Origin of the sequence: Paraburkholderia sp. MPAMCS5 (assembly GCF_036016995.1) — a bacterium.
Classification (GTDB): domain Bacteria; phylum Pseudomonadota; class Gammaproteobacteria; order Burkholderiales; family Burkholderiaceae; genus Paraburkholderia.
Window position 1 is genome coordinate 111,708 of record NZ_JAYXBK010000011.1, and the last position, 56,206, is coordinate 167,913.

53 protein-coding genes and 1 pseudogene (1 of these 54 running past the window's edge) are annotated in these 56,206 nt (G+C 64.3%); 22 read left to right on the forward strand and 32 right to left on the reverse strand.

Annotated elements, in window-relative coordinates; translation table 11 throughout:
* Both VOM14_RS22745 and VOM14_RS22750 read right to left on the reverse strand, forming a co-directional pair.
* Window positions 1-1,014 carry the 5' portion of an ammonium transporter gene (locus tag VOM14_RS22745; protein WP_327631003.1) on the reverse strand. 498 nt of this gene lie to the left of the window's left edge, so only the first 1,014 of its 1,512 coding nucleotides appear in the window; its start codon is at window positions 1,012-1,014; its stop codon lies beyond the left edge, outside the window.
* A 44-nt stretch (window positions 1,015-1,058) separates the two neighbouring features.
* A complete protein-coding gene (locus tag VOM14_RS22750; protein WP_230508317.1) occupies window positions 1,059-1,397 on the reverse strand; it encodes a P-II family nitrogen regulator in 339 nt (112 codons plus the stop codon).
* A gap of 455 nt (window positions 1,398-1,852) precedes the next feature.
* On the opposite strand from VOM14_RS22750, the gene VOM14_RS22755 reads away from it, so the two are divergent.
* Both VOM14_RS22755 and VOM14_RS22760 read left to right on the forward strand, forming a co-directional pair.
* Window positions 1,853-2,110, forward strand: a complete 258-nt coding sequence (locus VOM14_RS22755; RefSeq protein ID WP_327631004.1) for an accessory factor UbiK family protein — start codon at window positions 1,853-1,855, stop codon at window positions 2,108-2,110.
* Window positions 2,111-2,228: 118 nt separating this feature from the next.
* On the forward strand, window positions 2,229-3,803 hold the full coding sequence (locus VOM14_RS22760; protein ID WP_327631005.1) for a YifB family Mg chelatase-like AAA ATPase: 1,575 nt from the start codon (window positions 2,229-2,231) through the stop codon (window positions 3,801-3,803).
* 332 nt (window positions 3,804-4,135) lie between these two features.
* On the opposite strand, the gene VOM14_RS22765 is transcribed toward VOM14_RS22760, so the two are convergent.
* Window positions 4,136-4,792 (reverse strand): hypothetical protein, encoded by a 657-nt coding sequence (locus VOM14_RS22765; protein ID WP_327631006.1) that lies wholly within the window; start codon window positions 4,790-4,792, stop codon window positions 4,136-4,138.
* A gap of 221 nt (window positions 4,793-5,013) precedes the next feature.
* Between VOM14_RS22765 and VOM14_RS22770 the strand changes: the two genes are divergently transcribed.
* The gene (locus VOM14_RS22770) at window positions 5,014-5,547 is read left to right on the forward strand and encodes a TlpA disulfide reductase family protein (protein WP_327631007.1); all 534 of its coding nucleotides are present in this window, start codon (window positions 5,014-5,016) and stop codon (window positions 5,545-5,547) included.
* A gap of 89 nt (window positions 5,548-5,636) precedes the next feature.
* Here the strand turns inward: VOM14_RS22770 and VOM14_RS22775 are convergent, their stop codons facing one another.
* The 8 genes from VOM14_RS22775 to ugpQ all read right to left on the reverse strand — a co-directional run bounded on the left by VOM14_RS22775 (window position 5,637) and on the right by ugpQ (window position 15,695).
* On the reverse strand, window positions 5,637-6,989 hold the full coding sequence (locus tag VOM14_RS22775) for a sigma-54-dependent transcriptional regulator (protein WP_327631008.1): 1,353 nt from the start codon (window positions 6,987-6,989) through the stop codon (window positions 5,637-5,639).
* A gap of 16 nt (window positions 6,990-7,005) precedes the next feature.
* Window positions 7,006-9,006 (reverse strand): sensor histidine kinase, encoded by a 2,001-nt coding sequence (locus tag VOM14_RS22780; RefSeq protein ID WP_327631009.1) that lies wholly within the window; start codon window positions 9,004-9,006, stop codon window positions 7,006-7,008.
* 48 nt (window positions 9,007-9,054) lie between these two features.
* Window positions 9,055-10,335 carry a dicarboxylate/amino acid:cation symporter gene (locus VOM14_RS22785; RefSeq protein WP_327631010.1) on the reverse strand — a complete coding sequence of 427 codons (1,281 nt, stop codon included), beginning with the start codon at window positions 10,333-10,335 and terminating at the stop codon, window positions 9,055-9,057.
* Window positions 10,336-10,709: 374 nt separating this feature from the next.
* Complete coding sequence (locus VOM14_RS22790; protein WP_327631011.1) at window positions 10,710-11,780, reverse strand: ABC transporter ATP-binding protein; 1,071 nt, start codon at window positions 11,778-11,780, stop codon at window positions 10,710-10,712.
* 45 nt (window positions 11,781-11,825) lie between these two features.
* On the reverse strand, window positions 11,826-12,617 hold the full coding sequence (locus VOM14_RS22795) for an ABC transporter permease (RefSeq protein ID WP_327631012.1): 792 nt from the start codon (window positions 12,615-12,617) through the stop codon (window positions 11,826-11,828).
* Window positions 12,614-13,552, reverse strand: coding sequence for an ABC transporter permease (locus VOM14_RS22800; RefSeq protein WP_327631013.1), 939 nt, complete (start codon window positions 13,550-13,552; stop codon window positions 12,614-12,616). The genes VOM14_RS22795 and VOM14_RS22800 overlap by 4 nt, the downstream gene beginning before the upstream one ends.
* Window positions 13,553-13,651: 99 nt before the next feature.
* Window positions 13,652-14,764: an ABC transporter substrate-binding protein gene (locus tag VOM14_RS22805; protein ID WP_327631014.1), complete on the reverse strand. Its 1,113-nt coding sequence runs from the start codon at window positions 14,762-14,764 to the stop codon at window positions 13,652-13,654.
* Between the two features lie 166 nt (window positions 14,765-14,930).
* The gene (gene ugpQ, locus VOM14_RS22810; protein ID WP_327631015.1) at window positions 14,931-15,695 is read right to left on the reverse strand and encodes a glycerophosphodiester phosphodiesterase; all 765 of its coding nucleotides are present in this window, start codon (window positions 15,693-15,695) and stop codon (window positions 14,931-14,933) included.
* A 250-nt stretch (window positions 15,696-15,945) separates the two neighbouring features.
* Between ugpQ and VOM14_RS22815 the strand changes: the two genes are divergently transcribed.
* Complete coding sequence (locus VOM14_RS22815; RefSeq protein ID WP_327631016.1) at window positions 15,946-16,716, forward strand: DeoR/GlpR family DNA-binding transcription regulator; 771 nt, start codon at window positions 15,946-15,948, stop codon at window positions 16,714-16,716.
* Window positions 16,717-16,726: 10 nt separating this feature from the next.
* On the opposite strand, the gene VOM14_RS22820 is transcribed toward VOM14_RS22815, so the two are convergent.
* Window positions 16,727-18,394 (reverse strand): Na/Pi cotransporter family protein, encoded by a 1,668-nt coding sequence (locus VOM14_RS22820; RefSeq protein ID WP_327631017.1) that lies wholly within the window; start codon window positions 18,392-18,394, stop codon window positions 16,727-16,729.
* A 205-nt stretch (window positions 18,395-18,599) separates the two neighbouring features.
* Here VOM14_RS22820 and VOM14_RS22825 point away from each other — a divergent pair, with 205 nt between their 5' ends.
* Entirely contained in the window at window positions 18,600-19,283 is a 684-nt protein-coding gene (locus VOM14_RS22825) for an HAD family hydrolase (RefSeq protein ID WP_327631018.1), read from the forward strand.
* Between the two features lie 118 nt (window positions 19,284-19,401).
* Here the strand turns inward: VOM14_RS22825 and lipA are convergent, their stop codons facing one another.
* From lipA to VOM14_RS22840, 3 genes are all read right to left on the reverse strand, one after another.
* Window positions 19,402-20,409 (reverse strand): lipoyl synthase, encoded by a 1,008-nt coding sequence (gene lipA, locus VOM14_RS22830; protein WP_327631019.1) that lies wholly within the window; start codon window positions 20,407-20,409, stop codon window positions 19,402-19,404.
* Window positions 20,410-20,422: 13 nt separating this feature from the next.
* Window positions 20,423-21,148 (reverse strand): lipoyl(octanoyl) transferase LipB, encoded by a 726-nt coding sequence (gene lipB / locus VOM14_RS22835; RefSeq protein WP_327631020.1) that lies wholly within the window; start codon window positions 21,146-21,148, stop codon window positions 20,423-20,425.
* 79 nt (window positions 21,149-21,227) lie between these two features.
* A complete protein-coding gene (locus VOM14_RS22840; protein WP_327631021.1) occupies window positions 21,228-21,554 on the reverse strand; it encodes a DUF2917 domain-containing protein in 327 nt (108 codons plus the stop codon).
* A gap of 99 nt (window positions 21,555-21,653) precedes the next feature.
* Here VOM14_RS22840 and VOM14_RS22845 point away from each other — a divergent pair, with 99 nt between their 5' ends.
* On the forward strand, window positions 21,654-22,676 hold the full coding sequence (locus VOM14_RS22845; RefSeq protein ID WP_327631022.1) for a transcriptional regulator GcvA: 1,023 nt from the start codon (window positions 21,654-21,656) through the stop codon (window positions 22,674-22,676).
* A gap of 12 nt (window positions 22,677-22,688) precedes the next feature.
* Here VOM14_RS22845 and VOM14_RS22850 read toward each other — a convergent pair whose 3' ends face one another.
* The 10 genes from VOM14_RS22850 to VOM14_RS22895 all read right to left on the reverse strand — a co-directional run bounded on the left by VOM14_RS22850 (window position 22,689) and on the right by VOM14_RS22895 (window position 31,478).
* Window positions 22,689-23,018 (reverse strand): DUF493 family protein, encoded by a 330-nt coding sequence (locus tag VOM14_RS22850; protein ID WP_327631023.1) that lies wholly within the window; start codon window positions 23,016-23,018, stop codon window positions 22,689-22,691.
* Window positions 22,972-23,886 (reverse strand): D-amino acid aminotransferase, encoded by a 915-nt coding sequence (locus VOM14_RS22855; RefSeq protein WP_327631024.1) that lies wholly within the window; start codon window positions 23,884-23,886, stop codon window positions 22,972-22,974. The genes VOM14_RS22850 and VOM14_RS22855 overlap by 47 nt, the downstream gene beginning before the upstream one ends.
* 13 nt (window positions 23,887-23,899) lie before the next feature.
* Window positions 23,900-25,132 carry a D-alanyl-D-alanine carboxypeptidase family protein gene (locus tag VOM14_RS22860; protein ID WP_327631025.1) on the reverse strand — a complete coding sequence of 411 codons (1,233 nt, stop codon included), beginning with the start codon at window positions 25,130-25,132 and terminating at the stop codon, window positions 23,900-23,902.
* 344 nt (window positions 25,133-25,476) lie between these two features.
* Window positions 25,477-26,121: an alpha/beta hydrolase gene (locus VOM14_RS22865; RefSeq protein WP_327631026.1), complete on the reverse strand. Its 645-nt coding sequence runs from the start codon at window positions 26,119-26,121 to the stop codon at window positions 25,477-25,479.
* A gap of 7 nt (window positions 26,122-26,128) precedes the next feature.
* The gene (locus VOM14_RS22870) at window positions 26,129-26,452 is read right to left on the reverse strand and encodes a (2Fe-2S) ferredoxin domain-containing protein (protein ID WP_327631027.1); all 324 of its coding nucleotides are present in this window, start codon (window positions 26,450-26,452) and stop codon (window positions 26,129-26,131) included.
* Window positions 26,453-26,629: 177 nt separating this feature from the next.
* A complete protein-coding gene (locus VOM14_RS22875) occupies window positions 26,630-27,787 on the reverse strand; it encodes a VanZ family protein (protein ID WP_327631028.1) in 1,158 nt (385 codons plus the stop codon).
* Between the two features lie 31 nt (window positions 27,788-27,818).
* Window positions 27,819-28,460, reverse strand: a complete 642-nt coding sequence (locus tag VOM14_RS22880) for an ABC-type transport auxiliary lipoprotein family protein (protein ID WP_327631029.1) — start codon at window positions 28,458-28,460, stop codon at window positions 27,819-27,821.
* Between the two features lie 30 nt (window positions 28,461-28,490).
* Window positions 28,491-29,453, reverse strand: coding sequence for an MlaD family protein (locus tag VOM14_RS22885; protein WP_327631030.1), 963 nt, complete (start codon window positions 29,451-29,453; stop codon window positions 28,491-28,493).
* Window positions 29,454-29,469: 16 nt separating this feature from the next.
* Window positions 29,470-30,348 (reverse strand): ABC transporter ATP-binding protein, encoded by an 879-nt coding sequence (locus tag VOM14_RS22890; RefSeq protein ID WP_327631031.1) that lies wholly within the window; start codon window positions 30,346-30,348, stop codon window positions 29,470-29,472.
* Window positions 30,345-31,478 (reverse strand): MlaE family ABC transporter permease, encoded by a 1,134-nt coding sequence (locus tag VOM14_RS22895; protein ID WP_327631032.1) that lies wholly within the window; start codon window positions 31,476-31,478, stop codon window positions 30,345-30,347. The genes VOM14_RS22890 and VOM14_RS22895 overlap by 4 nt, the downstream gene beginning before the upstream one ends.
* Before the next feature lie 105 nt (window positions 31,479-31,583).
* Between VOM14_RS22895 and VOM14_RS22900 the strand changes: the two genes are divergently transcribed.
* From VOM14_RS22900 to VOM14_RS22910, 3 genes are read left to right on the forward strand one after another with little or no spacing between them, the layout of a single operon-like run.
* Entirely contained in the window at window positions 31,584-32,501 is a 918-nt protein-coding gene (locus VOM14_RS22900; RefSeq protein WP_327631033.1) for a biotin--[acetyl-CoA-carboxylase] ligase, read from the forward strand.
* Complete coding sequence (locus tag VOM14_RS22905) at window positions 32,498-33,331, forward strand: type III pantothenate kinase (protein WP_327631034.1); 834 nt, start codon at window positions 32,498-32,500, stop codon at window positions 33,329-33,331. The genes VOM14_RS22900 and VOM14_RS22905 overlap by 4 nt, the downstream gene beginning before the upstream one ends.
* A 52-nt stretch (window positions 33,332-33,383) precedes the next feature.
* A complete protein-coding gene (locus VOM14_RS22910; RefSeq protein ID WP_327631035.1) occupies window positions 33,384-33,620 on the forward strand; it encodes a hypothetical protein in 237 nt (78 codons plus the stop codon).
* A 47-nt stretch (window positions 33,621-33,667) separates the two neighbouring features.
* Here the strand turns inward: VOM14_RS22910 and rfaE2 are convergent, their stop codons facing one another.
* The 6 genes from rfaE2 to VOM14_RS22940 form a co-directional block, all read right to left on the reverse strand.
* Window positions 33,668-34,150, reverse strand: coding sequence for a D-glycero-beta-D-manno-heptose 1-phosphate adenylyltransferase (gene rfaE2 / locus VOM14_RS22915; RefSeq protein WP_327631036.1), 483 nt, complete (start codon window positions 34,148-34,150; stop codon window positions 33,668-33,670).
* A 172-nt stretch (window positions 34,151-34,322) separates the two neighbouring features.
* The gene (locus VOM14_RS22920) at window positions 34,323-35,195 is read right to left on the reverse strand and encodes a ferritin-like domain-containing protein (RefSeq protein ID WP_327631037.1); all 873 of its coding nucleotides are present in this window, start codon (window positions 35,193-35,195) and stop codon (window positions 34,323-34,325) included.
* A gap of 584 nt (window positions 35,196-35,779) precedes the next feature.
* On the reverse strand, window positions 35,780-36,610 hold the full coding sequence (locus tag VOM14_RS22925) for a PhaM family polyhydroxyalkanoate granule multifunctional regulatory protein (protein ID WP_327631038.1): 831 nt from the start codon (window positions 36,608-36,610) through the stop codon (window positions 35,780-35,782).
* A 133-nt stretch (window positions 36,611-36,743) separates the two neighbouring features.
* Window positions 36,744-37,595, reverse strand: a complete 852-nt coding sequence (locus VOM14_RS22930; protein ID WP_327631039.1) for an enoyl-CoA hydratase/isomerase family protein — start codon at window positions 37,593-37,595, stop codon at window positions 36,744-36,746.
* A 48-nt stretch (window positions 37,596-37,643) separates the two neighbouring features.
* Window positions 37,644-38,837, reverse strand: coding sequence for an ABC transporter substrate-binding protein (locus VOM14_RS22935; RefSeq protein WP_327631040.1), 1,194 nt, complete (start codon window positions 38,835-38,837; stop codon window positions 37,644-37,646).
* Window positions 38,838-38,960: 123 nt separating this feature from the next.
* A complete protein-coding gene (locus VOM14_RS22940) occupies window positions 38,961-39,944 on the reverse strand; it encodes a fumarylacetoacetate hydrolase family protein (protein WP_327631041.1) in 984 nt (327 codons plus the stop codon).
* Between the two features lie 211 nt (window positions 39,945-40,155).
* On the opposite strand from VOM14_RS22940, the gene VOM14_RS22945 reads away from it, so the two are divergent.
* From VOM14_RS22945 to VOM14_RS22975, 7 genes and pseudogenes are all read left to right on the forward strand, one after another.
* Window positions 40,156-41,043, forward strand: a complete 888-nt coding sequence (locus tag VOM14_RS22945; protein ID WP_327631042.1) for an IclR family transcriptional regulator — start codon at window positions 40,156-40,158, stop codon at window positions 41,041-41,043.
* 49 nt (window positions 41,044-41,092) lie between these two features.
* Window positions 41,093-42,322 (forward strand): DUF3108 domain-containing protein, encoded by a 1,230-nt coding sequence (locus VOM14_RS22950; RefSeq protein WP_327631043.1) that lies wholly within the window; start codon window positions 41,093-41,095, stop codon window positions 42,320-42,322.
* Window positions 42,323-42,542: 220 nt separating this feature from the next.
* Window positions 42,543-43,331 carry a 3-oxoadipate enol-lactonase gene (pcaD, locus tag VOM14_RS22955; protein ID WP_327631044.1) on the forward strand — a complete coding sequence of 263 codons (789 nt, stop codon included), beginning with the start codon at window positions 42,543-42,545 and terminating at the stop codon, window positions 43,329-43,331.
* 119 nt (window positions 43,332-43,450) lie between these two features.
* Window positions 43,451-43,708: a BTH_I0359 family protein gene (locus tag VOM14_RS22960; protein ID WP_327631045.1), complete on the forward strand. Its 258-nt coding sequence runs from the start codon at window positions 43,451-43,453 to the stop codon at window positions 43,706-43,708.
* A 339-nt stretch (window positions 43,709-44,047) separates the two neighbouring features.
* Complete coding sequence (locus tag VOM14_RS22965) at window positions 44,048-45,118, forward strand: homocysteine S-methyltransferase family protein (protein ID WP_327631046.1); 1,071 nt, start codon at window positions 44,048-44,050, stop codon at window positions 45,116-45,118.
* A 60-nt stretch (window positions 45,119-45,178) separates the two neighbouring features.
* A pseudogene (metH, locus tag VOM14_RS22970) lies at window positions 45,179-47,920 on the forward strand (methionine synthase); the annotation flags it as partial.
* Between the two features lie 175 nt (window positions 47,921-48,095).
* Window positions 48,096-48,302: an acid-shock protein gene (locus VOM14_RS22975; protein ID WP_327631047.1), complete on the forward strand. Its 207-nt coding sequence runs from the start codon at window positions 48,096-48,098 to the stop codon at window positions 48,300-48,302.
* A gap of 157 nt (window positions 48,303-48,459) precedes the next feature.
* Here the strand turns inward: VOM14_RS22975 and VOM14_RS22980 are convergent, their stop codons facing one another.
* The gene (locus VOM14_RS22980; RefSeq protein WP_327631048.1) at window positions 48,460-48,786 is read right to left on the reverse strand and encodes a DUF1840 domain-containing protein; all 327 of its coding nucleotides are present in this window, start codon (window positions 48,784-48,786) and stop codon (window positions 48,460-48,462) included.
* Window positions 48,787-49,177: 391 nt separating this feature from the next.
* Here VOM14_RS22980 and argS point away from each other — a divergent pair, with 391 nt between their 5' ends.
* From argS to VOM14_RS23010, 6 genes are all read left to right on the forward strand, one after another.
* Window positions 49,178-50,968, forward strand: a complete 1,791-nt coding sequence (argS, locus tag VOM14_RS22985; RefSeq protein ID WP_327631049.1) for an arginine--tRNA ligase — start codon at window positions 49,178-49,180, stop codon at window positions 50,966-50,968.
* 61 nt (window positions 50,969-51,029) lie between these two features.
* Window positions 51,030-51,875 carry an SPOR domain-containing protein gene (locus VOM14_RS22990; protein WP_327631050.1) on the forward strand — a complete coding sequence of 282 codons (846 nt, stop codon included), beginning with the start codon at window positions 51,030-51,032 and terminating at the stop codon, window positions 51,873-51,875.
* A gap of 175 nt (window positions 51,876-52,050) precedes the next feature.
* Complete coding sequence (locus VOM14_RS22995) at window positions 52,051-52,689, forward strand: thiol:disulfide interchange protein DsbA/DsbL (protein WP_327631051.1); 639 nt, start codon at window positions 52,051-52,053, stop codon at window positions 52,687-52,689.
* Window positions 52,690-52,705: 16 nt separating this feature from the next.
* On the forward strand, window positions 52,706-53,479 hold the full coding sequence (locus VOM14_RS23000; protein ID WP_327631052.1) for an SDR family oxidoreductase: 774 nt from the start codon (window positions 52,706-52,708) through the stop codon (window positions 53,477-53,479).
* Window positions 53,480-53,483: 4 nt separating this feature from the next.
* Entirely contained in the window at window positions 53,484-54,302 is an 819-nt protein-coding gene (locus VOM14_RS23005; protein WP_327631053.1) for a helical backbone metal receptor, read from the forward strand.
* Window positions 54,303-54,554: 252 nt separating this feature from the next.
* Window positions 54,555-56,141 (forward strand): ABC transporter substrate-binding protein, encoded by a 1,587-nt coding sequence (locus VOM14_RS23010; RefSeq protein ID WP_327631054.1) that lies wholly within the window; start codon window positions 54,555-54,557, stop codon window positions 56,139-56,141.
* Window positions 56,142-56,206: the final 65 nt, after the last annotated feature.

A 56,206-nucleotide genomic window follows, 5' to 3' on the forward strand; every position in this document is an offset into this window, starting at 1 on the left:
CATCGCGAAGCCGGCACGGCCGTCCGCCGCCACCGCCGAACCCGCGTTGAAGCCGAACCAGCCCACCCACAGCATCGCGCCGCCAATCAGCGTGAGCGTGAGGTTATGCGGCGCCATCGCCTCGCGGCCATAGCCGATGCGCTTGCCGAGCACCAGACAGCAGACCAGACCGGCGACACCGGCGTTGATGTGCACCACCGTGCCGCCCGCGAAGTCGAGGATGCCCGCGCTGGCCAGCCAGCCGGTCGGTTCCCAGACCATATGCGCGACCGGCGCGTAGACGATGATCGACCACAGCGACATGAACACCAGCATCGCCGAGAACTTCATACGGTCGGCAAACGCGCCGGTGATCAACGCCGGGGTGATGATCGCGAACGTCATCTGATAGACGAAGTAGACCGTTTCCGGGATCGTCGGCGCGAGATGGCTGACGGTCAGCGTCGTGGCCTTGTCGCCCTTGATGTAGGTCATGCCCGCCATGAAGACGCGCGAGAAGCCGCCGATGAACGAGCCGCCCGGCGTGAAGGCGAGGCTGTAGCCCACCACCGTCCAGATGATCGTCACGAGGCAGGTAATCGCAAAGCTCTGCATGAGCGTGGCGAGCACGTTCTTCTTGCGGACCATGCCGCCGTAGAAGAGCGCGAGACCGGGGATCGTCATGAACAGCACGAGCGCGGTGGAGGTCAGCATCCAGGCGGTGTCGCCCGAATTGATCTTCGACGAATCGACCGAGAACGGCGCGGTGGGCGCGGCAGGCGCGGCGTCCGATGCTCCGGATGCGGCTGCGGCGGCGCTGGCCGCAGGTGCCGCGGAGGCTTCCGCCGCGGGAGCCGAAGCCGTTGCGGCAGCCGAGGCGTCCGCTGCCGGCGCGCTTGCGGCCGTGTCCGAAGCGGCGGCGGAAGTCGCAGCCGAAGCGGCTGCGGGGGCGGAAGCGTCGTCCGCGAGGGCGGCGCCGATACCGCCCGCGAGCAGCGAACCGGCCATCAGCAAGGACATCAATAATTTGCGCATCTTTCGTTTCCTCTTGTCGCTATCTGTGTCGCTATCTTTATGTGTTACAGCGCGTCTGCGCCGGTCTCCCCGGTGCGAATGCGGATCACCTGCTCGATCGGCGTAACGAAAATCTTGCCGTCGCCGATCTTGCCGGTGCGCGCCGCGCGCTCCAGCGCCTCGATCGCCTGATCGACGATGTCGTCCGCGACCGCCGCCTCGATCTTCACCTTCGGCAGAAAATCGACGACATATTCGGCGCCCCGATACAGCTCCGTGTGGCCCTTCTGGCGGCCGAAGCCCTTGACCTCGGTCACCGTGATGCCCGAGACGCCGATGGCCGACAAGGCTTCGCGCGCCTCGTCGAGCTTGAACGGCTTGATGATTGCGGTGATGAGTTTCATGAAATCCCTCTCGCTTAGTTGCTAACCCGTTGCTAACCCGTTGCTAACCCGTTGCTGAACCCGTTTGCGTGAGCCGCTGCCTGACCCGCTCACGACCGCTTGCGTCGCAGTAATCCGTTCCGCTTGGTCTCGTTCCGCTGCCGGTAAAAAAGGGCCGGCGATGCGCGCGGGGCAGTAAGAGCAACTCGTATGCCATGTTGAGTCCAGACGGCGTCCACGGGCGCTCCCAAAGGCTTAGCGCGCCTTGTCCAGATGGCCAGTCCGAGCCCTGCGCGGTGGCGCGGCGCGGGGATCGTTGCTAGAGTGTCCGCAGGTTCTGAACGCGCGGGCGCGCACCAAAGGCGCTCATGCCGCGCGTTGCGGCCGCAGCGGACGCACCAACAGAGCGCATCGCCGGATATCAGGCACAGACGCAATGAAACGCTGCACATTTTTTGTGCACCAAGGGGAACACCATGAAGCAACCGAACGATGTTTTTAACGACATTCAGGCCCGCATGAGCGAGCTGCTCAAGAACTCGCCGGCTAAAGATGTCGAACGCAATGTGAAAGCCATGCTGTCGCAAGGCTTCTCCAGGCTCGATCTGGTCACGCGCGAGGAATTCGACACGCAGACGCAAGTGCTCGTGCGCACGCGCGCCCGGCTGGAAGAGCTGGAGCGCCGCGTCGCCGAACTCGAACAGAAGCTGCCCGTCGCGACCCCGGCTTCCTGACGCTTGCGCTCGCCGCGCGCCAGCGCATAGGGCTGCACATCACAGGCAAGCGAGCCGTGACGTCATCAGCGTATTAAGGGGATTCGAGCGCTCAAGGCGCCGTCCGACGGGAGAAAACATGTCGCTTGCCGTGGTGCGCAGTCGCGCGCCGGCCTCTGGCCGCGCGCCCGAAGTAACCGTCGAGGTTCACCTCGCCAACGGATTACCCTCATTTTCCATCGTCGGGCTTCCTGATCTGGAAGTCCGCGAAAGCCGCGAGCGCGTGCGCGCGGCGCTGCAAAACTGCGGCTTCGATTTTCCCGTACGCCGCATCACCGTCAATCTGGCCCCCGCCGATTTGCCGAAGGAATCCGGTCGCTTCGATCTGCCGATCGCCCTGGGCATTCTCGCGGCGAGCGGCCAGATTCCAGCGGAGTCGCTGCTCGACCGCGAATTTGCCGGCGAGCTTTCGTTGACCGGCGCGCTGCGTCCCATGCGCGGCGCCTTCGCCATGGCCTGCGGAACGGCGCGCAGCGCGGCGGCGTTGGGCTCGTCCGCCGCCATCGTGAGCGACGAAGCGCCGCCTCTCCGCAATCCGCAGCTTTACCTTCCCGCCGCGAGCGCGGCTGAAGCGGCGCTCGTGCCCGGCGTCGACGTATATGGCGCGCCCGATCTTCCGTCGCTCTGCGCCCATCTGGCCGAAGCGCCCGACGCGCGCCTCTGTCCGGTCGCCGCGCCGAATCTCGCCGACATCGCGCCTGCCACGATGGCCGACATGGGCGACGTCATCGGCCAGCGCGGCGCGCGCCGCGCGCTGGAAGTCGCGGCCGCCGGCGGACACCATGTCCTGCTGATCGGTCCGCCCGGCGCGGGCAAATCCATGCTCGCCGCCCGTTTGCCGGGCCTGCTGCCGCCCATGACCGACGACGAAGCGCTCAGCTCCGCCGCGCTCCTTTCCGCGAGCCGCGCGGGTTTCACGCCGGCCCAATGGCGCCAGCGGCCGTTTCGGGCGCCGCATCATTCGTCGAGTGCGGCGGCGCTGGTGGGCGGGCGCAATCCGCCGCAACCGGGAGAAATCACGCTGGCGCACCTGGGCGTGTTGTTCCTCGACGAACTCCCGGAGTTCGATCGCCATGTGCTCGAAACACTGCGCGAGCCGCTGGAAGCGGGCCGCATCACCATCTCGCGCGCCGCGCTACAAGCGGATTTCCCCGCTGCCTGCCAGTTGATCGCGGCCATGAACCCGTGCCCATGCGGATGGCGCGGCGATCCCAACGGACGCTGCCGCTGCACGCCGGAGGTGGCGGCTCGCTATCTGCGCAAACTGTCGGGGCCGCTGCTCGACCGGATCGACATCCAACTGGAGGTGCCGGCGCTGACGTCGGCGGAATTGTCGGCGCGATCGAACGCCGTCGGCGAGACGAGTGTGGTGATCGCGCGCCGCGTGAATCTCGCGCGCGAGCGGCAATTGGCGCGGCAAGGCAAGACCAACCGGGAATTGAGCGGACGCGAGGTCGACGAAGTCTGCCGCCCCGATGCCGCGGGCGAAACGCTGCTACGCGAGGCGGGCGAGCGTTTCGGCTGGTCCGCGCGAGCCTACTATCGCGTCCTGAAAGTCGCGCGCACCATTGCGGACCTAGCGGGCGCACGCATGCCGAGCGCCGCGCAGGTCGGCGAAGCGATTCAATACCGGCGCGCTTTCAACGCTGTATGAGCAGAAAAATATGCTGTCAAGACTTGACTTATACACATGTCCGCGTTCCAGACAAATTTAGATACATCTGAAAGGTATATCGAAGGGTGCGCGCAAAGGGCCTTGATTTAAAACAATTTTTTATTCGTGCCAACGCCTGCTCAGACTGACGGAATGCCCACCGGACGGGCATTCGCGGCAAAAAAAGGCCAGTTCTCAACAGAGTTATCCACAGGAACAGTGCGGAAGTGGAAAACCTCAACGTAAACCGCGAACTAGCGCAGGAAGCTGCGAAGGAACTTTCACTGAGCGCAAGACTCGCTAGCGCCCGCGATCGGCCAAAACTACCGTTTTCAATAAAGTTGAAACGACGAAAAAAATTGGTCGACCTGCTCCTGCGGCAGCGGCTTCGAAGCAATGATCGCCGCCTGATAGACGTGCCGCCCGCGTGCCACGAGCCGCGCATAGACCGTGCGCGTTTCATGATCCGAACCGGCTTGCCCGCTCAATTTCATTTCAAGGCCCGGCACCTTGCCGCCTGCCGCCAGCGGGATCTGCACGGCGTGCGCATCCGGCGCCACGCCAACATTGCGGGCCAGGCCGGTGCGCAGGAAGTCGATTGCCTTGCTTTGCGTGGCTTCGCTGTCGTCGGGCAGCATGAGCGTGCCGACCGCGAACACAGCGTCGCCGGCTTCGGCTGTTTGCATGGCCATCTGCATCGGCGTGCCGTCGATCTGCACCGCTCGCTGATCGTTGCCGGGTTTGGCGGGCAGATCGACGGTGTAGCCGTTGTCGTTGTTCATGATGGTGCGCCAGTTGAACGTCGGCGAGCAGGCGGACAGCGCCGCGCCGAGAGCGAGCGCGCAGGCCGCCACGCGAGCGGCCGAAGCCGCGCGCGGCGGGCGCGAAGCGGCATCGCTGGCGAAGTGGCCAGAAAAACGGAGACCGGAAGAAAGACGCGAGGGAATTCGGGCGAGCAGATAAACGACGCAAACCACTGTCTGGAACATAGGAACGAAGCGCGAAATGACGGGAGCGGAAAACGCCATTATCCGCTGCCGGCCGACTGACTGCCTGTGAGGCTGCCCGTGAGACTGACCATGGGACCGCGCGTTCGCTTCCTGCCGCGCCGCCGGAATAGGACTACAATGGCGGCCTACGCTGTAGCGGGCGCCCAAGCCCAAACCGACGCACTGTCCCGCGCCTTTGCGCGACTCCCGAGGTTCCGTTCATGAGCACCATTACGCCGTCCACCGCCGTCACCCGCACGAATCCACTGCGCTATCTGATCATTGCCGTGGTGGCGATCGCGATCGGTCTCGCCGGCTATTTCGCGTTTGCCGGCCAGCAGCGCGTGCCCGACGCCACGTTCACGCTGCTTTCCGGCCAGAAAATCAGCACCGCCGACCTGAAAGGCAAGGTCTATCTTGTCAATTTCTGGGCGACGAGCTGCGACACCTGCATGAAGGAAATGCCGCAGATGGTCCAGACCTATAACCGCTTCAAAGGCAAAGGGCTCGAATACGTGGCGGTCGCAATGAGCTACGACGCACCCATGTACGTGGCCAACTACACGCAAACGCGCCAGTTGCCCTTCAAGGTCGCCATGGACGACGGTTCGGCCGCCAAGCAGTTCGGCAACGTCCAGCTCACGCCGACCACTTTTCTGGTCGACAAGGACGGCAAGATTTTGAAGCGCTATGTGGGCGAGCCGCAGTTCGCGGAACTCGACCAGTTGCTGGAAAAGGCACTGAACGCTGCCTGAACCCTGGCGCGACGGGCGCGAGATCGGCGCAAGGCTGAAATCGTCGCGAGACACAATGAAAAACGCCGGCACTGCCGGCGTTTTTGTTTTTACCGCTCCCCGTCGCCTTTGGCCGCGAGGCCATATCGCTTGATTTTCTCGTAAAGCGTGGCCTTGCCGAGCTGAAGCCGGTCCGCCGCGACCGCCACCGCGCCGCCGCTCTGTTCCAGTGCTTCGGCGATCACCGCACGCTCGAATTGCTCGACGCGCTCCTTTAGCGGCTGCGTCTCGCCGGCTTCGTCGCCGAAAGACATCACGGGATTTTCGGCGACACCGAGCACGAAGCGGTCCGCGGCATTGCGCAGTTCGCGCACGTTGCCCGGCCAGTCGCGCTGCATCAGGCTCGCGCGCTGACGGTCGGTGAGCATCGGCGCCGGACGCTGATACCGCACGGCCGCGTCCAGCAGAAAGTGCTCGAAAAGCGGCACGATGTCCTCGCGACGCTCTCCGAGCGGCGGCAACGCGATCGTCACCACATTCAGCCGGTACAACAGGTCGCGACGGAACGAGCCGTCCGCGACGTGTTCCGCCATGTCGCCTTTTGCCGCCGCGACCACGCGGCAATTCACGCGGATCGGCTGGTTCGAGCCAAGGCGTTCGAGCACGCCGTCCTGCAACACGCGCAACAGCTTGACCTGCAAGGCGAGCGGCATGCTCTCGATTTCGTCGAGAAACAAGGTGCCGCCCGACGCGTGTTCGAGCTTGCCGATCCGCCGTTTCGCCGCGCCGGTGAAAGCGCCGGGCTCGTAGCCGAACATCTCGGACTCGAACATCGGCTCGGGCAGCGCGCCGCAGTTCACCGCGATAAACGGCTTGTCGCGCCGCGGCGACAACTCGTGCAGACTGCGCGCGATCAACTCCTTGCCCGCGCCGGTATCGCCGTTGATCAGCACGGACGCGTCGGTCGGCGCCACGTTCGCGATCAGCCGCCGCACCTGCTCGATCGCCGGACTGCGGCCAATAATCCGTGGCGCAACCGTGTTCTGTTCCGCCAGCTCGCGACGCAGCGCGAGGTTTTCGAGCACCAGCTTGCGCCGCTCCAACGCGCGCCGCACGGTTTCGATCAGGCGCTCGGAAGCAAAGGGCTTTTCGATAAAGTCGTACGCGCCGTCGCGCATCGCCTGCACCGCCATCGAAATGTCGCCGTGACCGGTGACGAGAATCACCGGCACGTCCGGCGCGCGCTCGTGGCACTGCGCGAGCAGGTCGAGGCCGCTCGCGCCCGGCAGCCGGATGTCGCTGACGATCACGCCCGAAAAATCCGCGCTGATCGACTTCGCGGCGGATTCCGCCGACGCGTGGCCGATCACGTCGAAGCCCGCCAGTTGCAAGCTCTGCACGCTGGCGCGCCGCACGAGTTCGTCGTCTTCGATATATAGCACTTGCAAGCCGTCGTTCTGCATGTTGTGTCCGTCTGATTCAGGAGCCCGTGGTGAGCGGGTCCGCCGTGTGACTCGCCTGCACGCGCCCGCGGCGCAGAGTCAACACGAATAATGCGCCGCCTTCGGGCGCGTTGCGCGCCACCAGCGTGCCGCCGCAATCCCGCGCGATCGACGACGAAATCGCCAGCCCGAGACCCAGCCCCTGCCCCATTTCCTTGGTGGTGAAGAACGGTTCGAAAAGGCGCGGCAACACGTCTTCGGGAATGCCGTGGCCGTTGTCGCTGACCGCTACCGACAAACTCTCCCCGGCCGCCACGATCTGCACGCCAATGCGCGAAGGCGTCATGCCGGCGGTGGCGTCGAGCGCATTGCCCAGCAGATTGATCAGCACCTGTTCGAGACGCAGATCGTCGCAATGAGCAATCAATTCGGGATGCTCGTCGGCCAGATCGAGCGGCGCGCGCGCGCCGCTGGCCGCGTCGAACAGGGCGATGTCGAGTTCGACGCCCTGCAAGCGCTTTTGCAACAGCGCGAGCGCGTTGCGCAGCGCCCGCACAACCGGCGCGCGCGCGCTGCGCGGCCGCGCGCGTCCGACGAACAGCTTCAGTTGATTGGTGATTTTGCCCATGCGCTCGGTCAGCGCCGCGATCGCTTCGAGATTCTCTCGCGCCGAAGCCTGGTCGCCGCGCTCCAGCAACACCCGCGTGTTGTCCGAGAAGCCGCGCAACGCGGCGAGCGGCTGATTCAATTCATGCGTGATGCCGGCCGCCATCTGACCGAGCGCGGCGAGCTTGCTCGCCTGAATCAGCTCGTCGTGGGCGGCGCGCAACTCCTGCTCGGCGCGCGTGCGTTCGGCCACTTCCTTATGCAATTGCTCGTTCGCTTGCGACAGGTCGGAAGTGCGCTCCGCGACGCGCTGGTTCAACTCGGCGTACGCCTTTTGCAGCAGCGCGCGGCTGCGCATCATTTCGCGCACGCGCGCGCGGCGCATTCTCCAGTAGAACGCGAGCAGCACGAGCGACACATAGCCGAAACCGGTGACGATGGTCGCGTTGCGCGCGTCGGCGTCGACGGGACTGACGGGCGCCATGGTGATCAGATGCCAGTCCGGTTCGCCCATGCCGCGCCGCGACGCCAGATAGCGCGGCGCGTAACGGCCGCCGCCGATGCGCACGATCTGCGCGTTGCCTTCGAGCGTTCGTTCGATCGTGACCGGCAGCGGCGCGATGGGCAGTTGCGCGTATTGCCGCGCCTGGTAGATCGAATTGGCGACCTGGCCGGGCAATGGCCGTATCGTGTGATATTTCCACACGGGTACGGACGACAGAAAGATCACGCCGTGATCGTCGGTGACGAGGAGCGGCTCGAACGCGTCCGCGCCCTGGAACCATTCGAGATCGAGTTTGACGACCGCCACGCCGACGATCTTGCCCTCGCGCCGCACCGGCTGCGAGATGTAGTAGCCCGGCGCCTGCGAAATAGTGCCGATGCCGAAGAAGCGGCCCACGCCGCCCTTGATCGCATCGAGAAAATACGGCCGGAACTGATAGCCCGCGCCGATGAAACTGCCCGGCCCCTGCCAGTTGCTCGCGGCCACGCAATAGCCGTCGAGCGGAATGATATAGGTCACCGTCGCGCGCGCGTGACGGTTCAGGTCTTCGAGATAGAGATTCGCGCGCCTGACATTGGCGGGCGAAGGATCGACCAGCACGTCCTGCACGATCGGATGTTCCGCGAGCAGATACGGCAGCGATTCGTAGCGCTCCAGCGTGCTCTTCAGCGAGTTCGTGGTGCGATCGACGCGCGTGGCGGCATTGCGCCGCAAACTGTCGATTCCGCTTTGCCACGCAAGGCTATAGGTCAGCCCGCACGCCGCCACGAGCCCGGCGACGAGCGCGAAGAGGATCAGCAGGCGGCGCGTCACGTTGGCAATATCCAGTCGATGGTGATCGGATATTGTGGCATAAGGCGAAGCGCCACCGGCGCGAGCTTCGTCGGCCGGCGGCGCTTCAGTGGGGCGCGCGGTCACCGGTTTCATGCGCTGGTGTCCGCGGCCGCAATCGTTACGCTTTCAGACTGTGCCGGCTCAGACGCCGGCCGGCTCTTTGACCGCGACGTCGCCACGCAACGCGGCGTTCAGCTTGTTGCGGTCCAGTTCCTTTTCCCACGCCGACACGACCACAGTCGCCACGCCGTTGCCGACGATGTTGGTCAGCGCGCGGCATTCGCTCATGAAGCGGTCGATACCGAGAATCAGCACCATGCCCGACAGCGGAATGGTCGGCACCACGGCGAGCGTGGCAGCCAGCGTGATGAAGCCCGCGCCGGTCACGCCGCTCGCGCCCTTCGAGGTCAGCATCGTCACGGCGAGTAGCGTGAGCTGCTGCGTCCACGTGAGGTCGGTGTTCGTCGCCTGGGCGATGAACAGCACGGCCATCGTCATGTAGATGTTGGTGCCGTCGAGGTTGAACGAGTAGCCGGTCGGCACCACGAGGCCCACCACCGAGCGCGAGCAGCCGAGCTTTTCGAGCTTCAGCATCAGTTGCGGCAGCGCGGCTTCGGACGAACTCGTGCCGAGCACGATCAGCATTTCTTCCTTGATGTACGAGACGAAGCGCAGGATGTTGAAGCCCACCGCGCGCGCGATGATGCCGAGCACGACCACCACGAAGACGATCGACGTCAGATAGAACGTGCCGATCAGCTTGAGCATCGGCAGAAGCGAGCCGATGCCGTACTTGCCGATGGTGAACGCCATCGCGCCGAATGCGCCGATCGGCGCCAGCTTCGTGATGATGCGCACGATGCCGAACAGGATATGCGAGATGCCTTCGATGAAGTTCGTGACGACCTTGCCCTTTTCACCGGCCGTCGCGAGCACCGCGCCGAACAGCAGCGCGATCAGCAGGATCTGCAGGATCTCGCCTTGCGCAAAGGCCGACGTCAGCGTGTCCGGAATGATGTGCATCAGGAATTCGACCGTCGACTGGCCATGCGCTTTCGCGGCATACGAAGCGACTGCCTTGCCGTCGAGCGTGGCCGGATCGATGTTGAAGCCGACGCCCGGCCTCAACAGGTGCGTGGCGGCCAGGCCGAGAATCAGCGCGAACGTCGAGACGATTTCGAAGTACAGGAGCGCCTTGCCGCCGACGCGCCCGACCTTCTTCATGTCTTCCATGCCGGCGATGCCGGTCACGACCGTACAGAAGATGATCGGCCCGATCACCATCTTGATCAGCTTGATGAAGCCGTCGCCGAGCGGTTTCATGTCGACGGCGAGGTTCGGATAAAAATGCCCGAGCGCGATGCCGATCATGATCGCGACGATCACCTGGACGTACAGCACTTTGTGGATAGGTTTCTTCACGATGTTTCCTGCGATGTGGATGAGCCCATGGCCTGCCACGCTGCGCATCATGCGAACGAAAAATCGTCGCCGCTGCACGGCATTAAGGCCGCGACAAGACGACGAATTCAGAAATACCGGGAAGGGAAATCAGACATCGTTGTCTCCTTGCTTTAGTCGTCGGGCCGTTAAGCCCGCGGACTCTTAATTGCAAGGTCGATGCCAGCTTGACGCCAGCGGCATCGCATTGATTTTCAAGGACTTTTACGCGCGCCGCCGGGCCGGACGTCCGGGATTCCGGAAATCCGGATTGAGCGCGTCGGGAAACCCGGAATCCGTCGCACGTGCAGCCTAGGGAAAACCCGAAGTCTTTTCTGGCGGGCTTCCGGCGGCGTTTAAGCGCTGCCTTCTTCGAGCACCAGCAGATTGTCGTGCGAGAAGCCGAGCGACACCGGCTGACCTCGCTCGGGCAAACCGCGATTCGGATCGTTGAAGACGTCGAGCGAAATCACCGCGTCTTTCACGCGCGTTCGGATTCGCACCACCGCGCCGAGAAAATTCACTTCTTCGACGGTCGCGCTCAAGGTGTTGCGGCCCGGCGCGGCCGGTTCGAGCACGATCGCTTCGGGGCGCAGCGCGAGAAGGCGCTTCTTGCCCGCGTCGCCGGCCGGCAGTTCCTGCGTGGTGGTCAACTCCTGACCGTCCACCGCCATCTTGCCGGTTGCCGGATCGACCACGTGTCCGGCCAGAATGTTCAGCGTGCCGACGAACGACGCGACAAAGCGCGTGCGCGGATAGTTATAGATTTCCGACGGCGAGCCGATCTGTTCGACGCGCCCTTCGTTCATCACGACAATGCGGTCGGAAATGGACAGCGCCTCTTCCTGATCGTGCGTGACGAAAATCGACGTGATGCCGAGTTCGCGCTGCAACGCGCGAATGTCCTGGCGCAATGAAATGCGGATTTTCGCGTCGAGCGCGGACAGCGGCTCGTCGAGCAGCAGCACCTGCGGCTTGCCCGCCAACGCGCGCGCGAGCGCGACGCGCTGCTGCTGGCCGCCCGACAGTTGCCACGGATAACGTCCGCCGAGCTGCGGCAGCTTGATCAGATGCAGCATTTCCTCGACACGCTGACTGATCTCCACCTGCGGCCGATGCGCGATCTTCAGCCCGAAGCCGATGTTCTCCGCGACCGTCATATTCGGAAACAGCGCATACGCCTGAAACACCATGCCGACTTTGCGCTGCCGCGTGCGCAGATGCGTGACGTCCTTGCCGTCGAGCCGGATGATGCCGCGCGTGGGCGTTTCGAAGCCGGCGATCATCCGCAGCACGGTGGTCTTGCCGCAGCCGGACGGTCCGAGAAAAGTGATGAACTCGCCGCGCTCGATCTTCATGTCGAAGTGATGCAGCGCGATGTTCGACCCGAACGACTTATGCAGATTTTCGATTTCGAGGAATGCCATGATTCGCGGCCTCAGTGAATCAAACTAGTGTGTGAAGCTCATGCGTCAGATTTTCTGGCCGCTCAACGCGCGCGCCGAACCGAATACCTGAATCAGACCCATCGACGCCCACGTGATCATGAACGCGATAATCGCCAGCGCCGACGGCTCATACGCGCGATTCGCGCCGATCAATTGCAGATACGGGCCGAACGCGGGCCGGTCGAGCAGGCTCGCCAGCGTGAATTCGCCGATCACCACCGCGAAGGTAAGAAACGCGCCGGACAGAATGCCCGAGCGGATATTCGGGAAGATCACCTTGAAGAGAATCGTCGGCCAGTTCGCGCCGAGACATTCGGCGGCTTCGGTGAGCGAACGCACGTCGACGGCGCGCAGGCCGGCATCGACGGCCCGGTACATGTATGGCAGCGAGAGCGTCACATAGCCGAACACGAGCAGCAGATCGGTCGCGCGCTCGTTGCCCGTGAGCGGCAAAATCGAGCTGCTGTTATAGATGCGCAAATAGCCGAACACGATCACGATAGCCGGCACGACGAGCGGCAGCAGCGTGATGAATTCGACGACCGGCCGCAGCTTCGGCAAGCGCAGTTGCACCCAGTAGGCGGTCGGCACGACCAGCAACACGCCGACCACGATCGTGAGCAGCGCCATCAGGATCGAATAGCCGAACGACGCCTGAAAATGCGGATCGCCCAGCACGACGCTATACGCCTCGAAGCTGTAGGCGCCGCGCTTCATCCGCAGACTGAATTCGAAGGTGGCGATGAGCGGAATCAGGAAGTACAGCGAACCCACCACCATCGCGGTCCACGCGCCCACGCGAGACTGGTTTTTCATCGGCGGCCTCTTTCAGCACGTGAGCGCAGCCAGATGTAGCCGCCATTCGAAAGACCCGTCACGAGCACCATGCCGAGCGCGAGCGCATAGCCGAGGTTCTGGTTGTGCATGACGTCGCCGCGAATCTGCGCGAACAGCAGAATCGGCACGATGTTCAACGAGCTGCCGGTCAGCGCATAGGCCGTCGCGACCGCGCCGAATGCGTTGGCGAAAAGCAGCAGCGTCGCGCCGAGCACGCTCGGCCACAACACCGGCAGCGCGACGTGGCGCCAATATTGATAAGCGGTGCCGCCGAGGCAATCGCAGGCTTCGCGCCATTCGCGCTTCAGGCCGTCGAGCGCGGGCGTGACGATCAGCACCATCAACGGAATCTGGAAGTATAGGTAGGTCAGCGTGAGCCCCGAAAAACTCAGGATGCTGAAGCCCGTGGAGTACAGATTGAAGCCGAGGTACTTTTTCAGCAGCACCGTGACGAGCCCCACGCGCCCGAGCGTGCAGATAAACGCAAACGCGAGTGGCACGCCCGCGAAGTTCGAGGCGACGCCGGAGAAGGTCATCAACGTCGGACGAATCCAGCCGGGCAGTTTGCCCTGCACCGCCGCCCACGCGAGCAGCGAGCCGATCAGCGCGCCGCCGAACGAAGACGCCGCGCTGACCTTGAAGCTGATCCAGTAAGCGTCGAGGACCGACGGCTGGAACAGGTCGCGCAGATTGGCGAGCGTGAAGTGTCCTTGCGCGTCCTGGAACGCGCCGACCATCAGGAAGCCGGTCGGCAGAATCAGGAACAGCAGCGCGAAGGTAAAGAACGGTACGACGCCGATCCAGGCCAGCATCTGCGACGCGCGGCCCGGACCGTCGACGCGCGGCGTTGGCGTGTGCAGCGGCGGAACCACCAGTTCCGGCTGCACCGATCCCGCATCCGATGAAGCGCTCATAGCTCACCCTTGAGGCCTGATAGCTCACGCCGCGCGCGCCGCCCATGGCGAACGGCGCGCGCGGCGCGCATGACTTCTCGCTACGTTGGCGAGTCGCGCTTACTTGACGTTCGCGCCGACCACTTCGTCCCAATGTTTCGTGATGGTTTCCTTGTACGCGTCCTGTTGCGAGAGCGTCGGGAACACCACGTTCTTATACGACGACGGCGGCGGCAGCTTGTCGAGCAGCGCTTGCGGCACTTTCTTGCCGGCCACGAGTTCGTTATAGCGCATCGGATGGCAATAGCCCGTCAACCAGCCAATCTGGCCTTCGTCGGAATAGAGGTATTCCATCCACAGTTTGGCGGCGTTCGGATGCGGCGCGTAAGCGCTGATCGCCTGCACATAGACGCCCGCGACCACGCCTGTTTTCGGCACCACCACCTGAACCTTCGGGTTGCCCTTCAACGTATCGCGGTCGGCGAGCGCGTTGTAGTCCCAACGGACGACGATCGGCGTCGTGCCTTGCGCGAGCGATGCGGCCTTGCCGATCACCGGCACGAAGTTGCCGTTCTTGTTCAGATCGCTGAAGAACTTGAGGCCGGCTTTGTCCGCCTTGCCCGCGTCGCCCCTGCTTTGCGACAGGCCCGCTGCATACACCGCCTGAATCGCCTGATTCGCGGAGCGCGGATCGCCCGCGAGCGAGACCGCGTTCTTGTAGTCGGACTTGAGCAGATCGCTCCAGTCGGACGGCGCCTTGTCGATCATGTCGCCGTTCACTTCGAACGCGAGCACGCCGTAGTAGTCGCCGTACCAGTAGCCGTCGGCGTCCTTCGAATCCTTCGGAATCGAGTTCCACGTGGAGACCTTGTAAGGCTGCAACAAGCCGTCGGCCTTCGCGCTCGGGCCGAACGACAGACCCACGTCGATCACGTCGGGCGCCTGCGGTCCCTTGTTGCCCTTGTTCGCCTTGATGGCTTCGATCTCGTCGCCGGAACCGGCGTCGGGATTCAGCTCGTTGATCTTGATGCCGTACTTCTTCTGAAAGCCGGCGACGAGTTGCCCGTAGTTGCACCAGTCGTGCGGCAACGCGATCACGGTGAGCTGGCCCTCCTGCTTGGCGGCGGCGATCAGTGCATCGAGCGGCGCGGCGCAAGCGCTGCTCGCGCCGGCAGCGGCGACACCTGCGGCGGCCGACATCGAAAGTATGCGAGCTAACACGGTGCGGTTCATAGTTTTCCCCATCCTCTGCCGAAGTTGCTACGTTTGGAAAATTTCTGGTTGGAATTCAAGGACGCCTGCGCCCATGCGCGCCTGTCTTCATCATGCATCTGCATTCATGCGTCCACGCCATGCTCATGCTCATGCTCATGCTCACGTTCACCCCACCTCGCGGCGCTCAAAGCATGTCGTGCCGAAGTCTATCCATGCGATCTGTACAAATCATGTCGACGCCCCATTGCGCGAGCAATTGCGCGCGCTCCGGGTCGTTCACCGTGTAGGCGAGCATGTGCAGCCCGGCTGCGCGAATCTCGGCGACCAGCCGCTCGCTCAGATAGCGGTGGCTCGCGTGCAAGGACACGCAGTCCAGCTCGTGCACGATTCGCAGCCAGTCAGCCGGCACTTCTTCGAATAGCATGCCGCGGCGCAATGAAGGCGCCGCGTCGCGCGCGGCCGCGAGTGCATCGAAAGAAAACGACGACAGCAGCGGCGGCGTTTGCCCTTGCCACAAGCTCTGCGCCGCGCTTGCGACGAGGCGGCCGGTGATCTCGTCGCGGCCCGGACACGGCTTGATTTCGATGTTGGCCGCGATGCCGTCGCGCGCGCAACGGGCAGCCGCATCGGCCAGCGTCGGCAGGCGCGTGCCCGCGAACTGCGGCCCGTACCACGCGCCCGCGTCGAGCGACGCAAGCTGCGCCCACGTCTGACCCGCGGCGTCACCGTGGCCGCTGGTGGTGCGCTCAAGCGTGTCGTCGTGCAGCAGGAAAAGGTGAGTGTCGGCGGAAAGCTTGGCGTCGAATTCGACCATGCGATAACCGTGGCGCACGCAGGCGTCAAAGCCCGCCAACGTGTTCTCCGGCGCGAGCGTGCCGCCGCAACGGTGCGCAACGAGCGGCGGATACGGCCAGTCTGCCGCTGATGGACGATCGATCCCGTTTCCCACGTCTCGTTACCTTTCACTCGGATAGAGCGGATTGACAGGCGCCGGCGTAGGCGGTTTTGGTCTCCAGAACACGCGCGGCGCTTCGATTTTCGAAGGCTAAATTCAAATACACAAACTTGCAAGCTGCCAAAAAAATACAACACAATTGAACTAAACTAGGACGTTTGACATCGTGTGGACACACATTCGTGTCCACGATATTGCCGGTTCAGACACGTTGTGCGAACGACTTCGCATTCAAGGGACATGCATGTGGCAGGAAGACCGTCATCAGAGAATACGCGCGTTGCTCTCGACGCTGCATCGGGTATCCACCGAACGGATCATGGCGGATCTGGGCGTGTCGCGCGAAACGGTGCGGCGCGATCTGCTCGATCTCGAAGCGCTGGGTGAATTGCGGCGCGTGCACGGCGGCGCAATCAGACCCGCCGACGAAGCGCCGATCGCCGAGCGCGCCCATATGCGCGTCAAATCGAAAACGGCCATCGCGAAGGCGGCGACCGGCCTGATCGCCAGCGGGCAAACGCTCTTTATCGACGCGGGCACCACGACCGCCGCGCTCGCCGAAGAACTCGCGAAGCTCGCCAACCTGACCATCGTCACCAATTCCATCGACGTCGCGTTGAAGTTGCGCGGCGCGGCGGAGCAAGCCGAAGCCGCCAACGAAGTCATTCTGCTCGGCGGCACGATCAGCGACCGCGCCATGGCGACCACCGGCGCGACGACCGTGCTCGACATCCAGCGCTACCGCGCGGACCTGGCGCTGCTGTCGCCGGTCGGCATCGACCATCGGCATGGCGCGACGAACTACGATCACGCCGAAACCGAAGTGGCGCGCGCGATGGTCGCGAACGCGGACCGCGTGGTGATCCTCGCCGACTACAGCAAGATTGGCCAGCGCAGCCGCATTTCGTATTGCCCGGTTGACCGGATCGACGTGCTCGTCACCAACAAGAAAGCCGCCGAGGCCGCCGATTTCACCGCGTTGAAAAAGAAGCTGGAAGAAGTCGTGCTGGCGTGAACGCGCCGGCTCAATCCTTCAGATGCAGCGTATCGAGCGTGTGTTTGCGCAAGCGCGTGTCGTGCAGCGCGCCGGCGGCGTCGAGCACCGGATAAGCCGTCGAACAGAACAGCGAGTTCAGGCGCTTCATGTCGCTGATCACGTCGAGATGCAACGCGCTCGTCTCGATGCTGCGCAGCGTCTGACCGGCGAGCCGGTCCAGATGCCGGTATGAATAGGCGCGCTCCAGATCGCGGAAATGCTCTTTTTCGGCAAGCAGACGCTCGGCGCATCGCAAGTCGTTATTCAGGAATACGGACAGCCCGAGTTGCAGATTTCTGACGAGCCGCGCCTGCAGATCGTCCAGTTCGCCCAGCCCTTCTTCCGAAAACGACAGGCGGTGCGCGATCTTCTTTTCCTCGATATCGCCCACGATCCGCTCGATGATGTCGCCCGCGTGCTCCAGATTGATCGTCAGCGAAATGATGTCGGTCCAGCGGCGGCTGTCGGATTCGTCGAGCTGCTCGCGCGAAATCAGCGTGAGGTAGTGCTTGACGGCGGCGTAAAGCTCGTCGATGTCGTCGTCCATGCGGACCGTTTCGCGCGCCTTCTCCAGATGATTGTGATGAATCAGCTCGCCGACATTGTCGAGCATGACGCGCACGATATCGCCGATGCGCAGCACTTCGCGCGCGGCATTGGCGAGCGCGAGTGTCGGCGTGGCCAGCGCGCCGGCGTCGAGATGCAGCGGCCGCAACTCGCCATTCGGCATGGGCCGGTCCGGCGACAGGCGCGCGCAGACGCGCGCGACCGGGTCGATCAGCGACAGACACGCGCAGCAACGCAACGTGTTGTAGATCAGGTGGAAGCCCACGGTGGCTTCTCGCGGATTCGCGATCAGCACCGGCAGCCCGCGCGCGAGCAAGGACGTGAACGGCAGGATCAGCAGCGCGCCGGCGAGCTTGAAGGTGAAGCTGCCGAGCGCGAGCCGCCGCGCCGCCGGGTTCTGCGCGGCCGCGCCCAGCAGCGCGACCAGCCCGCTGCCGAGATTCGCGCCGATCACGAGGCACAGCGCCACCTTCAGCGAAATCACGCCCGACGATGCCAGCGTGGCCGTGAGCAACACGGCCGCGAGGCTCGAATACGACAGCATGGCGAAGGCCGCGCCGACCAGCGCGTCGAGCATCGTATCGCCCGTCAACGCGCCGAACATGACGCGCACGCCTGCGCCTTGCATCATCGGCTGAGCGGTTTCGACGATCAGATGAAGCGCGAGCAGAATCAGACCGAGCCCGATCAACGTACGCCCGACCTGACCCAGGCGCGTCTCCTTGCGCGACAGAAAAAGCGGCACGCCGAACAGAATGAGGATCGGCGACAACCAGGACAGATCGAGTGTGAGAATCCGCGCCATCAACGCCGTGCCGACGTCCGCGCCGAGCATGATGGCGAGCCCGCTGGTCAGCGGTAAAAGCCCTTGCGCCGCGAACGACGTGACGATCACCGCGGTGGCGTTGCTGCTTTGCACGAGGCTCGTGACGCCGACTCCCGACAGGAACGCACGCCAGCGGCCACGCGTGCTGCGCCCGAGCACGCTGCGCAGATCGGCCCCGAGCACACGAAGGATGCCGGTGCGCACGATATGCGAGCCCCACACAAGCAGTGCCACACCGGCCAGAAGGTTAAGGAGAATCAACATAGCGCACTGCTCATTATTCTCTGCTGCCGTGACCCGAACCGCATGTCGCGCTACGACACCCGGGGCGTATGACACTAGTGTTGCATATTTTTGCCTTATTGTAATTTTGTGCTTTTAAATATACGCTCGCGCAACGATGTGATCGCCGCGCGGCCGTTCAGGCCGGTACATGCGACGCCTCGCCACCTGCTGACAAGGACAACGGATGAGCCGCAATCTCGCGCTGTTCGATCTCGACCACACGCTGCTGCCGCTCGACAGCGACCAGGCGTGGGCTCATTTTGTTGCCGGCCTTGGAGTAGAAGGCGCCGCGCGGCATGCAGAAGAAATCGACGAGTATTACCGGCAATATGTGGCCGGCACGCTCGACATGAGCGCCTATCTGCAATACACGCTGGCGCCGCTCGCGCGTCACTCGCGCGAGCAGCTCGACGCATGGCACGCGCAGTTCATGCGGGAAGTGATCGCGCCGGCCATTCGGCCGGCCGCGCGCGAACTCGTGCAGCATCACATCGAGGCGGGCGACCTGTGCTGCATCGTCACGGCCACGAATGTGTTCGTGACGGCGCCGATTGGCAAGGCGCTCGGCTTCGACCATCTTCTTGGAATCGAACTCGACACGGAAGGCGGCGATCCGCTCGCGCGTTTCACGGGTGCGTCGGTGGGCGTTCCGACGTTCCGCGAAGGCAAGATCACGCGCACCGAAAACTGGCTCGCCTCGCTGGGCCACCGTTTGCAGGACTTCGCCGAGAGCTGGTTCTATAGCGATTCGATCAACGACGTTCCGTTGCTCGAACGCGTCACGCACCCGGTCGCGACCAATCCGGACGCGCGTTTGCGCAAGGTGGCGAAGGAGCGCGGCTGGCCGGTTATCGAACTTTTTGCTTGAGGTGGCTTGGTGCGGCTTGATGTGGCTTGATGCGCATTTCGCCACGCAGGCGTTTGCCCAGCTGAAAAAAAAGCCCGCAACACGTGCGGGCTTTCTTTAAAACGGGCGGACCCGACGCTCAGACCACGCCGGCTCCATGCGCCTGCAAATCGGCGTGATAGCTCGAACGCACCATGGCGCCGACCGCGGCGTGCGTGAAGCCCATCTTGTACGCCTCTTCCTCGTACATCTTGAACGTGTCCGGATGCACGTACGAGCGGACCGGCAGATGATGCTCCGAAGGTTGCAGATACTGGCCGATTGTCAGCATGTCCACGTCGTGCTCGCGCAGATCGCGCATGACTTGCAGAATCTCTTCTTCCGTTTCGCCGAGGCCGACCATCAAACCCGACTTGGTTGCGACGTCCGGATGAAGCGCCTTGAAGTCCTTCAGCAGCTTCAGCGAATGCGCGTAGTCCGAACCCGGCCGCGCTTCCTTATACAGACGCGGCACCGTTTCGAGATTGTGGTTCATCACGTCGGGCGGCGCGGCATTCAGAATGCCGATCGCGCGATCCAGACGACCACGGAAATCCGGCGTCAGAATTTCAATGCGCGTTTCCGGCGAGAGTTCGCGCGTCTGACGGATACATTCCACAAAGTGCGCCGCGCCGCCGTCGCGCAAATCGTCACGGTCCACGCTCGTGATCACCACGTACTTCAGCTTCAGCGCCGCAATCGTGCGCGCGAGGTTGCCAGGCTCCTCCGGATCGAGCGGATCGGGACGGCCGTGGCCCACGTCGCAGAACGGGCAGCGCCGCGTGCACTTGTCGCCCATGATCATGAAGGTCGCCGTGCCCTTGCCGAAGCACTCGCCGATGTTCGGGCAGCTCGCTTCCTCGCAGACGGTGTGCAGATTGTGCTCGCGCAAAATTTGCTTGATCTCGTAGAAACGCGAGTTGCCGGTCGCCGCCTTGACGCGAATCCAGTCAGGCTTCTTCAGCTTTTCAATCGGAACGATCTTGATGGGAATGCGGGCGGTTTTGGCTTGCGCCTTCTGCTTCGCGGTGGCGTCGTAGGCAGCAGCGGATGCCGGCACGCCTTCGGGCGCGGGGGAAGCTGCGAGGTTCGCGGTAACGTCAGTCATTCGTTCGATCCAGTCAGGCGGTGAGCGCACCGGTCTGCGGTTGGGCGACGGCCGCGGGATTGCCGTCGAGGTTTGCGATGAGGCTGGCTGCCAGAGTGCGGGCCACGTCGTCCCAGCCGGCGGCAACGCCGAGCGTTGCCATGTCGACTGTTTCGAGCCCCGCGTAGCCACAAGGGTTGATGGCCAGAAACGGCCGTAAATCCATTTTCACGTTCAGGCTGACGCCGTGATAGCTACAGCCGTTGCGGATCTTGAGGCCGAGCGCGGCGATCTTCGCACCGGCATGCAGTCCGGCTTCCGGCACAGGCGCGACGTAGATGCCGGGTGCGCCTGCCTTGCGTTCTCCGGCGAGATTATACGCCGCAAGGGTATCGATCACGGCCTGCTCGATCCGCGTGACCATCTCGCGAACCATGAGCTTGCGACGCCGCAAATCGAGCAGCAGGTACGCCACCACCTGCCCCGGCCCGTGATATGTGATTTGGCCGCCCCGATCCACTTTCACCAGAGGAATGCCGCTGTCGGCAGCCAGCAGATGCGACGGATCGCCCGCCTGGCCCAGCGTAAAGACCGACGGATGCTCGACCAGCCAGATTTCGTCGGGCGTGTCGGCGTTGCGCGCGTCAGTGAACGCGCGCATTGCTTCGAAACTGGCTTCGTAGAGTTCGACGCCGCGCCAGCGCAGCGTGAGCGGCGCCGTGGCGGGCATTTGAGATGAAGAAACCGGAGCGACGGACATGATCCCGGCAGTTTACCGAAATCTGGGAATCCCCGCCCGTCGTGCTTGCACGCGACGCGACGCGCCGCGCCGCGCGCCTTCAAACTGTGCGCCAGCCGCCGCGCATCCGCGCCGCGAAGCGTTCGCCGACCCGCGCGAACCAGTTCAGCGCACGCTCGTCGCAACGCGTCGGCACCGAAAAAGCGACGGTGGCACGAGCCGCGCCCTCCACGCTCAGCCAAAGCCGTTCGCCGCGCCGCAATCTCAGCGTGTGGCCGGGTTGCAGCCAGTAGTCTTCGGTGTCGTCGCTGCGCGTGACCCACACCGCGCCGCCGCGCACGACCAGCTTCGTGCTGCGCGCCACCTTCAGGGGAAGCGTTTCGCCACTGCGAATTTCATACGCGATGCTAGAGGAAATTTCTCGCATGATTGCCCTCGAAAAAAGTCGTTTCATGGCTACAATCGTAGGCATAGCAAGGGTTTACGCAAAACGATCAATTTTCACCTCTATGTGAGAAATATTGCGATGGAGCTTCGTCACCTGCCGCCGTTGAACGCGATCAAGGCCTTCGAGGCCGCCGCCCGTCACGAGAGTTTTTCGCGCGCGGCGGACGAGCTTTTCGTCACGCACGGCGCGGTCAGCCACCAGATCCGCGCGCTGGAGGCTGAACTCGGCGTGTCGCTGTTCGCCCGCGACGGCAAACGCGTGCGGCTCACGGAAACCGGCCGGCGCTATGCAAACCACGTGCGCACCGCGCTGAGCGCGCTCTGCGACGCCACGCGCGAGCTGCGCGCCGGCGACCGCGAGCGGCGGCTGGTGGTGTCGATGTTGTCGTCGTTCGCGGCGCGCTGGGTGACGCCGCGTGTCGGCAGTTTTATCGAGGCGCATCCGCAATGGGATCTGGAGCTGCTGTCCACCAACGCGCTAACGGATTTCGCGCGCGACGACGTCGACGTGGCCATCCGTTTCGGCTTCGGCAAATATACGGGGCTGCATTCCGAGCTTCTGCTGGAGGAAATTTTTTTTCCCGCGTGCGCGCCGGATTTCAACGGCGGCAAGCTGCCGCAAACGCCGGCCGAGCTGGCCCAGCTCCCGCTGCTGCGTTCTGACGACGAACTCTGGCGTCCGTGGTTCGACGCGGCGGGCCTGACGGATTGGCCCGAGCCGAAGCGCGGCGTGCTTTATCAGGATTCGTCGAATTTGTTGCAGGCGGCCATCGACGGTCAGGGAATCGCGCTCACGCGCCGCTCGCTGGCCATGCACGAAATCGCCGCGGGGCGCCTCGTGCGGCTTTTCAACGTGGATGGACCGAGCCCATGGCAGTACTACTTCATCTGCCCGCCGCAGATGCTGGAAACGGCGAGGGTCAAGGCGTTCCGCGATTGGGTTTTCGCGGAAGTGGGACGTTTCAAACTGCTTTTCGACCGGGCTTGCGAGGCCGGCCCCGGCGCAAGTGCGGCAAGTGCCGCTAGTACCGCTAGCACCGCTAATACCGCTGATGCAGTTGATCCCGCCCGCGCGGCGGACGCGTTGCGCGCCGCGCCGTAAGCGTGTGGTGCGCTACAGCACCACCTTCACCATCGGATGCCCGGTGAGCGCGCGATAGATATTGTCGAGCTGCTCGCGGCTCGTGGCGCGCACAGTGACTGTCAGTCCGGTGTAGTTGCCGCCGCTTGACGGGCGGCTTTCGACGCGCGCGGCGTCGACATCGTTATCGAACTGCCGCACCACCGAGACGATCGTCTCTGCAAACTCGGGGTGCGATTTGCCCATGATCTTGATGGGGAAATCGCAGGGAAACTCAAGCAGGGTTTCGTTGGCGGAATTCATTCGTTGCTCCTTGCTACGCGGCTTGCGCCTCTTTTGCCTTGGCTCGCTGATACGCCGCATACAGCGCCGCAAACACCGCGCCCGGCTTGCCCTCGCCGACCGGCTGGCCGTCGAGTTGCGTGACGGGCAGCACTTCCTTGGTGGCGGAACTGACGATCAGCTCGTCGGCCGCGCGCACCTCGGCTTCGGTGATCTCGCGCGCGTCGAAACGGATGCCGCATTCCGCCGCCAATTCCTCGATCAGCCCATAGCGAATGCCTTCGAGAATCTTGTGGCTGCGCGGCGGCGCGGCCAACACGCCGTCTTTCACCACCCACACATTCGACGACGACCCTTCGGTCAGCAAGCCGTCGCGCAACTGGATGGTTTCGAACGCGTCGTTTTCCGCCGCGTATTGCGCCATCAGCACATTGCCGAGCAGCGATACCGATTTGATGTCGCAATGGAGCCAGCGGCGATCTTCAGCGCTCACGCAACGCACGCCCGCTGCGCGTTGTGCTGCATCCGGCAGATTGAGCGGCGTGACCATCACGAACACGGTGGGCTGGATTCCGGCGGGAAACGCGTGAGCGCGCTTCGCGACGCCGCGCGTGATCTGGATGTACGCAATCGCGTCCTGGCTGGTGGAAAGACCGGCTTGCGCCTCGTTGACCGCGACGACGCGCTCGATCAGCGCACGCCAGCCGACGTTGTCGAACGGATTGGCGATGCCGATCTTCGCGAGCGAGCGCGCGAGGCGCGCCAGATGATGCTCGAAGCGAAAAGCCGTGCGGCCGCCCGCATGCGCGTACAGCGGCGCGACTTCGTAAATGCCGTCGCCGAAAATAAAACCGCGGTCGAGAACCGGCACGCGCGCCTCGGACAACGGCACCACTTCGCCGTTCAGATAAACGATCGGTTCGAGCGAAACGTCGGAAGAAGCGGTCATCGCGATCAGCCGTTTATTTTTTCTTGTTGAACATGAGCATCAGCGAATCCCAGACGCGGCCGACCACGCCGGCTTGCGGCACCGCCTGCAAGGCGACCACCGGGAATTGCGCGAGCACCTTGCCGTCGGCAACCAGCTTCGCCGTGCCGACCTGCTGACCATTCGCGATCGGCGCGATCAGCGGATCGTTCTGCTCGATTTGCGGCTTCACCTTGTCGGCCATGCCCTTCGGCACGGTGATGTACTGATCGCTCTTCACGCCGATCTGCACGGTGTCCTGCGCACCCTTGTAGACGCGCGGCGTGCCGACCACCTGGCTCGCCTTGTACAGACGCACCGTGTCGTACGCGGTGTAGCCGTAGTTCAGCATTTTCAGGCTGTCCTGCACGCGGTCGTGTTCCTTGGTCTCGCCCATCATGACCGAGACGAGGCGGCGCGATGCGTCGGGCGTGCCCGGCAGCGAACGCTTCGCGCTCGCGATCAGGCAGTAGCCGGCGGCTTGCGTGTGACCGGTCTTCAGACCGTCGACGGTCGGGTCGATCCACAGCAGACGGTTGCGGTTCGGCTGCTTGATCTTGTTGTACGTGAATTCCTTGACCGAGAAGATGTTGTAGTAGTCAGGGAAGTCGCGAATCAGACGCGCCGACAGCATCGCGAGGTCGCCTGCGGTCGTGTAGTGCTGCGGATCGGGCATGCCGTTCACGTCGGCGAAATGCGTGTGCGCCATGCCGAGGCGCTGCGCTTCGGTGTTCATCATGTTGACGAACTGCGCTTCGCTTCCGCCCACCAGTTCGGCCAGCGCGATCGCGGCGTCGTTGCCCGACTGCACGATCATGCCGTACACCAGATCGTGCACGGTCACGGGCTTGTTCGCCTCGACGAACATGCGCGATTCGTCCGTGCGCACGCGGCGCACCGCCTCGCTCGGCTCAATGGTCTGGTCCATCGAGATCTTCTTCGTCTGCAGTGCCTCGAAGACGAGATACGCGGTCATCAGCTTGGTGAGCGATGCCGGTTCCACGCGTTCGTCAGCATTGCCCGAGGCGAGCACCTGATTGCTGGTCGCGTCGACGAGCACCCACGAGCGCGCGTTCACCGCCGGCGGCGGCACTTGCGCGAACGCCGTGCTGGCCACGAGTGTCGCGGGCAACACGACGCCGAGCGTCAATGCGCGGCGGCTTAGCGTGGAAGGAACACAGGATGCAACTGAGGGAAAAGACAGGCGGCCGGAGGTCGGAAAACGCATAGGGTCGATTCGTGCAGAAAAATACAACGCGCGTAAGGCGCAGAGTTTGGAAGAGCCGGTCGGCGAGCGCCTGGCCGTAACGACGTAAAACGTAACGACGTCACGGCGCGGGCGCCCATTGGACTTCCGGCCACGCAATCGGTTCGCGCAGCACACTCAAGCCGGCACCGCTGCGCGCGTGACAGGAAAGCTACGCGTCGCGCGAACTGCCGGAAAGGCGTGCTGCGCCCAAAAAAAGAGCGCTCATTATACGCGCGCAATTCCTTGAACTTCGCGCAACGGCAGGCGATAAATTTCGCGTTTGCGCATACCTGTACCCCGGAAAACGCGCCCGCGCCGCGAAATCAACGCCACGCGTCGACGATGATCCGCTTCAGAATATGCAGCTTGCGATGCAGGAAATGCTCCGCACCCGGAATCACGACAACCGGCAATTCTTGCGGCCGCGCCCAGTCGTAAACGGATTGAATGGGAACGGTGTCATCGGTCTCGCCGTGAATCACCAGCGTGTTCTCCGGCACGGGCGCGACTTCCCAGCGGCTCGCCGCCGTGCCGACGAACACCATGCGCTCGATTTCCTGCCCTTCTTCGCGCAGCTTCGCGGCCACGTGCGAGAGCACGAAGGTGCCGAACGAAAAACCCGCCAGCACGAGCGGCAACTCGCCGTGCCCCGGTTGTGCGCGCATGTGATCGAGCACCGCGCGCAAATCGTCGCGCTCGCCGATGCCCGCGTCGTGCTCGCCTTGCGTTTCGCCGACGCCGCGAAAATTCGCGCGATAGGTCGCGTAGTTCAACTGCACGAGCGTGCGCGCGAGCGTCTGCGCGACCTTGTTGTCCATCGTGCCGCCAAAGAGCGGATGCGGATGCGCGACGAGCGCGATGCCGCGCGGCGCCGCGCCGTCCTCGCGAGCTTCGTCGGGCAGATCCAGCGCGACCTCGATTTTGCCGACCGGGCCGTCGATCAGATATTTCTTCGTGTGTACGTTCATGGCTTGCTTATTGATCGATTTTCAGACGCTCGACGATCTTGCCGTTCGCCAGATGCGAGTCGACGATTTCGTCGATGTCGCTTTCGTCGACATACGTGTACCAGACGCCTTCCGGATAAACCACGAGCGCCGGGCCGAGTTCGCAGCGATCGAGACAGCCCGCCTTGTTGATACGCACCTGGCCGGGGCCGGCGAGGCCGAGCTTCTTCACGCGCTTTTTCGCGTACTCCTGCATGGCTGGCGCATTGCAGTTCGCGCAGCTCGGACGCTCCGCGCCCGGTTCACGCTGATTGAGGCAAAAGAAGACGTGGTACTTGTAGAAGGAGTCCATGATGTGCGGGAAGGAAAGCTGTCAGAAAGGCAATAGTGCAGCAGAACGCGGTTGCGCGCAGCGGCGCGGCGGTTTTTGCATGAGAACGGGTGCGGACGGCCGGTTGCAGACGATTATAGCCAGCACCCACTGAAGACGAGGACACGGCAACGCACGCTCCGACTCACGCGTCACGCCTCACGCCGGCTTCGCGCGCCGCTTCAACCACACCCGCTCGACGACGAACGCAAGCCACACGAGCGCCGCATACGGCCACATCCACGCGAGCCAACGCGCGAGACCGTTGAAGTGCAGGTAGCGCCCTTGCCGCCAGTCGGCCAGCACGACATCGAAATAGGGATTCACCGGCAGCAAGTTGACGAACACCAGCGTGACGACGAGCGCTCCCGCCGCCAGCGCCGCGCGCGAGCGGCGCCGCAGACGCAGCGCGACGAGGCCGAGCGCCGCGCCGCAGGCAAGGCCCGCGAGCGCGCCGGGCGTCGCCCAGTCGAAGGCGAGACCGGACTGCGATTGCAGGAACGTTGCGCCCGCCTTCACGCCTAGCGTGGCGACGATGAACAGCAGCAGAAGCCGCATCCGCGGCGCATGGCGGCGCACCGACAATGACGCGAGCCCGAGCGCGGCGAACAGATTGAGCGTGGTGATCAGCGCTTCCCAGGCGTCTTCGGGCAGCCACGCGGCGACCCATGCCGGCCAGACGCCGACGTGCCACGCAGCCGGCGCCCACGCAAAGAGCGCGTCCTGCGTGGTCGAATCGAAACGCGTCCACAGCGCGCGCGGCCAGTTGCCTAGCCCGAACAGACGCGGCGACGGATACATCGTCGCGAACGGCCACGTTGCCACCAGACACACGAGCGCCGCGCTTTCGCGCTCGAACCACATGAGCCGCAAGCGCCGCAGCAGCCCGCGGTCGAGCAGCGCGCCGGTGGTGGGCGACATGATCGCCGCCCCGAGCAGCGCGCCGAGCGCATTGGCCGCGAGATCGAGATTGGACGCGACGCGCGTCGGCAGATAGGTCTGCACGGCTTCCATCACACCCGACAGCAGCCCACCGGCCACGAACGCCAGCCCGACCGCCAGCGGCCCGCGCCAGCGCGGATAGAGCGCGAGCACCATCAATGCGCCGAAAGGCATATAGCCGAGCACATTGGTGACGACATCGAACGCCGTCAGATATTGCGGCATCGGGTCCAGCAGATAGGCGAACGGCCCGAGGCCGAGCGAGCGCCAGCCCGAAAACGGATACCACGAGCCATAGACGATCAGCGCCGTATACAGCACCAGCGCTTGCCGCGAGAGCATCGACGGACGGCGCAGCCACGATCTGTCGCTCATGCAGCGCTCCTGTGCGTGCGCTGCGCGCCCGTCATTGCGCGGCGACCAGCGCCTGCACGCCAAGCCACGCGCCGATCTGCGCGACCAGCTCGTCGCTCGCGGCGGCGAGCGCCTGCGCGCCGCCCGCGGCGTCGGCGGAACTGGACGGCGCGCGCGAGATGAAGGTGCGCTGGCTGAGCACCTTGCCGTTTTGCGTCAGCGTAGCGCGCGCGGTGACCGCCGCGTGGCTTTGCGACTGACTGTCGAAGACCTGCTCGAACTCGCTCAGCTCGATTTTCAGAACCGGCGCGGCGACACCGTCGGCGCCCGTCAGCACCGTGCCGCGCGAACTGAGCGCGCCGCGCAGGCGCTGCGTGAGCAACTGCGAAGGCGGCATCGTCCAGTGGCTGTTCGCGTAGGCGGCCATTTGCTGCGCGTCGGCATAACTCAGCCGGTACACGAGTTTGTCGGATTCGAGCACTTCGGGCGCGCTGACGTCGAGCACCTTCACGGCCGGTTGCGTGCCCGCGGACGCGGACGGCTTCGGCGGCCCGAAGTCGTACCGGATGTCCGACAGCGCGGCCGGCGTGCTCGTGCAGCCCGCGACCAGCAGGCCCAGCGCGACGAGCACCGCGCAGCCCACGCCCGTGCGCGCGAAACGCGAGGTCGACAACCGGTGAATGGAGCGTGACATGACAATCTTCCTTTCTTCAAACCTTCAGATTCATTTCGCGGCGCGCGCGGCGGGCCACGTGAAGCCGGCTTCGCCCGGCCCCGGCGCCGCAGCGGGCGCGCCGAACAGCACGCTGCGCGGGCTCGTGCTGAACGTGTCGGCGGCGCGATCCACCGAGCGCGCGGCGGAGCGCACGTCTTCGGCGAGCGAATTGACGCGCGGCAGCGTGTCATAGCCGACTCGCGCCGACAGCTCCTGCAACGAGCCGTTCATCGCGGTGAGCGCGTCGCCGGCTTGCTGCGCCGCCGTGCCCACCTTGTTCAGATTGGTTTCGAACGGACCATTCGGACGGTTCAGGTTCGTGATCAACTGATTGGTCGAACTCAATGTGCTGTCCAGTTTGCCGAGCGTGGCGGGCAACTTGCTGGCCACCGGCGCCATCTGCTGCGTGAGCGTGGCGACGCCGTCCGCGGCTTTCTGGATGCTGGCCGCCGTGCCGTGCAACTGATCGACCATTTGCTGCGACAACAGATTGTCGACGTCGTCCGTGACCTTTTCGAGTTTCCGCAGCAGCACGTCGCCGCGTTGCTGCAACTGATCGAGCAGACCGGGACGCATGGGCAACTGCGCAACCTGTTTCGGCGACGAAGGCAGCGGCGACGCATCGCGCCCGGTGTCGTCGAGCTGAATGAACGCGATGCCCGTCACGCCCTGCAAGCCGAGACTGCCGAACGTGGAACGCGTGATCGGCGCGTGCGTGTCGACGAGAATGCGGATCACGATCTGCCCCGGATGATCGCGGTCGAACTTGATGGACTGAACCTTGCCGACGTCGAGCCCGCGATAGCGCACGGCGGCGTCGGTGTACAGCCCGGTCACGTTGGTGCGCGCAATCAGATCGTAGGGCACGCGCACGGCCCGGTCGACGTTGAACAAAAAAGCCGCCGTGGCGATTGCAGCGATCAGGACAACCGTGAAGAGTCCCGCCCAGAACGCATGTGATTTGTTTTCCATTACCAGGTTCCCTGATTCACAGCGGCAATTCCGACGACGCCGGCTCGAGCGCCGCGCGCGGCAGCTTCGCGCGGCGCTCGGGCGGCAGCGCCTGCAACGCGCGCCGTCCGCGCAAGCCGAGAAAATATTCGCGGATGAAAGGATGATCCACGCCCGCCGCCTCTTCCACCGGCGCGGCGACCAGCACCTTGCGATCCGCCAGCACGGCGACGCGCGTGGAGAGCGCGACCATCGTGTCGAGATCGTGCGTGACCATCACCACAGTCAAACCGAGCGCGCGATGCAGCGCCGAAATCAGCTCGACGAATTCATCGGACGCCTGCGGATCGAGTCCGGCGGTCGGTTCGTCGAGAAACAGCAATTCCGGTTCGAGCGCGATGGCGCGCGCAATGCCGACGCGCTTGATCATCCCGCCCGACAGCGCCGACGGCATTTTCGACGCGTGCTTGCACGGCAGGCCGACCATCTCCAGCTTCAGCATCACGATGTCGCGCAGCAGGTCTTCGGGCACCTTGCCAAGCTCGCGAACCGGTTGCGCGACGTTGTCGAACACCGACAGCGACGAGAACAGCGCGCCGCGCTGAAACAGCATGCCGGAGCGGCTGCGCATGAGAAGCGCGGTTTCCGGCGAAATGGTCGCGAGGTCTTGCCCGAAAAGCTTGATGGTCCCCGACGACGGCCGCTCCAGCCCGAGAATCTGCCGCACGAGCGTGGTCTTGCCCGACCCCGAACCGCCGACGACCGACATGATCTCGCCGCGCCGTACGTCCAGATTCAGATGCTGATGCACGATGTTGCGGCCATAGCGCTTGGTCACGTCGATCACCTCGATCACCGGCTCGGCGATCGAAGGCATCGGCTGGCCGCGCACGGCGGCGGTGAGCGGCGCGGTCATCCGAGCCCCACGTTCTGAAAGAGGATCGCGAACACGGCGTCCGCGAGAATCACGATAGTGATCGACGTCACCACCGACGTGGTCGTGCCTTCGCCGAGACTCTGCGAATTCGCCTTGATGCGGAACCCGAAATGACACCCGACGATCGCGATCAGCATGCCGAACGCGACGCCCTTGCCGAGCCCGATCCACAGATTCGCGACCGGCACGACGCCCGGCAACGCGCGCGCGAAGTAACTCATGTCGATGCCGAGCACGATCCTCGCCGCGAGCGCGCCGCCCGTCAGCGCGATCATGTTGGTCCACATCACCAGAAGCGGCATGGCCACGCCGAGCGCGACCACGCGCGGCAGGATCAGGCGCAGGCCGTGCGGAATGCCCATCACGCGCATGGCGTCGAGTTCCTCGGTCACGCGCATCACGCCGATCTGCGCGGTGATCGCCGAGCCCGAGCGGCCCGCCACCAGAATCGCCGACAGCACCGGGCCAAGCTCGCGAATCACCGAGAGCCCGAGAATATTCACGATGTACTGATTCGCGCCAAAGAGCCGCAATTGCTGCGCGGACAGATAACTCAGCACGATGCCGATCAGGAATGCGACCAGCGCGGTGATCGGCAGCGCTCTCGCGCCTGCGTTGTAGACATTCGCGGAGATTTCGGTCCACGGCGTGATGGCCGGCTTGCGCACGATCGCCAGCAGGTCCAGCACGACGCGCCCGAACATCGCCACGCCGCCGTATAGATGCTCGACAAAAGAGAAGATGCCGAGACCGAGCCGGGTGAAAGGATCGAACTTCACCACCGGTTCGGCCTTCTCGCGGACGGTGTCGAGCAGCGCGATACGCTCGAAAATATCGCGCTGGGTGTCGGTGAGCGCGGTATCGGGCGGCATTCTGCGGCCCCACACGCGCCACAGCGCCTGGCCGCCCACGTGATCCATCCGGTCGATGCGCGACAGGTCCCACTGGCCGATGCCTTCCGCGCCCTCAAGCGAGCGCAATTGCGGAATCACATGGCCGGTAGAACGGTCGCGCGCGAGCGCGAGCGCCGTCCACTGGCCCGAGAGCCGGACGATCTTGCCTTGGCTGCCGGCCGCGACTTCAAGGCCGGGCGGAGTGTCGTAGTTCAAGGATCGCTGCAATCTGGTTAGCGGATTAGCGGCCATTGTAACGAAGGCGCGGCGGATCGACCGTGCTGGCGGCCCGAGCGGGTTCGCTGTGGCTACAATATGAACATGAACGCTTCCAAGACTCCTCCTCAAGGCCCGGCCGCTGCCGCGAACGCAGCCGACTGGCGCATCGACCGCGAGCGCGCCGTCGTTCTTTTCGGCGCGCATGCGCATGACTGGCCGATCGAAATCGTCGAGGAAACCGGCTCGACCAACGCCGACCTGATGACGCGCGTCAAGGCGCTGCCGCGCAAGGCGGGCGCGCTGCCGCGTCCGATCGTGCGGGTCGCTTATCTGCAAACCGCCGGGCGCGGCCGACGTGGCCGCGCGTGGTACGCGGAGCCGGGCAATGCGCTGCTGTTTTCCGTCGCGTGCGTGCTGCCACGTCCGCTCGAAGGACTGGCGGGATTGAGTCTCGCGGTGGGCGTGGCGCTCGTCGACGGATTGCGCTCGCTGCCCGTCGCGGGGCCGGGCCAGATTGCGCTGAAATGGCCGAACGACGTGCTGCTCGAAGGCGACAAGCTCGCAGGCATTCTGATCGAGACCGCGTGGAGCACGGAGAGCGCGAGCGCCGTTGTGATCGGTATCGGCACCAATGTGAAGGGCGCCGACGAACTCGCCGCCAAAATCGGCGCGCTCAACGCCGACGCGCCGCCGCAGGCGCGCGGCACCGTCCCCACCGCGCTGCAACGCGCGCTGCCCAACGCCAATCTCACCGACACGCTCGCCGCCGAACTCAACGCGCTCGAACCGGCATTGCAGCGCTTCGGCGCCGAAGGCTTCGCGCCGTTCCAGGCGCGCTGGAACGCCATGCATGCGTACGCGGGCCGCGAGGTGGTGCTGCTCGAACAGGGCCAGGAAGTGGCACGCGGCGTCGCGGCGGGCGTCGACGAGCGCGGGCAGTTGTTGCTCGACACCGCCGCGGGCCGGCAGAGCATCGCGACCGGCGACGTCTCGCTGCGCCTCGCCGGCAGCGCTGCATGACGAGCGGCGCGCCTCATCTTCTGATCGACGCGGGCAATAGCCGTGTGAAGTGGGCGATGGTGCAGGCCAACGGCGCGCAAATCGCCGCCGGCGCGCTCGCGCATGGCGGCGCGGACCAGGCGGCGTGGTCGGATCAGTGGACAAGTCAGTGGTCAACCCTGCCAGCGCCTGACGGCGCCTGGTTATCGAATGTCGCCGGCGACGCAGTGGCGGCCCGAATCGCCGCGCGGCTCGACGCGCAGTGGCCGCATCTGCCGCTCGTCACGATCCGCGCCCGCGCGCGGCAATGCGGCGTGATCAACAGCTACACGACGCCGCACGCGCTCGGCAGCGACCGCTGGGCCGGCATGATCGGCGCGCGCGCGGCATTTCCCGGCGAGCATCTGTTGATCGCGACCTTCGGCACCGCGACCACGCTGGAGGCCGTGCGCGCCGACGGCCGCTTTGTCGGCGGACTCATTGCACCAGGCTGGACCTTGATGATGCGCTCGCTCGGCGAACACACCGCGCAATTGCCGACGCTCGACGCCCATGCCGCGCGCGGCCTGCTCGGCGGCGGCACACCGGAGGTCGCGCGCGGCCCGTTTTTCGCGACGGACACGCCGCGTTCGCTGTCGGCCGGTTGCACCTTGGCGCAAGCCGGTTTGATCGAGCGGACATGGCGCGACTTGCAGGACGAATGGCAGGTGCCGGTGCGGCTCGTGGTCGGCGGCGGAGCCGCGGACGAAGTAGCGAGCGCATTGAAAGTGCCGCATACTCGCCACGATTCACTGGTCTTGTCCGGGCTTGCGCTGATCGCCTCCGAGCGCGCTTCGGAACACGGCGCGTAACCTCGTGTCGCGCAAACCGGGCGGTTAATCTCATGGACGGAAAAACAGAACGATGCTGCGCTGGCTGATCGCCCTCTTGTTTCTCGCCAACCTGCTGGCGCTCGTCGCCGTGCGCGGCTTGCTCGGGCCGACGCCCGCGGCAGGCGGACGCGACCCCTATCGCGTGAGCCGCGAGATTCACCCTGACTGGCTGAAGGTGCGCGCCGTCACTGCTGCCGACGCGAACGATCAGGCCGTGGTGGGCGCGCCGGCGCCGCTTGCGCCGATCGAGGCGTCGGCGTTGCAGTAAGGGCGCGCGTTTTTTTGGGAGCGCCGCCTTCGCTCTTACTCTGACGCTTAGCCCTGCGTACGAACTTTTTTCAACAGCGCCGTCGTCGAGCGGTCATGTTCGAACGGAATCGCCAGCGCCTTGCCGCCCCAGCCTCGCACGATGGCCGACTCCGGCAGCGCGTCCATGTCGTAGTCGCCGCCTTTCACGAGCACGTCCGGGCGCAGCGCCGAGATCAGCTCGACCGGCGTCTTCTCGCCAAAGCAAACCACGTAATCGACGCTTTCCAGCGCCGCGAGCAACGCCATGCGGTCGGCTTCGTTGTTGATCGGCCGGTCGTCGCCCTTGCCGAGCATGCGAACCGACGCGTCGCTATTCACGCCGACAATCAGGCAGGCGCCTTGCGCTTTGGCATCGGCGAGATAAGTCACATGCCCGCGATGCAGGATGTCGAAAACGCCGTTGGTAAACACCACCGGCGCCTTCAGCGAAGGGCGCAGCGCGGCGACGGCTTCGCGCGTGAAAATCTTGCGTTCGAAAATGGCAGCCATGACGGACGTGAAAGAAGAAAAGAGTGCCGCCACGATACATCGCGGACGGCATCAAGCAAAACGGCCCGGCAAGCTCACGCCTGCCGGACCGTTCGAAACCTGGAACCGCTCGCGGCTTTGGGCATTAGGGCCCCGCTCACGCCGCGAATCGGAATTCAGCACACTGAAATCATCAAGCCGGCTGTTCGGCCGACTTCTGGTCGGCTTGCAGCCGCGTCACCACTTCCTTGCGATAGCGATTCAATTCCTGCGCCGTGCTGAACGTGCGCTCGAACAGCAGCGACAGGTTGTGCAGAATGCGCTCGACCACCTTCTTTTCCCAACCGTCGTCGAAACGGATTTGCTCGTCGAGCCAGCGCTCCAGCCATTCCGGGTCCGGCAGACGCGACTGGATCGTGTCGCGCGGGAACAGCGCCTGATTCACGTGCAGATTGGTGGGATGCAGCGGCTTTTCCGTGCGGCGCGCCGACGCCATCAGCACGCCGATCTTTGCAAAAGCGGCACGCGCGATGTCGCCGGTTTGCGCCATCGCCTTCTTCATGTAGCGCAGGTATGCGCCGCCGTGCCGCGCTTCGTCGCGCGAAATGGTTTCGTAGATATGCTTGATGACCGGCTCGGTGTGCCATTCGGCAGCGCGGCGATACCAGTGATTCAGGCGAATTTCGCCGCAGAAGTGCAGCATGAGCGTTTCCAGCGGCGGCGCCGGATCGAACTCGAAGCGCACGGCGTGCAGCTCTTCTTCGGTGGGGCACATTTCGGGCTTGAAGCGGCGCAGGTATTCCATCAGCACCAGCGAATGCTTCTGCTCCTCGAAGAACCACACGCTCATGAACGCGGAGAAATCGCTGTCGTGATGGTTGTCACGCAAAAACATTTCCGTGGCGGGCAACGCCGACCATTCGGTGATCGCGTTCATCTTGATCGTCGCGGCCTGCTCGTCGGTCAATAGCGATGCATCGAACTTGTCCCAGGGAATGTCTTTCTCCATGTCCCATCGAACGGATTCGAGCGATTTATAAAGTTCCGGATAAAGCATGGTGTTCATAGTCCCACCCCTGTTCTGCACATACTGTGTGTGTCTGTCACTACTACGTGTAGCACTTTTGCTGACCACGAACGAAGCGCACCGGGTGCGCGCCGTTTGCCGGCCAAGCCTTCAATTTTACGCGGTAACCGGCCGCCTGAAAGCACCGGCAGCGAAGAAGTCCGGACGCTTGCGCAGGCAAGCCAACTCAAAATTACACGCTGGCTAAGCGCTGCGCGGCCCACCGTGGGTGAGGGATACCCTATGCCTGAGGTCGAGCCAGTTTGCGATGGAAACGACACTGTCCAGCGCACCGTCCAGCCCTGCGCCGGTAGTGCCGGCGGCGAATGGCGCCAAGGCGGCTGGATTGGTTGTTTTCAGCGCACGCCCAAAAGCCAAACAAAGACCTTCCAATGATAGCACGCAGACTTCTCCGAACCCCCGCGATGACGGACGCAATTCGGGTGCCTGATTGACTTGTCTCAACGAATCGCGCGACCCGCGGAGTGTGGCGGGCGATCGGGGTCAAAACCGTGACAGCCGGCGATTTCATGTGTGTTGTTTGTCGCCGACAGTCGAATCGCGCCGCCGCTCGCCGCGTGCCGTCAGAGCGACTTTTTAGGGGCCTTCGACGCGGCCCCGGCCGTGCCCGCGCCCGCGCGTTTTGCCGAAGACGTCGCCCGTTTCGCGGCTGGGCGCCGGGTTGCGGGCTCAGCCGCCGGGGCTGCGGCTTCTTCAGGCGTTGGCCGCGGAACATCGGTCGCGCCGCCCGCGGCGTCGAACGCTTCGTCGGCCAGATCCTCGGGACTGGGCGGTTCTGCTGCGCCCGTCGCGGCCGCGCCAGCCGCGCCGGCCGCCGGCTGCGTCATGGCAAATTGCGCGATCTGGTTGAACTGCGATTGCAGCAGATTCCACCAGGCCGAGGCGTCGAAGGCAGGCGCGGCGGCGTCGCCTTGCTCGTCGCTCGCGGGTTCGGCGGCGGCCTGGGTGTCGGCCGAAGCCGCCGGTTCGGGATGCGGCCAGCCACTCGCCTGCGACGGGCTCGGCGCAGGCGACTCCGCCGTGGAAGCAGCCGCCGGCTGCCCCATCGACTGTTGCGCGAACGCGCCGAACGCACGCAGCGTCGCGAGCGTCGCGCGCTGCACTTCGAGCGCCTGAATCGCCGACTGCAACATGCCGAGGTTCAGCTTGAGCCATTGCTCGACTGCGCGCATGTCGGTGATGCGCTTGTCGAGTTCCTCGACGTTGGTGAGCGGCGCCATCATGTCGGACATCATCGAGAGCGACGGGCCGAGGCCCGCGCCCGGCTGCGCCCCGGAGAAAGCGGAGCCAAACGGCGAGAGCCGCATCATGCCCCACATGCGGTCGAGCATTTCAGCCGGCGGAAAACCAGGGAAGCCAGGAAACGGCGGCGTTGAGCCAGGTGTGTCGGTCATGCTTGTCGCCTCGCTGCATTAACGGGAAAAAGCGCGAAAGAAAAAATCGCCGAGGAAGCGCATCAACGCGTCGGCACATCGGCGCACCGAAGCCGATCATACCGCGCGTTCGGGCCGCCTCGCGCGGCATCCGTTACGGTGCGCGCCACGGGTCCGCGCCGCCGAAATCCGGCGCGCGCCGCTCGCGCAACGAGTTCACGCCCTCGCGCACGTCGGGCCCGGCAAAACCCATGAATTCGAGCGCGAGCGACGTGTCGAACGCGGGCCCTGCCGAGCGCAGCCAGTTGTTCAACGCGTACTTGGTCCAGCGGATCGCCGTTTGCGAACCGTGCGCGAGCTTCTGCGCGACTTCGAAGGCTTTGGGCAGCAAGTCGTTTTCGTCGACGGCGAGCGACACGAGGCCGATGCGCTCCGCCTCCGCGCCGCTCACCGGCTCGCACAGCATCAGGTAATACTTGGCTTTCGCCATGCCGCACAGAAGCGGCCAGACGATTGCCGCGTGATCGCCGGCGGCCACGCCGAGCCGCGTATGACCGTCGATAATGCGCGCCGTCTTCGACGCAATCGAAATATCGGCCAGCAGCCCCGCGACGAGACCCGCGCCGACGGCCGGACCGTGCATCGCCGAAACGATCGGCTTGCTGCAATTGATCACGTTATAGACGAGATCGCGCGCCTCGCGCCAGACGCGCGCGCGCACGTCGAAATCGGTGGCCATATCCTCGACGAGCTGCAGATCGCCGCCTGCCGAAAAGCCCTTGCCCTCGCCGCGAATGATCGCCACGCGCGTGTGCGGATCGCGGTCGATATCGCGCCAGATTTCCGCGAGTTCGTAATGCATGCGCGCGTTCGCGGTGGCGAGTCCGCTTCTATTCGCGCCTTCGCCGCTCATCACCACTTCGAGCACGCCATGCGGACGGCGATGCAACTGAAGCGACTGGTAATGCGCGTAAAACGCGTCGTTGCTGTGAGGTTGCTGAGACATGGTGATTGATCCGTGTGTGCGTGAAACGGCGCCCAGGTCGCGCGCTTTTTAACGCGGCTGATACACCCATTTTCCGTTTCTGATTTCGACCATCACGCGCGCCCGTTGATCGAGCCCGAGGTGATCCGTCGCGCTCATGTTGACGACGCCATTCGTATCCGCGAGCCCACGCGTGGCTTCGAGCGCGTCGCGCAAGGCGCGGCGGAATTCCGGCGTGCCCGGCGCGGCCGTTTTCAAGGCGATCGGGATTGCATGGCCGAGCAGCATTCCCGCGTCCCACGTGTACGAACCGAATGCCGACACGCTGCCCGCGCCGCGCGACGCCTCGAAGCGCGCGATGTAATCGAGCGCGAGGCGCTTCGCCGGATGATCCGCCGGCAACTGCGCCGCGACCAGCACCGGGCTTGCCGGCAGGAAGGTGCCGTTGCAATCGGCGCCGCACACGCGCAGGAAGTCGTTATTGCCCACGCCGTGATTGTGATAGATGAGCCCTTTGTAGCCGCGCTCCCGCAACGTCTTCGGCGGCAAGGCGGCGGGCGTGCCGGCCGCGCCGACCACCACGGCATCGGGATGCGTCGCGAGAATTTTCAGCACCTGGCCGGTCACGCTCGGATCGGTGCGATTGAAACGCTCGCTCGCCACCATCTCCATGTGATGCAGTTGCGCGAACTTCGCGACTTCGGCGTAAAAGGTTTCGCCGAGCGCGTCGGCCTGGCCGATGAACGCGACGGTTTTCACGCCGCGCGTGCTCGCATGCTCCGCAATGGCCGAAGCCATCATCGCGTCGGTTTGCGGCGTCTTGAATACCCAATGGCGTTTGGCATCCACGGGCTCGATGATTTTCGCCGACGACGCCAGCGAGATCATGGGCGTGACGCCGTCGGCGACCACGTCGATCATGGCCAGGGAATTCGGCGTGATGGACGAGCCGATGATCGCGTCGACGTGATTTTCGGTGATCAGCTTCTTGGTGTCCTGCACGGCCTGGGTGGTGTCGGACGCATCGTCGAGCACGATGTATTCGACATTCTGGCCGCCGATCTGCTTCGGCAACAGCGAGACCGTGTCGCGTGCGGGAATGCCGAGCGACGCGGCCGGCCCGGTCAGCGACAGCACCAGTCCGATCTTCACCTGAGCCAGCGCGACGGCCGGCGAGAGGCACGCGAGCGTCGCGCACAGCAAGACCGCTTGTCGGGCACGCGCGCCCGCCCTGCCCCATTGAACCGATCCAGCTCGCCGCATGGTGTCTCCTCACATGAGTTTTTCGTTTTGATGTTCCGCCGATGCCGCCGCGCCAGTCAGTGTAGCGGCGCGCGGCACGAGCGAAATCGGGCGAAACCCTTTCGGCGCGGGCAAGCCGGCGCGTCAATCCAGCGGCGCGATGCTCTGTTCGATGGAACCGAAAATCGACTTCCCCGCTTCGTCGAACATTTCGATCTTCACCGTGTCGCCGTACTTCATGAATTCGGTCTGCGGCGCGCCGTGCTCGATGGTTTCCAGGCAGCGCTTTTCGGCGATACAGCAGTAGCCGCGCTTCGCGTCCTTATTCGACACCGTGCCCGATCCGACAATCGCGCCCGTGCGCACATTGCGCGTTTTCGCCGCGTGAGCGATCAGTTGGCCGAAGTGAAACACCATGTCGGTGCCGGCGTCCGGCTGGCCGACCTTCTTGCCGTTCCAATGGACGATCATGGGCCGGTGCACGCGGCCTTCGCGCCAGTGTTCGCCGAGTTCGTCAGGCGTCACCGCGACGGGCGCAAACGACGTGGCCGGCTTGCTCTGGAAAAAGCCGAAGCCCTTCGCGAGTTCGGCGGGAATCAGATTGCGCAGCGAGACGTCGTTCACGAGCGTGATCAGGCGCACGCTTTTCAAGGCCTGCTCGGGCGTGACGCCCATCGGCACGTCGGCGGTGATGACGGCCACTTCCGCCTCGAAGTCGATGCCGAAGGCTTCCGACGCGCACACCACGTCGTCTTTCGGACCGATGAAGTCGTCGCTGCCGCCTTGATACATCAGCGGATCGGTCCAGAATTCCGGCGGCATGTCCGCGCCGCGCGCGCGCCGCACGAGTTCGACGTGATTCACATACGCCGAGCCGTCGGCCCATTGGAACGCGCGCGGCAGCGGCGCCATGCAGTCGCGCGCGTCGAAGGCAAACGTGTTGCGCGCGCGGCCGTGATTGAGCGCGTCGTACAGATCGTGCAACTGCGGCGCGTAGAAGGCCCAGTCGTCGAGCACGCGCTGCATGGTGGGCGCGATCGCGTCGGCAATCGCCGCGGTGTGCAGGTCGCGGGACACGACAATCAGTTGGCCGTCGCGCGTGCCGTCCTTCAGCGTGGCAAGTTTCATGGAGGATGAACCGTGTTAGTGACGATAGAGGGAATCTATTCTACGATGGTGAATCGGCGCCGCCCAAGCCCGGCTTGCCGAATGGCGTTTTTTAGCCGCCGCTGTCAGTTGCCGTTATCAGCCGCTTCATGATGCTTTGTGACGCTTCCCATGAAGCGCTGCTGCCGGTTCTTCTTACGTTGCCTTTGAACGCGCTTTGCGCGCCTTGCTCATGCCGCACACTGCCCGCTCCGGCGCGATCCGTCACGGCGCCGACTCCGCCGAACCGCTGGACCCGTCCGAAGCCGACGACGAATCCGCCGAAGCCGGCGAGGAAAAACTGCGCTCGGGCATTCAGTCGATCGAAGTCGGCTTCAAGCTGCTCGACGTGCTCACCCACGAGCCGCGCGCGATGATGCTGCGCGATCTCGCGCAGCGCGCCGGCATGAGTCCGGCGAAAGCGCACCGCTATCTGGTGAGCTTTTTGCGCCTCGGCGTCGTCGCGCAAGATCCGCTGTCGGGGCGCTACGAACTCGGCGGCTTCGCGTTGCAACTGGGACTCGCGCGGCTTGCGCGCGTCGACGGCGTGAAGCTCGCGCGAATCGCGCTCGCCGAATTGAGCGACCGGCTCGACCTGACAGTGGGCATTGCCGTCTGGGGCAATCAGGGGCCGACCATGGTTCACTGGATGGAGTCGAGTCATCCGGCCAAGGCATCGTTGAAGCTCGGCGACGTGATGCCCTTGCTCAGTTCCGCGACGGGCTTGCTGTTTGCTGCCTATCTGCCCGCGGGCAAGACCGCCGCGATGCTCGAACGCGAACTCGCCGACACGCGCCGCTCGTCGCCTATCGGCGTGCCGCGCACGCGCGAGGAAGTCGAGCGCGTTCTGAGCGGCGTGCGTGAGCACGAGGCGGCGCGCGTGGAAGGTATGTTGCTGCCGACCATTCACGCGTTCTGCATGCCGGTGTTCGACTCGACCGGCGAGCTTGCGCTCGGCCTCGTCGCGCTGGGTCACGAAGGGGCGTTCGACATCGACTGGGGTGGCGAGATCGACATGGCTCTGCGTGAATGCGCGCAGAAGCTGTCCTATGAACTGGGATATAGCCCGACGCCTCGTTGAAGGCCGACCGCATCCAGACTGCATCCATTTCGCACACATTCATTCGCCGATGGCCTCACCCTCCGCCGCACGACATGCCGGTCTCAAGCCGCCTCGCGAGCCGCGCGCCGGCTGGCGCACGTGGCGATGGATCGTCGTGTTGCTGCTCGTGGGGGTGCTTCACTGGATCGCCGCGCAATGGGTCGAGCGCCATCGCGCGACGCTGAATCCTTCGAACGACGAACACGTGCCCGTGCAGGTCGCGCTTCTGAAAGCGCAACGTGTCGAGCGCAATCCGGCGGCGGCACCGCCCGCCGCGCCCACGCGGGAAACCCGACGCAAACCCGCCGCCGCGAAGCCGCGCGACCCTGTGCTGACGGCCTTGCAGCCCGCTGAAAAACCGCAGGCGCAACCGGCGAATGCCGCATCGGACGCTGCGGCGAGCGCGAGCGCCGCCGCAGATGCAGCGGCTGCGAGTTCCGCCGCGGGCGCGTCAACAAGCGCGTCAACAAGCGCGGCTGCAAGCGCACCGCAAGCATCGCCGGGCGTGAAGTTTTCGGTGCCGCCGTCCGGCGAACTCCAGTACGACACGTTTTACAACGGCGTGCGCAATCAGCCCGGCACGATCCACTGGACGAGCAGCGCGGAGCGCTACGAAATGGTGGTGTCGGTGCCCTTGCCTTTCGTGGGCACCTTCGTCTATTCAAGCCACGGCCGTATCGACGCCTTCGGCCTCGCGCCCGAGCAATACGTCGAAAAGCGGGGGCATCGCGCGGAAGACGTGTCCATTTTCAATCGCGCCGACAAGAAAATCGCTTTCACGCGCACGCCCGCGACGCTGCCGCTGCCCGACGGCGCGCAGGACCGTTTCAGCATGGTCATGCAACTCGCGAGCCTCGTGCGCGGCGACCCCGCCGCGTACCTGCCGGGCGTCACGCGGCAATTCTTCGTGGTCGATAGCGACAGCGGCGAAAACTGGCCGGTCGAGACGATTGGCGACGAAACGATCCGCACCGCGCAGGGCTACCTCGAAACGCGTCATTTCAAACGCCTGCCGCGCCGCGAAGGCGACCAGCGCCGCATCGACGTATGGCTCGCGCCGTCGCTCGGCTGGCTGCCCGCGCGAATCGTGCAGACCGAGCCGAACGGCACGCAATTCGAACTCGTGTGGCGCGGCAAACTCGACGCCGGCAGCGACGCCGGCGCGGCATCGGCCGATGCCGCCATGGCCCAGCCCGCAGCGCCATCACCGGTCGATTCGACCGGTACCGACGACAATTCCGGCAATATCAAGCCGTAAACGACCGCGCCTCGCCGTGCGGGGCCACGCCTCGCCTACACTCGAATGGTGCCTCGCCTATTCGGTGAAACTTCCGTCGCAACGTTGACTCAGCATCATCTGATGCGACCGCCTGGCGAGCCGCGCGCTACATGCGTCCCATTGCACGCGTGAAAGTGTCAAGCGATAAGCGGCCCAAGCCGGCGGATTCTTCCACTGCGTTCCCCTTGAAGGAGCCCGCATGCAAGTGAACATCAACGGTATCGAGACGCGCTATGTGTTGAGCAATGAAGGCGGCGGCCCCTGGCTCACGTTCGTGCATCAGCTTGGCGGCGATCTGTCGGTTTGGGACCAGCTCGCCGGCTATTTCCGCGACGACTACACCGTGCTGCGCTACGACGTGCGCGGCCATGGCGAGACGGCCGTATCGAACGCGCCGTTTGCAATAGCCGATCTTGCCGGCGACCTCGCCGCGCTGCTCGACGCGCTCGGCGCGCCGAACACGCATCTGGTCGGCATGTCGATGGGCGGCATGATCGCGCAGCAATTCGCACTGGATCATCCGTCCCGCGTGAACAGGCTCGTCATTGCCGACAGCACCGCGGCCAGTCCGCCCGAGGCCCGCGCGACGTGGGATCAGCGCGCCGCCAGCGTGCGCAGGGACGGCACGGCGTCGCTCGCGCCCGCCACGCTGGAGCGCTGGCTGACGGAGGCCTTCCGCACCGCCCATCCCGAAGCCGTGGAACCCATACGCGAGGCGCTGACCCGCACGTTGCCGGAAGGCTACGCCATGGCGTGCGAAGCGCTGCGCGATTTCGATGTGCGCGGTAAGCTGGGGAACATTCGCTGCCCGGCGCTTGTCGTAGCGGGACGCCATGACACGGGCACGCCGCCTGCTGCTAGTCAGTTGATAGCAGATGCAATTGAAGGCGCGCATTTCGAATTGCTCGACGCAGCTCATCTTGCGCCAGTCGAACAGTCTCAACGTTTTGCCGCACTGCTTGAAACGTTTCTTGAAAGGCCGGTCTAACCGGTAGGTTCGGAAATTTTACAAGCGTCAATCCGGACCCACCCCTTGAATTCCAAACCATCAGGCTCCACGTATGGCGCAGGAACGGCCAGGAGCCAACGGAAATAAGGAGTGTCGCCATGCAAATGATCTACAACAGCCCCAACTATTGTGTCGTCGAGTTTCCGCCGCAGGAAGGTCCGTTGGCCATGAAGTCTGGTGGCTATGAGATCGTCGACAAGAACATGCAGCGCGAAATTTACATCGACGGTGCAATGGCGGCGCGCTTTCGCGAGAACGTGCAAAAGTTGATCGAAGAGGAACCGTCGCTCGACGAAGTGGACGAATTCCTCGGGCAATTCGACAGTCTGATGCAGCAACCGGTCATTCTTCACTGAGCGCCCAGGTCGCGCTTGACGTTTTTGTTGTTTGCACTATTTTCAACATTTTTGGCGACATTTATCGACCGCGCCGTCCGGAGCCTCCGGCGGCCTTCATAAGACGGTCGGCATGAACTGAAGGCGGTCCACAGGCTTTGGCTTGCTGGGCCGTTTTCTTTTGGCGCCATTCTTTGGCGGCATTCTTTGGCAATGTCGCCTCAAGGCGCTTCCCCACAGCCAGCCGCGGCCACCCGCCAAAGCCCAGCGCCGCAAGCCCCGCCGCCGTCCGGCGAATTAGTCCTGCTGCGGCTACAATGACAGGTTTCCTGCCAACGCCGGCGCCAGCCCTCGTCCGCCATGAACCAGCCTGCCCAAACCGCCAAGCCTGTCCGTCCCGAGCCCGCCTACACGCGCGGCGCGGCGCTGCCCTCGCTGCTCAAGTCGCGCATCCTGATACTGGACGGTGCGATGGGCACGATGATCCAGCGCTACAAGCTCGACGAAGCGCGCTATCGCGGCGAGCGTTTCAGCGACTATGCGCGCGACATCAAGGGCAATAACGAACTGTTGTCCATCACGCAGCCGCAGATCATCAGCGAAATTCACGAGCAGTATCTGGCGGCGGGCGCCGACATCATCGAGACGAACACGTTCGGCGCAACCAGCGTCGCGCAGGCGGACTACGGCATGGAAGCGCTGGCCGTCGAGATGAATCTCGAATCGGCGAAACTCGCGCGCGCCGCGTGCGACAAGTACTCGACGCCGGACAAGCCGCGCTTCGTCGCCGGCGCGATCGGACCGACGCCGAAAACCGCGAGCATTTCGCCAGACGTGAACGACCCGGGCGCGCGCAACGTTACGTTCGACGAACTGCGCGCCGCCTATTACGAGCAGGCGAAGGCGCTGCTCGACGGCGGCGCCGACCTGTTCCTCGTCGAAACGATCTTCGACACGCTCAATGCCAAGGCCGCGCTTTTCGCGCTCGACGAACTGTTCGAAGATACCGGCGAGCGCTTGCCGATCATGATCTCAGGCACCGTCACGGACGCCTCCGGGCGCATTCTGTCGGGGCAAACCGTCGAGGCGTTCTGGAACTCGCTGCGTCACGCGAGGCCGCTCACCTTCGGTTTGAACTGCGCGTTGGGCGCGGCGTTGATGCGCCCGTATATCGCCGAACTGGCCAAGCTCTGCGACACGTATGTATCGTGCTATCCGAACGCCGGCTTGCCCAATCCGATGAGCGATACGGGCTTTGACGAACTGCCCGCCGATACTTCCGGACTGCTCAAGGAATTTGCGCAAGCGGGACTCGTGAATATTGCCGGCGGCTGCTGCGGCACGACGCCCGAGCATATCGCGGCGATCGCCAAAGCACTCGCGGAAATCAAGCCGCGCCAATGGCCGACGCAATATCGCGACGCCGCGTAAGCAGCGTTCAACGCAGATGCAACGAAGCAGCACCGAAGCCGCACCCAGCCGAATCCACGCAAGCAATCGACTCGCACACACGCCATGACCGATCACACCATGCGCCTTGCCGGCCTTGAGCCGTTCAACGTCACCTCCGGGACGCTCTTCATCAACGTCGGCGAACGCACCAACGTGACGGGCTCGAAGGCGTTCGCGCGAATGATCCTGAACGACCAGTTCGACGAAGCGATCGCCGTCGCGCGCCAGCAGGTCGAAAACGGCGCGCAGGTCATCGACGTCAACATGGACGAGGCGATGCTCGATTCGAAAGCGGCGATGGTGCGCTTCATGAATCTGATCGCGTCGGAGCCGGACATCGCGCGGGTGCCGATCATGATCGACTCGTCGAAGTGGGAAGTGATCGAAGCCGGTCTGAAGTGCGTGCAAGGCAAGGCGATCGTCAACTCCATCTCGCTGAAGGAGGGCGAAGAGGCGTTCCGTCACCACGCGAAACTGATTCGCCGCTACGGCGCGGCCGCCGTGGTGATGGCATTCGACGAGCAAGGCCAGGCCGACACCTTCGAGCGCAAAACGCAGATCTGCAAGCGCTCGTACGACTTCCTCGTGAACGAAGTCGGCTTTGCGCCGGAAGATATCATCTTCGATCCGAACATTTTCGCCATCGCGACGGGTATCGAGGAGCACAACAACTACGCGGTCGACTTCATCGAGGCCACGGGCTGGATCAAGCAGAACCTGCCGTATGCGAAGGTGAGCGGCGGCGTGTCGAACGTGTCGTTCTCGTTTCGCGGCAACGATCCGGTGCGCGAGGCGATCCACACGGTGTTCCTGTATCACGCGATCCAGGCGGGCATGGACATGGGCATCGTCAACGCGGGTCAGCTCGGCGTGTATGCCGACCTCGACCCGGAGCTGCGCGAACTGGTTGAAGACGTCGTGCTGAATCGCCGCGCGGACGGCACCGACCGTCTGCTCGAAATGGCCGACAAGTTCAAGACCGGCGCCGCGAAGAAGGAAGAGAGCCTGGAGTGGCGCAACCAGCCAGTCGAGAAGCGTCTGTCGCACGCGCTCGTGCACGGCATCACGAACTTCATCGTCGAAGATACCGAGGAAGTGCGCGCCAGAATCGCCGCTGAAGGCGGCCGCCCGATCAACGTGATCGAAGGCCCGTTGATGGACGGCATGAACATCGTCGGCGACCTGTTCGGCCAGGGCAAGATGTTCCTGCCGCAAGTCGTGAAATCGGCGCGCGTGATGAAGCAGGCGGTCGCGCACCTGATTCCCTTCATCGAAGAAGAAAAGAAGCAGCTCGCGGCCGCGGGCGGCGACGTGCGCGCGAAGGGCAAGATCGTCATCGCGACCGTGAAGGGCGACGTGCACGACATCGGCAAGAATATTGTTTCGGTGGTGCTTCAGTGCAATAACTTCGAAGTGGTCAACATGGGCGTGATGGTCCCGTGCAACGACATTCTCGCGAAGGCGAAAGTGGAAGGCGCGGACATCATCGGGCTCTCGGGGCTCATCACGCCGAGTCTCGAAGAGATGGCGTATGTCGCGTCGGAGATGCAGCGCGACGACTATTTCCGCGTGAAGAAGATTCCGCTGCTGATCGGCGGCGCGACCACGTCGCGCGTGCATACCGCCGTGAAAATCGCGCCGCATTACGAAGGGCCGGTGGTGTACGTGCCGGACGCGTCGCGCTCCGTGTCGGTCGCCTCCAGCCTTCTCTCCGACGAAGGTGCGACCCGCTACCTCGACGACCTCAAGGCCGACTACGACCGCATCCGCGAGCAGCACGCGAACAAGAAAGCGCTGCCGATGGTCACGCTCGCCGAAGCGCGCGCGAACAAAACACCCGTCGACTGGGCGAGCTATCAGCCGGTCAAGCCGAAGTTCATCGGCCGCCGCGTGTTCAAGAACTTCGATCTGAACGAACTGGTGAACTACATCGACTGGGGGCCGTTCTTCCAGACGTGGGATCTGGCCGGCCCGTATCCGGCGATTCTGAACGACGAGATTGTCGGCGAATCGGCGCGGCGCGTGTTCTCGGACGCCAAGACGATGCTCGCGCGCCTGATCCAGGGCCGCTGGCTGCAAGCCAACGGCGTGATCGCGCTGCTGCCTGCCAACACCGTCAATAGCGACGACATCGAAATCTACACGGACGAATCGCGCAGCGAAGTCGCGCTCACCTGGCGCAACCTGCGTCAGCAAAGCGTGCGACCGGTGGTGGACGGCGTGATGCGGCCGAACCGCTCGCTGGCCGACTTCATCGCGCCGAAGGAGTCGGGCGTGGCGGACTACATCGGCATGTTCGCGGTCACGGCGGGTCTAGGCGTCGACGTGAAGGAAAAGCAGTTCGAAAAAGATCACGACGACTACAGCGCGATCATGCTGAAGGCGCTCGCCGACCGGTTCGCGGAAGCCTTCGCGGAAGCGCTGCATGCGCGCGTGCGCCGCGATCTGTGGGGCTATGCGAACGCCGAAAACCTCACGAACGACGAGCTGATCGCCGAAAAGTATCGCGGCATCCGCCCGGCGCCGGGCTATCCGGCGTGCCCGGATCACCTCGTGAAGCGCGACATGTTCGACGTGCTGCAAGCGGGCGAAATCGGCATGACCGTGACCGAATCGCTGGCCATGCTGCCGGCGGCGAGCGTCTCGGGCTTTTATCTCGCGCATCCGGACAGCACGTATTTCTCGGTGGGCAAGATCGCTGCGGACCAGGTGGAAGACTTCGCCGCGCGCATGTCGCTTTCCAGGGCGGACGCGGAGCGCGCGTTGGCGCCGTTGCTCTAAGCCGCGTCACGCATGAGCCACGCGGCGCGCGCGCAATCCACTATATCGAACGAGAAAGACTGAATATTTGCGGCAATGCCGTTTTCGGCTTTGTAGACTGAGGCGGCTCGACCCGCCAGACGCGGCCAGAACGCGTCGGCTCATCTCATTTGCAACCGTCAACGGAGAGAATCATATGAAGAAGCTGACGCTGTTATTGACTGCTGTTTCACTTGTCGCGGGCGCTTCGGCGGCGCTGGCGCAACCCGCCGCTCCGGCCGGCTCCAGCGCGGTCAGTTCGTATTCACCGCCCACGGCGAAACACGTCAAGAAACCGAAGAAGCAAAAAATGAAGAAAGGCGCGTCAGCTCCGGCAGTTGCCCCGGAAGCCGCCAGCCAGTAAGCCACTGCCGGCGCACGCCGCTTTCCGGCTGTGCAAAACAGAAGAGCCCGCTTCAGCCTGAGCGGGCTCTTTCTTTTCATGGGTCGGACACGCGCGGCCGCCGCTAGAGAAACCGGAAACAGGGAAGCTTCACCCCGCGTGCACGGGGTCGCCTGAATTACAGCCCCCAGACAATATCCGCGTTGGCTTTCTGCGCCTCGCGCAGCATGTCGAGGAACGGGTACGCGCGCTGCGCGAGTCCCGGAGGAATCTCGTGATGTTCGTGGCCCTCTTCACCTTCGTGGAAATGGCCGTCGTGTTCGGCGCGTTCCTGTTTGTCGAAGGTGATGGCCGCTTCGAGTTTGGTGATCGCCTCGCCGGTTTCATCGTGTGTGATGACGCCTCGCTCACCCAGGCGCTTGCCGACAATGCCGACCAGGTACTGTGCCAGATTCTCCAGCATCATCACGTCCGGGCAAGCGCGGCACTTGAAAGTAATCAGCATGACTGTTCCCTTTTTCGTTATGTTGGCTTGACGCGCAAGCAGCCGGGCGGCACCGCCCGCGCGCGCTCCGTTGGTTCGCCGCAAACGGCGCGGCGGCCACGGCCCTTGCTGGGCATCTCATTGAACATATTAGCACCTGCTAAAATCCGTCTGGACGGAAAAGCGCGGCGCGGCTGGCCCGGCCGGCTCGCCTCCATGCCGCACGGCAACCCTGCCTTCGCAGCACGCCCATGGCGTTGCAGGCAACGTGCCCGATGGCGCGCCCGCCCTGCCGCTGCGTCATGACGGGCCAACCGCCCGCTTTCCACGCTTCTGACGAACCGGCCGCCCGCACCGGGCGGCCGGCGCTTCTTCCGCATCACCGGATTGCCTCACTGGACTCGCAACAAGCATGCTGCCCGCACATAAACATACTCTCGAAACACTGCTCGCCGACACGGTGAAGCAGGTCGCGCTTGCCTCGCAAGGCGCGACCGAAGCCGCGTTCGTGTCGCCCACCATCACGCTGGAGCGCCCCAAGGTTGCCGCGCACGGCGACGTCGCGTGCAATGTGGCCATGCAGCTCGCCAAGCCGCTGCGCGCCAATCCGCGTCAGCTGGCGCAGCAGATCGTCGACGCGCTGCTCGCCGCGCCGCAAGCGCAAGGTCTCATTGAGTCCGCCGAAGTCGCGGGCCCCGGCTTCATCAACCTGCGCCTCGCCGCCGCGGCCAAGCAGGCGGTGATCGGCGCCGTGCTCGCCGAGCAGCACGCGTATGGCCGCTCGCAGCGCGACGCGGGCAAGCATGTGCTGATCGAGTTCGTGTCGGCCAATCCCACCGGGCCGCTGCACGTCGGCCACGGCCGTCAGGCCGCGCTCGGCGACGCGCTCTCGAACGTGCTCGCCTCGCAAGGCTGGGACGTGCATCGCGAGTTCTATTACAACGACGCCGGCGTGCAGATCGGCACGCTCGCGCTGTCCACCCAGGCGCGCGCGCGCGGCCTCGCGCCCGGCGACGCGGGCTGGCCGGCTTCGGCCTACAACGGCGAGTACATCGCCGACATCGCCAAAGATTATCTGGATGGCGTCACGGTTTCCGCGAGCGACGGCGAGCCCGTCACCGGCGCGGGCGACATCGAAAACCTGGAGGCGATCCGCCGTTTCGCGGTCGCGTACCTGCGTCGCGAGCAGGACATGGACTTGCAGGCGTTCGGCGTGAAGTTCGACCAGTACTACCTGGAGTCGTCGCTTTACACGGAAGGCCGTGTCGAAAAGACGGTGCAGGCGCTCATCGGCGCGGGCAAGACGTACGAGCAGGAAGGCGCGCTGTGGCTGCGCACCACCGACGACGGCGACGACAAGGATCGCGTGATGCGCAAGACCGACGGCACGTACACGTACTTCGTGCCCGACGTCGCCTATCACGTCGCGAAGTGGGAACGCGGCTTCACGAAGGTCATCAACATTCAGGGCTCGGACCACCACGGCACGATCGCGCGCGTGCGCGCCGGCCTGCAAGGTCTTGGCATCGGCATTCCGAAGGGCTATCCCGATTACGTGCTGCACAAGATGGTCACGGTCATGCGCAACGGCGAAGAGGTGAAAATCTCGAAGCGCGCGGGCAGCTACGTGACGGTGCGCGATCTGATCGAATGGTCGGGCGGCGCGACGCCGGGTTCCGAAGCCGCCGTCGATCTGATCGACGAAGAGACGATTCGCCGCGGCCGCGACGCGGTGCGCTTCTTCCTGATTTCGCGCAAGGCCGACACGGAGTTCGTCTTCGACATCGACCTCGCGTTGAAACAAAATGACGAAAACCCCGTGCACTACGTGCAATATGCGCACGCACGGATCTGCTCGGTCATCGCCGAGTGCAAGGCGCGCTACAACACGGACGAAAGCACGCTCGCCTCGGTCAGTCTCGCGCCGCTCACGAGCGAACGCGCGATGGCCTTGCTGAACAAGCTCGCCGAGTTCCCCGACATGCTGCAACACGCCGCCGACGAACTCGCGCCGCACGCGGTCGCGTTCTATCTGCGCGACCTCGCCGGCGAATTCCACTCGTTCTACAATGACAGAGCCGAGCGCGTGCTGGTCGACGATGCAGCCGAACGCAACGCACGCGTCGCGCTGCTCGCGGCCACGCGCCAGGTGCTCGCCAATGGTCTCGCGATCATCGGCGTCTCGGCTCCCATCAAGATGTAAGACCTCCGGCGTAACATGCATGCGGCCGTCGTTATAATCGGCGGCCGTTCCAGGATTCTTTTTGCAGGTGATTCATACGATGGCAAAACCACGCCGCACAACAAAGCAATCGAAACAAACCGGGGGTACTTTTCTCGGCATCGTGCTGGGCCTGATCGTCGGCCTCGCGATCGCGGTAGTGGTGGCGCTGTATATCACCCGTGCGCCTACGCCGTTCGTCTCGAAGGTCGCGCCGCCCGCGGCGCCGGACTCGAATGCGAGCCAGGCGCAATACGATCCGAATCGACCGCTGCAAGGCAAGACGCCGGGTCAGCCGGTGCCGCAGGCCGCGCAACCCGCGCCGCCGAACACCGCGCCTGGCCAGACCAACTCGCAGACGCAGTCGGGCATGCTGGAACAGCCGCAGATCATCGAGGTGCCGCCTACCATCGGCAACGGCAACAACAATGCCGCCAACAATGCGGGCGGCAATGCCAACGGCACGGCGGTCGCGCCGAAGCCCGCGCAGGAAAACGGCAGCAACAATGCCGCCACCGCCGCGAAGAAGCCGCAAGGCACGAACGCCCCGGCCACCACCACGGCGGGTTCCGCGCCGAAGAGCACGTCGTCGGCAACGGTCGCGAACGTCAAGCCGGGCTCGGGCGCGGCTCCCGCAGCGGGCGACGCGAACACCGGCTACTTCCTGCAAGTGGGCGCGTACAAAACCGCCTCGGACGCCGAACAGCAACGCGCGCGTCTCGCCTTCCAGGGTTTCGAATCGAAGGTGACGCAGCGCGAGGCGGGCGGTGTCACGTACTATCGCGTGCGGATTGGACCGTTCTCGAAGTTCGAGGATATGAACGCGAACCGTCAGCGTCTGTCGGATGCGGGCGTGGACACCGCTGTCATCCGCTTCACCAAACAGTAACATTCAGTGATTTGCCGACAGGCGCCGCCGCCGAACTATCGTCGCGCGGCGCATGTCACAAGCCACGACAAGCGCGACAAACACGGACGAACAAAACGTCCAGACGCCGAATCAGAAAACAGTGACGGGCATTTGCGTGGCGCCACTGTTTTACGCCTACCTGGGTCAACAAAACATGAAAAAACTGCTGAGCATTCTGTTCCTCTCGCTGGGTCTGGTTGCGGCCACGGCTCACGCCTCGCCGTCCGCGCCGGTTTCGGGCAAGGACTACACGGTGCTGCCCACCGCGCAGAATACCGACGTGCCGGCCGGCAAGATCGAAGTCACCGAGTTCTTCTGGTACGGCTGCCCGCACTGCAACGAATTCAACCCGTACCTCGAAGCATGGGTGAAGAAGCAGGGTCCGGACGTCGTGTTCAAGCGCGTGCCGGTTGCCTTCCGCGACGACTTCATTCCGCATTCCAAGATGTATCACGCGCTGGATGCGCTCGGCCTCGCCACGCAGCTCACGCCTAAGGTCTTCAACGAAATCCACGTCAACAAAAACTACTTGCTGACGCCGGAAGATCAGGCCAAATTCCTCGCGAAGAACGGCGTCGATCCGAAGAAGTACATGGACGCGTACAACTCTTTCTCGACGCAAAGCGCGCTGCAGAAAGACAAGAAGCTGATGGACGACTACAAGATCGACGGCGTGCCGACGCTCGCCGTGCAAGGCAAGTATGAAACCGGCCCGGCCGCGACCAACAGCCTGCCCGGCACCGTCCAGGTGCTCGACTACCTGGTCCAGCAGGTTCGCGCGAAGAAGATGTAAAGCCTGAGGCGCCGGAATGAACTCACCGCTAAAAGTTTTCATTACCGGCGCTTCGAGTGGAATCGGCCTCGCGCTCGCCGCCGAATACGCGCGGCGCGGCGCGACGCTCGGCCTCGTTGCCCGTCGCGGCGACACCCTCGCCGCCTTCCAGCGGTCTCATCCGCACAATCCCGTTTCCATCTATTCCGTCGACGTCCGCGACGCCGAGGCGCTCGCCGAAGCCGCCGCGCACTTCATCGCGCAGCATGGTCTGCCGGATGTCGTGATCGCCAATGCCGGGGTGAGCCGTGGCGCGGTCACCGGACAAGGCGACCTGCGCACTTTCCGCGAAGTGATGGACATCAACTACTTCGGCATGGTCGCCACGTTCGAGCCGTTCGCCGCCGCCATGATCGCGGCGAAGCGCGGCACGCTGGTCGGCATTGCGAGCGTCGCGAGCGTGCGCGGCTTGCCGGGCTCGGGCGCGTATAGCGCATCGAAGTCCGCGGCGCTGAAGTATCTCGAAGCGTTGCGCGTCGAAATGCGCCCTCATGACGTCGGCGTGGTCACCATCGCGCCCGGCTACATCCGCACGCCGATGACCGAGCACAATCCGTACACCATGCCCTTCCTGATGGACGCCGATCGCTTCGCGACGAAGGTCGCGCGGGCGGTCGAGCGCCAAACGGCTTTCGCGGTGTTCCCGTGGCAGATGCGAATTGTGGCGATGCTGCTGCATGTGGCGCCGCGTTGGCTTTACGACCGCGTCTTCGAGCGCGCGCCGCGCAAGCCGCGCGCCGCCGCCGAGTAAAGCCATGTCCTCGCGCGCGGTCGATGCAACCGGCTGCGCGCACGAGAAAGCGGGCGCCGGCGCGCGCATCGTCTCGCTGGTGCCGAGCATCACCGAATTGCTGTTCGCGCTGGGTCTGGATCAGTTGATCGTCGGACGCACCGGTTTTTGCGTGCATCCACGCGAGAAGGTGCGCTCGGTGCGCAAGGTCGGCGGCACGAAGGCGGTGAATGTCGAAGCGATCCGCGAACTGCAACCCACTCATCTGATCGTCAATATCGACGAGAACGAGCGCGAGACTGTCGAGCAATTGCGTCAGTTCGTGCCGCATGTCGTCGTCACGCATCCGCGCGCGCCGTATGACAACCTTTCGCTGTACGCGCTGCTGGGCGCGATTTTCGACCGCGAGCGGGAAGCACGGCGTCTCGGCGAAGCGCTCGAAGCGCGTCTGCAGGAAGCCGCCGCTCATGCGTTTGCCGCGCAAAACGTGCTGTACGTGATCTGGCGCGAACCGTGGATGACCGTCGCCCGCGACACCTACATCTCCGCGATGCTGCAACTCGTCAACTGGCACACGTTGCCCGACGTGCAAGGCGGCGCGTCCGGCGCCGCGCGCTATCCCGCGTTCGATTTCTCCCAGGCGCCGTGGCTCGACGGCGTCGAGCGCATTCTGCTGTCGAGCGAGCCGTATCGCTTCACGCAGGCGCATTGCGATGCGCTGACGCGCGATCCGCGCATGACCGGCAAGCGCATCGAGTTGATCGATGGCGAAATGGTCTCGTGGTACGGCGTGCGCGCGATCGACGGCATCGCCTATCTGATGCGCCGCGCCGCCGCGGCCTGACTGCGCGGCGCGCCGCCGCATGCGCCCGTCCAATGGGGATAGGCGGATTATGTTGTTGTCGCGGCAACGTCCCTTCGATAAGCTTTCGCGAAGGCCGACGCGAGCATGCCCCGGATAATGGCGGCCATGCGCCGGCGCGGAAAACGTATCACAATGAAGACGACGGTCATGCTGCCGGCTGCCCGTCTCCCGTCAACGGAACATAACCACAACCAGACGCACTGCCTGACTGCGCTCGTTATCGGAGATCTTATGCGCTTCAAACTGCTCGCAGCCGCCGTATTGTTCACGGCGCCCGCGCTCGTGCTCGCCAAACCGCTGACCGTCTGCACCGAGTCGAGCCCCGACGGTTTCGATGTCGTGCAGTTCAACTCCCTCGTCACGACCAACGCGTCGGCCGACGTGATTTTCAATTCGCTCGTTTCCTACGACGAGGCCGCGAAGAAAGTCGCGCCGTCGCTCGCCAGCAGCTGGGATGTGAGCGCGGACGGCCTCACCTACACGTTCCATCTGCGCCCGAACGTGCAGTTCCAGACCACCGACTACTTCAAGCCGAGCCGGCCGCTGAATGCGGACGACGTCGTCTTCACGTTCGACCGCATGCTCAACGACAGCAACCCGTGGCACAAGGTGGCGGGCGCGAGCGGCTTCCCGCATGCGCAATCAATGGGCTTGCCGAAGCTCATCAAGTCGATCAGCAAGGTGGACGACAATACCGTCAAGTTCGAGCTGAACGCGCCGGACGCGACCTTCGTATCGATCCTGACAATGGGCTTTGCCTCGATCTATTCCGCCGAATACGCCGACCAGTTGCTCAAGGCCGGCAAGCAGGCCGATCTGAATTCGAAGCCGGTCGGCACCGGTCCTTTCGAACTCAAGAGCTACACGAAAGACGCGGTGATCCGCTACGACGTGAACCCGACGTACTGGGGGCCGAAGCCGAAGATCGACCGCCTGATCTACGCGATCACGCCCGACGCCACCGTGCGTGCGCAAAAGGTGAAAGCGGGCGAATGCCAGATTGCGTTGTCGCCGAAGCCCCAGGATCTCGCGCAAGCGAAGAGTGACAAGTCGCTCGCCATCGCGCAGACGCCCGCGTTCATGACCGCGTTCGTCGCGCTGAACACGCAGAAGAAGCCGCTCGACAGTCAGAAGGTGCGCGCCGCGCTGAACATGGCGTTCGACCGCGGCACTTATCTGAAGACCGTGTTCGACAACACCGCGACGCCGGCCGTGAATCCTTATCCGCCGAATACGTGGAGCTACGACAAGGGCGTGAAGCCCTGGCCGTACGATCCGGCCAAGGCAAAGAAGCTGCTCGCGGACGCGGGTTATCCGAACGGCTTTGAAACGACGATCTGGGTGCGTCCGAACGGCAGCGTGCTGAATCCGAATCCGAAAGCGGGCGCCGAACTGCTGCAAGCGGACTTCGCGAAGATCGGCGTGAAGGCGGACGTGAAGGTGATCGAATGGGGCGAGCTGATCAAGCAGGCCAAGCAAGGCCAGCACGACTCGCTATTCATGGGCTGGGCCGGCGACAATGGCGACCCGGACAACTATCTGTCGCCGCTCTTCAGTTGCAATGCAGTGAAGTCGGGCATCAACTTCGCGCGCTTCTGCGATCAGGATCTCGACAAATTGATCGCCGACGGCAAGGCCACGCCGGATCAGTCCAAACGCGCGAAGGCGTATGAGGCTGCGCAGCAGATCATCCACGATCAGGCGCTGTGGATTCCGCTCGGCTATCCGACCGCGGCGGCGATCACGCGGACCAACGTGAGCGGCTATCACGTGAGTCCGTTTGGGCGGCAGAATTTTGGCGCGGTGGCGGTGAAGTAGGTCCGCTTACTCTTGATGGCATTGCAAAGCCCGGTGGCGCGAGGAAAGGCGCACCGGGCTTTTTC

Excerpts from the sequence above, each read along its gene's own strand:
- VOM14_RS22750 (WP_230508317.1), bottom strand. The coding sequence starts at position 1,397 with ATGAAACTCATCACCGCAATCATCAAGCCGTTCAAGCTCGACGAGGCG.
- VOM14_RS22755 (WP_327631004.1), top strand. The coding sequence starts at position 1,853 with ATGAAGCAACCGAACGATGTTTTTAACGACATTCAGGCCCGCATGAGC.
- VOM14_RS22760 (WP_327631005.1), top strand. The coding sequence starts at position 2,229 with ATGTCGCTTGCCGTGGTGCGCAGTCGCGCGCCGGCCTCTGGCCGCGCG.
- VOM14_RS22765 (WP_327631006.1), bottom strand. The coding sequence starts at position 4,792 with ATGTTCCAGACAGTGGTTTGCGTCGTTTATCTGCTCGCCCGAATTCCC.
- VOM14_RS22770 (WP_327631007.1), top strand. The coding sequence starts at position 5,014 with ATGAGCACCATTACGCCGTCCACCGCCGTCACCCGCACGAATCCACTG.
- VOM14_RS22775 (WP_327631008.1), bottom strand. The coding sequence starts at position 6,989 with ATGCAGAACGACGGCTTGCAAGTGCTATATATCGAAGACGACGAACTC.
- VOM14_RS22780 (WP_327631009.1), bottom strand. The coding sequence starts at position 9,006 with ATGAAACCGGTGACCGCGCGCCCCACTGAAGCGCCGCCGGCCGACGAA.
- VOM14_RS22790 (WP_327631011.1), bottom strand. The coding sequence starts at position 11,780 with ATGGCATTCCTCGAAATCGAAAATCTGCATAAGTCGTTCGGGTCGAAC.
- VOM14_RS22795 (WP_327631012.1), bottom strand. The coding sequence starts at position 12,617 with ATGAAAAACCAGTCTCGCGTGGGCGCGTGGACCGCGATGGTGGTGGGT.
- VOM14_RS22800 (WP_327631013.1), bottom strand. The coding sequence starts at position 13,552 with ATGAGCGCTTCATCGGATGCGGGATCGGTGCAGCCGGAACTGGTGGTT.
- VOM14_RS22805 (WP_327631014.1), bottom strand. The coding sequence starts at position 14,764 with ATGAACCGCACCGTGTTAGCTCGCATACTTTCGATGTCGGCCGCCGCA.
- VOM14_RS22815 (WP_327631016.1), top strand. The coding sequence starts at position 15,946 with ATGTGGCAGGAAGACCGTCATCAGAGAATACGCGCGTTGCTCTCGACG.
- VOM14_RS22820 (WP_327631017.1), bottom strand. The coding sequence starts at position 18,394 with ATGTTGATTCTCCTTAACCTTCTGGCCGGTGTGGCACTGCTTGTGTGG.
- VOM14_RS22825 (WP_327631018.1), top strand. The coding sequence starts at position 18,600 with ATGAGCCGCAATCTCGCGCTGTTCGATCTCGACCACACGCTGCTGCCG.
- lipA (WP_327631019.1), bottom strand. The coding sequence starts at position 20,409 with ATGACTGACGTTACCGCGAACCTCGCAGCTTCCCCCGCGCCCGAAGGC.
- lipB (WP_327631020.1), bottom strand. The coding sequence starts at position 21,148 with ATGTCCGTCGCTCCGGTTTCTTCATCTCAAATGCCCGCCACGGCGCCG.
- VOM14_RS22840 (WP_327631021.1), bottom strand. The coding sequence starts at position 21,554 with ATGCGAGAAATTTCCTCTAGCATCGCGTATGAAATTCGCAGTGGCGAA.
- VOM14_RS22845 (WP_327631022.1), top strand. The coding sequence starts at position 21,654 with ATGGAGCTTCGTCACCTGCCGCCGTTGAACGCGATCAAGGCCTTCGAG.
- VOM14_RS22850 (WP_327631023.1), bottom strand. The coding sequence starts at position 23,018 with ATGCGGCGTATCAGCGAGCCAAGGCAAAAGAGGCGCAAGCCGCGTAGC.
- VOM14_RS22855 (WP_327631024.1), bottom strand. The coding sequence starts at position 23,886 with ATGACCGCTTCTTCCGACGTTTCGCTCGAACCGATCGTTTATCTGAAC.
- VOM14_RS22860 (WP_327631025.1), bottom strand. The coding sequence starts at position 25,132 with ATGCGTTTTCCGACCTCCGGCCGCCTGTCTTTTCCCTCAGTTGCATCC.
- VOM14_RS22865 (WP_327631026.1), bottom strand. The coding sequence starts at position 26,121 with ATGAACGTACACACGAAGAAATATCTGATCGACGGCCCGGTCGGCAAA.
- VOM14_RS22870 (WP_327631027.1), bottom strand. The coding sequence starts at position 26,452 with ATGGACTCCTTCTACAAGTACCACGTCTTCTTTTGCCTCAATCAGCGT.
- VOM14_RS22875 (WP_327631028.1), bottom strand. The coding sequence starts at position 27,787 with ATGAGCGACAGATCGTGGCTGCGCCGTCCGTCGATGCTCTCGCGGCAA.
- VOM14_RS22880 (WP_327631029.1), bottom strand. The coding sequence starts at position 28,460 with ATGTCACGCTCCATTCACCGGTTGTCGACCTCGCGTTTCGCGCGCACG.
- VOM14_RS22885 (WP_327631030.1), bottom strand. The coding sequence starts at position 29,453 with ATGGAAAACAAATCACATGCGTTCTGGGCGGGACTCTTCACGGTTGTC.
- VOM14_RS22890 (WP_327631031.1), bottom strand. The coding sequence starts at position 30,348 with ATGACCGCGCCGCTCACCGCCGCCGTGCGCGGCCAGCCGATGCCTTCG.
- VOM14_RS22900 (WP_327631033.1), top strand. The coding sequence starts at position 31,584 with ATGAACGCTTCCAAGACTCCTCCTCAAGGCCCGGCCGCTGCCGCGAAC.
- VOM14_RS22905 (WP_327631034.1), top strand. The coding sequence starts at position 32,498 with ATGACGAGCGGCGCGCCTCATCTTCTGATCGACGCGGGCAATAGCCGT.
- VOM14_RS22910 (WP_327631035.1), top strand. The coding sequence starts at position 33,384 with ATGCTGCGCTGGCTGATCGCCCTCTTGTTTCTCGCCAACCTGCTGGCG.
- rfaE2 (WP_327631036.1), bottom strand. The coding sequence starts at position 34,150 with ATGGCTGCCATTTTCGAACGCAAGATTTTCACGCGCGAAGCCGTCGCC.
- VOM14_RS22920 (WP_327631037.1), bottom strand. The coding sequence starts at position 35,195 with ATGAACACCATGCTTTATCCGGAACTTTATAAATCGCTCGAATCCGTT.
- VOM14_RS22925 (WP_327631038.1), bottom strand. The coding sequence starts at position 36,610 with ATGACCGACACACCTGGCTCAACGCCGCCGTTTCCTGGCTTCCCTGGT.
- VOM14_RS22930 (WP_327631039.1), bottom strand. The coding sequence starts at position 37,595 with ATGTCTCAGCAACCTCACAGCAACGACGCGTTTTACGCGCATTACCAG.
- VOM14_RS22935 (WP_327631040.1), bottom strand. The coding sequence starts at position 38,837 with ATGCGGCGAGCTGGATCGGTTCAATGGGGCAGGGCGGGCGCGCGTGCC.
- VOM14_RS22940 (WP_327631041.1), bottom strand. The coding sequence starts at position 39,944 with ATGAAACTTGCCACGCTGAAGGACGGCACGCGCGACGGCCAACTGATT.
- VOM14_RS22945 (WP_327631042.1), top strand. The coding sequence starts at position 40,156 with ATGCCGCACACTGCCCGCTCCGGCGCGATCCGTCACGGCGCCGACTCC.
- VOM14_RS22950 (WP_327631043.1), top strand. The coding sequence starts at position 41,093 with ATGGCCTCACCCTCCGCCGCACGACATGCCGGTCTCAAGCCGCCTCGC.
- pcaD (WP_327631044.1), top strand. The coding sequence starts at position 42,543 with ATGCAAGTGAACATCAACGGTATCGAGACGCGCTATGTGTTGAGCAAT.
- VOM14_RS22960 (WP_327631045.1), top strand. The coding sequence starts at position 43,451 with ATGCAAATGATCTACAACAGCCCCAACTATTGTGTCGTCGAGTTTCCG.
- VOM14_RS22965 (WP_327631046.1), top strand. The coding sequence starts at position 44,048 with ATGAACCAGCCTGCCCAAACCGCCAAGCCTGTCCGTCCCGAGCCCGCC.
- VOM14_RS22975 (WP_327631047.1), top strand. The coding sequence starts at position 48,096 with ATGAAGAAGCTGACGCTGTTATTGACTGCTGTTTCACTTGTCGCGGGC.
- VOM14_RS22980 (WP_327631048.1), bottom strand. The coding sequence starts at position 48,786 with ATGCTGATTACTTTCAAGTGCCGCGCTTGCCCGGACGTGATGATGCTG.
- argS (WP_327631049.1), top strand. The coding sequence starts at position 49,178 with ATGCTGCCCGCACATAAACATACTCTCGAAACACTGCTCGCCGACACG.
- VOM14_RS22995 (WP_327631051.1), top strand. The coding sequence starts at position 52,051 with ATGAAAAAACTGCTGAGCATTCTGTTCCTCTCGCTGGGTCTGGTTGCG.
- VOM14_RS23000 (WP_327631052.1), top strand. The coding sequence starts at position 52,706 with ATGAACTCACCGCTAAAAGTTTTCATTACCGGCGCTTCGAGTGGAATC.
- VOM14_RS23005 (WP_327631053.1), top strand. The coding sequence starts at position 53,484 with ATGTCCTCGCGCGCGGTCGATGCAACCGGCTGCGCGCACGAGAAAGCG.
- VOM14_RS23010 (WP_327631054.1), top strand. The coding sequence starts at position 54,555 with ATGCGCTTCAAACTGCTCGCAGCCGCCGTATTGTTCACGGCGCCCGCG.